Consider the following 57671-nt stretch of genomic DNA (forward strand, 5'->3'; position numbering starts at 1 on the left):
TTCACTTTCTCCACCTGTGCCTCGTGCGCGCAGAAATTGTCCCTGCGGTGGACGAGAATCACTTTTGCCGCTATGCCGGACAGCTCGTCCGCCCAGTCGACCGCTGCGTCCCCTCCTCCCGAAATCAGAACGGTTTTGCCCGTGAATGTCGCAAGGGACGGCATCGTATAGTGGAGATTGTCCATCTCCGCCACGGCGGCGCCCTGCAGGCGGAGCTTTTGCGGAGTGACGATCCCGCCGCCGTTCGCCATGATGATGGCTTTGGACAGATGGACACGTCCAAGATGGTCCTGCGCTTCGAACAGCCCCTGACTGTTTTTACGGATCGCGATAATTTTCGTACTGGTCAGCACTTCCGGAGCGAATGTCTTCCCCTGTTCGATCAGCTGCCGGCGGAACGTCTCTCCCTGCAGCGGCGGCTGGCCGCCCGCGTCCCAGATCATCTTCTCCCGGAACAGACACACCTTCCCGCCAAGTTCTTCCCTCGCTTCGATCAGCCTCGCGTCCATGCCGCGGAGCCCGCTGTAAAATGCCGAATAAAGCCCTGCCGGCCCCCCGCCGATAATCGTCACATCCCGGATCAGTTCTGCCATGTCAATTTCCTCCCTCTCCTGCTTCAGAAAACAGTTGACACCTTCATGCTTTGGCTATATCATCTGAAATTGAAAATCATTCTCAACGATAATCATTTTCATTGAGAATAACATGTCCCACTCCAAAAAGAAAGGAGAAACCCAATATGCAACTGCTCGCCGAACAGATCCAAGTCGGCTACGGAGAAACCCCCATTGTCCATGGGATGGACATTTCGTTTCCCCAAGGCAAAATTACGACCATCATCGGCTCGAACGGATGCGGGAAATCAACGCTACTGAAAGCGATCACCCGCATCATCCCCCATCAGGGCGGTGCCGTCCTGCTTGACGGCGCCAACATCCGGTCGATGGATACAAAAGCACTGGCGAGGGAAATGGCCATCCTTCCCCAGACGCAGGACAGCGCCAACGGCCTCCTGGTAGGAGAACTCGTCGCCTACGGCCGGTTCCCTTACCAGAAGGGATTTGGACGGCTGAGCGCCGAAGACCGCCGCATGGTCGACTGGGCGCTGGAGGCGACCCGCATGGACGAATTCCGTAACCGGCCGGTGGATGCCCTGTCCGGCGGGCAGCGGCAGCGGGCCTGGATCGCGATGGCCCTTGCACAGGACACCGGGATCATTTTCCTGGATGAACCGACCACCTACCTGGACATGGCCCACCAGCTCGAAGTCCTGGAACTTCTCCGGAAGCTGAACCGGGAAGAAGGCCGGACGATCGTCATGGTGCTCCATGACCTCAACCAGGCCGCTCGTTTCTCCGATCATCTCATCGCCCTTTCGTCGGGACGCCTCATCAAGAGCGGACCGCCGGAAGAAGTGCTCGTCCCTGACGTGCTGAAAGACGTGTTCCGCATTGATGCGGTCATCGGAAAGGACCCGAGGACCGGGACCCCCTTCTGCATGACCTATGATCTGATCAAATAAATGACCTTATCCAAAGGAGAATCCATATGAACAAGAAACTGCTCCTGATCCTTACCCTGCTCATGACTCTTACACTTGCCGCATGCGCGTCCGGCTCCGCCGATGACAGCAAGGGAGAATCAGAAGACAATGCTTCCTCTGACACCATCGTCTACGAATCCGAAACCGGGCCTGTCGAAGTGCCTGCAGATCCTCAGCGTGTTGTTGTGCTGTCTTCCTACGCGGGTGACCTGATCAAACTGGATGTGCCGATTGTCGGCGTAGACTCCTGGTCCGCCGCCAACCCGAGCTTTGACGAAGCGCTGAAAGACGCCGAAGTCGTCTCCAATGAAGACATCGAGAAAATCATCGAACTGGAGCCGGATCTCATCATCGGCCTGAACAACATCCAGAACGCAGAAAAGCTGGAGAAAATCGCGCCGACCGTCCTCTTTACCTACGGCAAGAATGACTACCTCCAGCAGCACATCGAAATCGCCAAAGTCGTCAACAAAGAAAAGGAAGCCACCGAGTGGGTGGAAGACTTCAAGAAGCGCGCCGAGGACCTTGGCACGCGCATCAAGGAAAAGATCGGCGAAGACGCCACAGTCACCGTCGCGGAAAACTTTGAGAAGCAGCTGTACCTGTTCGGTGACAACTGGGGCCGCGGCACTGAAATCCTCTACCAGGCAATGGGCCTGAAGATGCCGAAGCAGGTCGAGGATGTAGCACTGGAGCCGGGTTACTTTGCCATCTCCCAGGAAGTGCTTGGTGATTACACGGGTGATTACCTGGTATTGAGCCTGACAGAAGAGCAGGATACCTCGTTCATGGACGCAGCCTGGTTCAAGGAGATTCCGGCTGTGAAAAACGGCAACCTGATCGTGGCTGATGCGCGGACTGCCTATTTCAATGACGCGATGACGCTTGATGACCAACTGGACTTTTTTGAACAGGAATTTCTCGGAAACGAATAACAGCAGAAAAGCGGTCCAGCTCTGCGGACCGCTTTTCCGCTGATATGAGGAAAGTGACTGACGATATGACCACCAAACGACTTTTTCCATTTCCGATACAGCTCGCGCTCGGCATCCTGCTTGTGGCCGCATCCTTTGTTGCGGCACTGACACTCGGAGCCGCGGATACCGGCATCCGCGATGTCTGGCAGGCGGTGTTCTCGGCGACCGGCGATCATGCCGCTATTCTCCGCGAACTGCGAATTCCGCGCGTGGTGGCAGCCATCTTTACCGGAGCGGCACTTGGCGTTGCGGGCGCCATCATGCAGGGCGTGACCCGCAACCCGCTCGCCGACCCCGGCCTTCTCGGGCTTACCTCCGGAGCAAATGCCGCACTCGCCCTTTCGCTGGCACTGATCCCGGGCATCCCCTACCTCGGCATCCTCGCCGCCTGCTTTATCGGTGCGGCTGCGGGCATGATCCTCGTATTCGGCATCGGGGCCTCCAGCCGCGGGGGCATGTCTGCGATGCGGCTCGTCGTCGCGGGCGCCGCGGTCTCGGCTTTCCTGCAGGCGGTCGCGGACGGGACGGGGATCGTCTTCCAGATTTCCAAGGACGTCTCGCTCTGGACCGCGGGCGGCCTCATGGGCACGACCCCAAAGGCGCTCATCATCATCCCGTTTATCGCGATCGGACTCGTCGGCGCCATTGCCGTCAGCAGGCAGCTGACCATCCTCAGTCTGCAGGAAGACGTGGCGGCCGGCCTTGGCCAGCGGGTGTTCCTGATGAAGGCGATCATGATGGGCATCACCGCCCTTCTCGCAGGTGCGGCGGTCGCCCTTGTCGGCAACCTGGCGTTTGTCGGCCTCATCATTCCGCATATCGTGCGGACTTTCAGCGGATCGGACTATACGCGGATCATCCCGATGAGCGCCCTTCTAGGTGCGGCGTTCATGGTGCTGGCCGATCTGGCGGGCCGGACCCTGAATGCGCCGTTCGAGACGCCGGTCGTCGCCATTACGGCGCTGATCGGACTGCCGTTCTTCCTGATGATTGTCCGGAAAGGGGGGCTCCGGGATGCATGAATCAAAACAGCGCCGGCCGCTCCGCAGGACACTGATCTTGGCGGGACTGCTCGCTGTCGTTCTCATCGCCGCCCTGTCGGCAGGTGCCTCCGGCGTGACGGTCAACCGGCTCATCCCCGTCCTCACCGGCAACGGTACATTCAAGGAATCGTTCATCCTGCTTGAAATAAGGCTGCCGAGGCTAACTGTGCTCGTGCTGGCAGGGGTGGCGCTGGCCGTGTCCGGATCAATCCTGCAGACGGTCACAAGGAATGACCTGGCGGACCCGGGAATCATCGGGATCCATTCCGGGGCAGGATTCGCCATTACCGTGTTTTATCTGTTTGCCGGGGGCAACATCCCGTATTACGCCTATCTGCTTCCTGCGGTGGGATTTGCCGGAGCCATCGTGACAGCCGGGCTGATCTACTTGTTCTCGACCGAAAAGGGACGCGGACTCCGCCCTATGCGCCTTCTTCTTGTCGGGATCGGGTTTGCATCCGCCCTATCCGGCGGCATGATGCTCCTCATTTCCGGCGCCGAACGCCAGGAAGCTGCCTTTGTCGCGGAATGGCTCGCCGGAAGCGTCTGGGGCGCCGACTGGCCGTTCGCACTTGCACTCCTGCCTTGGGTCATCCTGCTCGTCCCGTTTGTCCTGTACCGGTCGAATACGCTCAATATCCTGGCGCTCAGCGAACCGTCGGCGATCGGGCTCGGCCTGAAACTGTCGCGGAGCCTCATGATCCTGATCGCGATTGCCGTCGCACTTGCCGCGGCCGCCGTCTCCGTCATAGGCTACATCGCCTTTATCGGCCTGATGGCCCCTCATATCGCCCGGGCCATCGCCGGACCGCGCCACCAGCACTACCTTCCTGCGGCCATGCTGATCGGCGCAGGGCTCCTTATTGCGGCAGATACGATCGGCCACTCGCTCCCGGACTTCACCGTCCCGGCAGGCATCATCGCCGCCCTCATCGGCGCACCGTACTTCCTTTATCTCATGAAGAGGAGCGGTTGAATCCGAAAACGTTGATGATCTTGGATGAGACGTTGACGAAGTTTACTGAGACGTTGATTATGTTCATTGAGACGTTGACGATCTTTATTGAAACGTTGATAATCCTCCCACGCATAATAAAACCAGCAGCCGTCCGCCGGCTGCTGGTTTTCTGGTTCACGCGAAGCTCGCGATCCATTCTTTGATTTCGATTCCACGTGCGCCTTTTTCGACGTACGGGTCTTGCTTGGCAATTTCCTCAGCCGCTTCAAGCGACTCGGCCTCGTAGATCACCATGCCGCCGGAACCGTCGGCAAAGCGGCCCTTCGCTTTTACATTGCCCTTTTCGATCTGTTCGTCCAGAAACGCCAGATGATCCGGACGGAGGGTTTGACTCAGTTCCTCATCCTTCATCGGCAGATACACCACAAAGTAAGACATCCCGTTTCCCCCATTTCCACTAGTTGTCCATATCATTATATCGATTTATGGACACGGGGGAAATGGGGACGGCGGATCAGGACTTTACCGGAGCTTTCCTGGCGACTCCCGTCCGGACCGCCGCTTCTGCGACAGACTTCGTAACTGCGTCCGCAACCCGCACGTCAAACGGATCCGGAATGATCCGGTCATCGGTGAGCGCGGTGCGGCCGATCAGGTCCGCGATTGCATAAGCGGCAGCACGCTTCATTTCCTCGTTCACTTCGCTTGCCCGCACGCTGAGCGCCCCTCGGAAAATCCCCGGGAAAGCGAGGATGTTGTTGACCTGGTTCGGGAAATCGGAACGTCCCGTGCCGACGATGCGGGCACCGGCTGCTTTCGCCTCATCCGGCATGATTTCCGGGACCGGGTTCGCCATTGCAAAGATGATCGGCTCCTGGGCCATGGAACGGACCATGTCCTGGGTGAGCGCGCCTGCCGCGGACACCCCGATAAAGACATCTGCGCCGACGATGACATCCGCCAGGCTGCCGCTCCTGCGCCCCGGATTCGTCGCCTGTGCGATTGACTCCTTCATCGGATTCATCCGCTCCGTCCGGCCTTCATAGATGGCACCCGCCGTATCGCACATGATGATCTGTTCAACGCCGAAACCGAGCAGGAGCTTTGCAATTGCCACACCTGCCGCTCCCGCGCCGTTCATGACAACCTTCATGTCGCGGAGCTCTCTCCCCGTCAGGCGGGAAGCGTTCAGAAGGCCCGCCGCGACAACGATGGCCGTCCCGTGCTGGTCATCGTGGAACACCGGGATGTCCAGTTCCTCTTTGAGACGGTCTTCGATTTCAAAGCATGCCGGCGCCGCGATGTCCTCAAGGTTGATTCCGCCGAATACGCCGGCCATCAGCTTGACCGCATTCACGAACTCATCCGGATCTTCCGTGTCCAGGACGATCGGGAAGGCATCCACGCCGCCGAACCGCTTGAACAGCGCCGCTTTTCCTTCCATGACCGGAATCGATGCCGCAGCGCCAATATTGCCAAGGCCAAGCACCGCGGTGCCGTTGCTGATGACACCGACGGTATGGCCTTTGATTGTATAGTCGTAGATGCTTTCCGGATCCTGCTCAATCTCCAGGCAGGGACCGGCGACTCCCGGTGAATACACCAGGCTCAAGTCACGCTTTGACTCGATCGGTGCCTTTACCGTCACTTCCAGCTTTCCTTCCAGCTCCCGATGCAAATCCAGCGCCTCTTCGTACTTTTTCACCGGTCTCCACTCCTTTAGCTTGTTACCAAGCAAAATGATAAAAATATACGTTCCATTGTATAGCGTGAATATTTTATAATCAACCGAATCAGAATAATTTCGGATAAAAGACTTAAAAACAGCGATGAATCGACACTTTTATGGGTTTTTCAGGATATCACACCATCTTGTATATCAGTTAGTGTGCGCGCCTCCGGCAAAAGAATACAACAGAGATCCATGTGACGGCATCTCCCTGTTCTGCTAGGATTGTTAACAAGACTGGGAGGCGGAACGGATGGACACAACCAACCTCGAAACAACCACACAGCAGCTGATTGAAACAATCATCGAATCAGTCCCTGCTGATTGGGACAAGATCATGTTCTATGGTGAAAACCGCGGTGAACGGGCCGATTACTTTTATTATTTTTTCAGGAAAGACAGCCCGGAATTCCTGCCGGATGCGGAGATGCACTACATACTGGATCTGGATCCCACGGATTACCATGAACAGACAGATAAGATCAATCACCTGATTTTAAAGCTAGCCGGAGAATTCAAGGCACTGGGACGGGAACCGTTCACGACGATGACACTCATGATCGATGACGCCGGCGGCCTTGATCTCAATTATGGATATGACCCATTACCGTTTGGTCGCGCGGAAGACTACGAGATGAAGTTCACGAAAAAGTATGTGGTGCCCGAATGGAAGGCCCGCGGAGGACGTCCGGAAAAAAGTGCCATGAGAAGGGTATTCGAACTCTTCTTCAAATGATGAAAAGCCCGTGATGCCCCATTGGCATCGCGGGCTTATTGATCAGCGGGTCATACTTTGGATCAGATAGCGGATAAAGCGCTCTCCCTCGACTCCGAGGCAGACGTCCATATTCGGCTCACGGCCTGTCACTTTATTGAAATCGCAAACGGTCTGGCCGTCGCACAGGGAACTGTCCGCCTCCACATCGACATAGAGACGCTCCGTCCGGACAAACGACCGGTCGAGCGCCACCCCGACCGCCAGCGGGTCATGCATGGAGCACGCACGGCTTCCGGTCATCTCCTCATACCGGTTCATGTACTGGACGGTCGCTTCACGGATAAACTCCCCTTCTGCATTTCCTGCCATTTCCCGGACATGCGGTTCATCGAGAAGCGTCTTTTCCGTGACGTCCAGTCCGACAAGCGTGATCGGAAGGCCGGCCTGAAAAACGACTTTCGCCGCCTCCGGATCGACAAAGATGTTGAACTCGGCTTTCGGCGTGATGTTGCCCGGCGTGTCCAGGGCACCGCCCATGACGACGACTTCCTTCAGCCAGTCTTTGAGCCGTGGTTCCTTACGCACCGCGAGCGCCATGTTCGTCAGCGGGGCAAGGAGGACGAGCGTCAGCTCACCTTGGTGTTTTTTAGCCTGCTCGATAATGAAGTCGGGGGCGAACCCTTCTGCAGGCATTCCAGTCTTCATGTCCCCGAGCGCGCCTCCGATTCCGTCATCACCGTGCACCCTCGCCTCGAAATGAGGCTCACGCAGGAGCGGCCGGTCCGCACCGCGGACGACCGGAATGTCTTCGCGTCCGATCAGGCTGAGGACTTTCAGTGTGTTGGTTGTCGCGTTATCCAGCGACGTGTTCCCATTTACGGTTGTCACCCCGACCAATTCGGATTCCTTGGCCGCGAGCAGAAGCGCGATCGCATCGTCGATTCCTGTGTCGACATCCAATAATAGTTTCTTCATATAATATTCCGCCTTTCTCCATTTCCCGTTTTATTATAGCAATCAGGAAGTGGCCTGAACGAATGAACCCGCGACTCCACCTAGGGAATCACGGGCTTAATCGTTGTTCTTCTTCCCAGTTGCGGCGCATCCTGCGGGTCGAGATGTCCGCTTCCCGCACCGGTACGGGCAGTCGGCTTTCGGGGCCTGTAAGCGACAGGACAAGTTCCGTCGATGAATCCAGGTTGATCCCGTTGCCCGGCGAGACGAACACAGGCTTTACGCCGGCGGATGTCCGGACGGCGCGCCCCAGCGTCTCACCGCCCACTTTGATGTCCGTGCAGCTGCCCTTCTCCCGCTCCGGCTCCTCGTACTCCGTCTCCGCTATCTTAAAATAGGTTTTGGCGACACCGACAGCCGGTTTGCCGAGAAAGAACGATGCGTGCGCAGCAATCCCCATCCTGCGGGGGTGGAGGATGCCGTTTCCGTCAAACAGGAACAGGTCCGGCACCGTTTCCAGCTTTTCGGCAGCCGCAGCGATCAGCGGCAGCTCCCGGAACGTCAGGAATCCGGGGACATACGGTACTTCAATCTTTCCGATTGCCTCTGCCCGTTCCACTACTTGCATCGTGGCCGCATCAAAGACAGCGACATGGCAGAAACCGGTCTCGGATTCGCCTTCACCGCCGTAAGCCAAGTCGACTCCGGCCACCGTCCGGAGATCTTCACGGCGGAGCGGCCGGCTCACGTCAATCTGTTTGGCCAGCCGCTCCTGGATTCGGATGAACTCCGCCGGATCCGGACGGAGAGGATGGATGTCGTTCACCTGCACACTTGCCACTTCCTTTGCTTATCCACGTTTCTCATAGTACGCGCGCTGGGACTCAATCAGCCCGAACAGATCAGGGTCCGGTTCTGCTTGTACCAGACGAGGACCCCATAGACATACTCTCCTCGATACTCGCCGTAAAAGAGAAGGTTCTCCCCATCGCCACAGTACCAGGTCGCTCAGATATTCCTCAACGAGATTATTCCACGGAACGCCCTGCTCCAACACTTCTTCAGCCGTTAACACTCTTATTCTGCCCCGTAATGTTTCTGATAGAATTCACGGCTTTGCCGAATCATGGTCAATTGGCTGTTGTCCGGTTCCATTTTCTCTTCAACAAGTTCACCGGACCCATCCCATCTTTTATATTTCAGCTCATGCCCATACTCGTATTCTCCCCAGAATACGAGGCGTCCTTCCTTGTCCCATTGATGTTGTTCGCCGTGGATCGGCCCGTGGAAATGGGCGTGGATCTGCTTTACTTGTCCGTTCGGATGGAAGTCCACCGAAATTCCATGTGGCAGTCCGTCCGCATACTCTCCGTAGTACAGGACCGAGCCGTCCTGCTCGCTCAGCTCATAGACCAGCCCATTGACCGGAACGAGATCGTCCCCTTCCTCACCGGTCCGTACAAACAGCTGGTCGCTCGGCGGCTCCATCTCTAGATCATCGTAGTCGTATCCTTTTTCAATCAGCTCTTCTTTCGTCAGCAGTTTATCGTCCATTCTTGATCACCTCAGGGAAGAATTTCGTGCCGCCCGTGATGTATTCACAATGCGGGCACCGCGGCATCGGCATGCCAGGCTGCGGCATCTTCGGCCCCAGCTTTTTCGTGTTGACGACATGGACCATAAAGTCGTCCAGCTTGGCATTCGGATTGTTTTGCAACGCCTCATTCAGCGCGCGGACCTCAGCATGAGAACCGCTTCCGGCCGTCTTTGTATAGCCGTCCCGTATGGCCGGCGGCATATTCTCGATGCGGTCACGCAGCTGCGGATGAAGATTGGAAGGCACTTTCCCGCTCGGATCGTTGATGCCGTAATACGTCTTGCCGGTCTTTTTGTCCAGGACGCCCGCGACCGCCGGACCCAACTCCTTCTTGGTCATGCCGCTCGCTTTCAGCCGGTCCAGCTCATCTCTTGTCGACTGACGCAGGTTGATCCGCTGATGCAGTTCCTTCGGCGGAACCGTTCCGTATTTGGCACGCAGCTCTTCCAGTCGGGTCGGTTTTTTCGGCGCCGGGGCTTTTGTCGCCCAGCTGGCATTTGGTGAGTTCTTGACCAGTTTGTAGCCTGTCTTCCCGACTTTCAGTGCCTTGCCGAACGGGGTGAACCCGGCGATTGCGATTCCCTTATCAAGAAGAGAGGCATCGGGGTCAAGGATGGTCTTCGCGTCATCGAGGAACAGGAAGTCCGCTGCTCCCTTCAGGAAGCCGAGCACCTTGTTCCCGCTCTCCTCTTTTTCCGCTTCGCCGACATCCTTTGCGTCAGCGGAAGGTGATTCACTTACATTGGCGCTTTCCCCGGCTTCTTCAATACCGAGAAGTTCCGCCTCCCGGGCAGCCAGATCCGTTTTCAGCGCCTGGACGCCCTCAAGGCCATTCCAGCTGTCCGCATCAAAGTCGGCACCGGCAAGCCCCTCCGCCATCATCGATTCGATCTCGGAGACCCACTGATCCATATGAAGAAGTGCCGTTTCAATGGAAGCCAGGCCATTCGTCTGGCTGTAGTCAAACTCCCGGAGGCCGGTGACGGTGTCGTCCTTATGGATCCGGGCATCACGGACACCCTCCTGCACATCACTGTCATTAAGGTGCGGCAGCGAGACGATATCCGCTACAGAATCCATGATGCTGTTCGCATCCGAAGTCAGCCGGGTAACGGTCGAAGAAAGATCGGTGAGCGCATGCTCAATCTCAGACTCGAGAAAGGCCTCTTTGATGTGTCCCGACGGATCCGGCTCCAGTGCCTGAAGTGCCGAGAACACCTCCGCGCAGGCCGTCAGGAAATCCTGGACAAAAAACATGAAATAACTCCCGAACGTCAGGTGGCACTCCTGATAAAACATCCTCAGGCTCTCGCCGCCCTGCCCTTTCAATGACTCTCCAAGCGCAACAAAACGTTCCGCCGTCAGAACAACCTCCCTCATCTCACCGTCCAGCCGCTCCAGCGTCCCCACGTTCCTCTGAAGCCCCTCAATCAACTGCCCCGAATCCAATACCTTCATATGGTCCCCTCCATCCCAGGTAGTCCGGTCATCCGCACACTGACTTTTCCAATAGTTTATCACAGGCGGGCTACGCCGCAACTAAGGCGGAAGAAGGGTTTTAAAGCTGGAAATGAAGAAAGAGCCGGCCCGGGCCGGGCGGCTCCCTTAATACGGTCTAGTTGAGTGTGCCGAGACGGCTCAGTGTGATCGGTACGGTCAATTCGGATTTCCCGTCCATAACGGTCACCGTCAGAGTTTCCCGGTCACCTAAAGGACGATTGAGGATGTCTTCGCTATGTAAATGATGCGTATAGATTCCGCCACCGACCCGACCGCTCTTGAAATCGCAACCTTCGATTGATAAAGCCTGCCCCTCTTTAAGGAGCAGCATGTCCGGACATTGACGGTGCGCCTCCGCCAACTCGGCAGTGACGAGATTGGCTTCCTGCTGCAGGCGCGTCTTCGCCATTTGTGCCGCATTCGACTTCATATTCAGCCCGATCATCGTCATCGCAAGCATCATAAACATGGTGCCGATCACGAGTACGGCAAGCACCTCCATTAATGACATTCCCGCCTCATTCTTTAGTTGCCGCATCGGCAGGCACCTCCAAGTAACCGTAAGCGGAACTTGCGGATTTGTTATTTAAATCAGTGGCTGTCACCTTGATCCGGTAGAGGGATGGAGAATCATAGTTTCCGGGATAATCCGGCTCGTTCCAGATCTGGAGCCTGTACTTCCTGGCCGGCGATTTCTCCGTTGCCGGCTCGGTTCGCTCCCAGGCGGTGCAATCATCACACCCCGCATCAGGAGGAACAAGATCATATTTGGAATCAGGCTGATCTCCCAATTGGATAGGGTTGAATGGATTCACTGAGAAATCAGTTGAGCGGCCAAGCAGTGTGGTGAGTTCCATACGGGCATCTGCCATTGTATCCTGCTTTGTCTCGGTTGCTGCGTTCATTTTGGTCATTTGGGGAAAAGCTGAAGCGGCGATAATGAAAATAATACCCAAAAGTACGATAGCAGCAAGGACTTCGACGAGGGTGAGTCCTCTTAAATTATCCATTAGTTTCATTTCTAACTTCTCCGTTCATCTCAATAAATCACATCTGTCTGTAAATCTAATTGACCTTCGTTCATTCCTTTAATGGTATAGTTCTCTGCCCCCCGCACACCTTTTAATCCACAAGCATTCAAGAATTCACCATAGTCATTAGTGTAGCGCTCCTTGCCCCCCTGAAGAGTTTTCGGCTCAATGGTTTCAGAATAAAATGTGAGTAAACTACCCGAATCTATGGTTATAGACTTATTATTAATCTCATCTTCAGCTCCAGATATATTAATGCATGCTCTTGAATTGCCTTTGAGAGCTAAACTATCCCAATTTAACGCATTCGGTTCACCCGTTCCAAGGAGAACGAGGGTCAATCTATTTATACTGCCGTTAATATTACCTACATCAATTCCGCGTGCTACCAACATAAAGTTGTCTGCATTATTCATATTGCCTGCGTTGACGACGCCATTTACATATAGCGCTCCATTCACTGGATTGTTTACATTTGCGTATTTTTCAGAGCCAATCCTGGCATATACCGATAATCCCCCAAAATCCCAATTGTTATTGCAGTTATTTCCATTGTGAGAAAAAGCGCCGCAAATGTCGTCAGAAATAACTTTAACTTTGTCTTTCTTTATTTCAGGAACTAAAGACAACCAGTTTTCAAAGAGCGATGTATCACCTTCGTATTTTCCCTTTTCAGTCCAAAAGCAGTGTATTTCGTTTAAGTCACCCGGATTACTTGGACATGCCCTGGCCTGTTCAAAAGTGAATGTAGTGGGATAAAATATTGCTTCATTTGATTTGTCGGGGTCCACTCTTCCCGTAATAACACCTTCGCGGTCATTATCATCTGAAGAAATGAACTCAGGAATCCTCAAGGAGAGAACCCCTTTTAGTTCTTTCTCTTTTTCCTCTTCCTTACCCACGATAGAATACTCAACTTTTATCTCTCCTTCTTTTTTATCTAGATGGAGCATATGGTCGCTGATTCTATATTCAACGTCCGAATCAACCGAGAATGCCCTGTTGTCAGCAATAAAGTAAGTTGCCAATGAGTTCCTTACATTCTCGATAAACTGACGCTTCATACGCTCATTGATCATGTCTGCTTCACAATCTGCCCATTCCTGTAAATTACCGTTACAAAGTGCAGTTACTTTTTGTCCTCGTAAGGCATACTCTTTCATCTTTTCTTTTAAGTGATGTATGTCAATTTGTGTTTCGTCTGTTGTGTTTCCGTAAGCAGTTAAAATTCTGTTCTTCAACTCATAATGCACCCGCTGTACGCCCATCTCTGCCGCCCCGACACTGAGTGTTGAGGACTCCACCTGTTGCTGCTGAAGGCGGTGGCTGGCGGAAGTGGTATAGAAGGTGACGGCAAACATGGAGATTAAGATCAGGGCAAGCATGACAATGAGGAGCGCATAGCCGCCCTCTTTTTTATGTAGTTTGCGCCTCCTGCCACAGTCTGGCATCGGAGCGACCCCCTTTACCTGTTCAAGAAAATATTTCTAAGGGAATTATATACAATTAAATCGATAAGGACTATATGATTACCATAATTCATGAAATAGATAGGTCCAAAGACATTAAAAAGACCTGCCAAGGCAGGTCTCTTGATGACTATTTCATGTTTAGTTAACGAACCTTCCGGAAGCTGCTACACCCTTATGGGATTCCCAGTAGTCATTCCGGAGATGAACCTTCTGGATTTTTCCTGAAGCGGTTTTCGGCAGTTCATCGACAAAGGTTACGCCGGTGACGGCCTTGAAATGCGCCAGCTTGGAGCGGGAGAAGTCGATGACGTCCTGTTCACTCAGGCCGGTGCCTTCCCGGAGGACGACGTAGGCATGCGGGGTCTCTCCCCATTTCTCATGCGGGACCGCGATGACGGCCGCTTCCACGATATCCGGGTGCTCATAGAGTGCCCCTTCCACTTCAATGGAGGAGATGTTTTCGCCACCGGAGATGATGATGTCCTTTTTCCGGTCGGTGATGTCGATATGGCCAAATTCATCAATGGTGCCCATGTCTCCCGTATGGAGCCAGCCGTTCCGAAGGGCCTCCGCGGTTGCTTCTTCATTTTTCCAATAGCCTTTCATGACCCCATGGCTCCTGACAACGACCTCGCCGATCGACTTGCCGTCATGAGGCACTTCTTCCCCGAAGTCGTTGACAACACGGACATCGTTTCCGACCATCGGGTAGCCAGCCTTCGCTTTTAGTCGGGTGCGCTGCTCGGCCGGAAGATGTGCTTCCGTCGAACGGCTTGATGACGTCAGGCTGAGCGGTGATGATTCGGTCATGCCGTACACCTGGATGAACTCCCAGCCCAGTTCATCCTCGACACGTCGGATAAATGCCGGCGGCGGAGCGGAGCCCGCGATGACGATGCGGAGATCGGCGGTGCCGGTCTGCGGCTTCTCTGAATCATAGTACTGCAGCAGCGAGTTGAGGACAGTCGGTGCCATATGCACCGACGTCACCCCGTGGGAATTGATGGCGTCATAAATCGTCTCCGGACGCGCCTTTCTGAGGCAGACATGTGTCGCTCCGTTTGCCGTGTAGTAGAACGGCGCACCCCAGCCATTGACGTGGAACATCGGCAGGACGTGGAGATACGTATCCGTATCATATACCCGGAGATGGTGCATCAGCGACATCGCATGCAGGTAGTTGTTCCGGTGCGTCAGCATGACGCCCTTCGGGTTGCCGGTCGTCCCGCTTGTATAGAGCAGGCTCGCGACGTCGTCCTCCTCGACCTCCGCCCGGTTAAACGGCTCTTCCGGGAACTGAGCCAGCCAATCGTCGTAAGACGTCTCTTCTGTCTCTCCGTCATGATAATGGACGATGATCCGCTCGACGGTTTCGAACTGGTCCTTTACCGGCTCAATCAGATGAAGCAGATCCTGGTCGGCGAACAGCACCTTGGATTCGCTATGATTGAGGATGAACAGGTAATCCTCCGGCTTGAGCCGAATATTGAGGGGCACCATGACGGCGCCTGTCTGATAGATTCCGTAGAATCCTTCCAGCATCTCCAGAGTGTTCGGAGCGAGGTAAGCGACACGGTCCCCCTTCTGCACGCCGAGCGAGCGGAGGCCATGGGACAGGCGGTTTACCCGCCCGTCCAACTCGTTATAGGTCAGCCGGCGCCCCTCGTCGTGGTCGATCACGGCCGTTTTTTCACCGTACAGACGGACAGCACGGTCCAGGAAGTCAGTCAATATCAGCGGTACATTCATGTCTGCTCACCTCTTGTTGGAATGTTGAACTTTCTGATAAATAAAATTATATCATCTGTTGTATATCAACCTTCCTTTAGTTGCCAAGAGAGCGTTTTCTTGATTAAATGACCGCCTGAACTGTATGAATACAGAATTCGCTGAAAACTTGTTTATTCCTGGAGAATCGAGAAATGTTCTCTCTCATGGCATGTTACTTGCATCCTTATTGATGAACAACTAAAGGGAGGAAATGATATGAGCACACCTACTGCAAAAACTGATACCGTTGATTTTTATCACGGTCATGAAATCCGAGACCCCTATCGATGGCTAGAGGAATCAACGCATCCCGATACGGAAGCCTGGGCAGATAATCAGAATCAGAGAACACGCACCTATTTTGATTCGCTTACCGTTCGTAATACCATCCAGAAAAAGCTTGCCGGGCGCTGGAATGCCGTAAAATTCTTTACACCCGAAAAAGTGAACGGCGAATATTTCTATCAGAAAAATAACGGTCTGCAGAACCAGCCGGTGCTCTACCGTTCACACAACCTCTCAGATTCAACGCCTGACAAGGTGATTGACCCGAACGAGATAAATCCGGAAGGCACGACTGCACTGACCGCACTTTCATTCAGCGGAAAAGGATCTTGGCTCGCATATGCCCTGTCGGAAAACGGAAGCGACTGGCAGACGATCCGGATCCGCAACCTTGAAACCGGCAAAGACCTCCCGGAAATCATCCGATGGGCCAAGTTTACGGACATCGCATGGACAGAGAATGAGACTGGCTTTTACTATAGCCGTTACCCCGAACCGGGCACTGTGCCGGAAGCGGATGGAAGCAACTACAACCGGCTTTATTTCCACCGGCTGAATACCCCTCAATCTGAAGACCGCCTGATTCATGAACGGCCTGATGACAAGGAACTGTCGTTCAGTGCTACCTTCACCGATGATCATCGTCACCTTATTCTCCAATCATGGAAAGGCACTGAAAACAAGAGCCGCCTCTACTACCGGGAGGCAGCTTCCGATGGGGACTTCCTCCCCCTTGCCCCTGATGACGACGGCTACTACTCTTTCCTGGGGAATTCGGAAGGCCGGTTCATCCTCTACACCACTGCCGGTGCCCCAAATGGGAGGATCATCTCGGTTGATCCGGAACACCCGGAAAAAGAGCACTGGCAGGAAATCATTCCTGAGCAGGAAAGTGTTCTCTACTTCCCGAAACTCGCCGGGAACCACCTGATTGCGGCTTATATGGAACATGCCTGGCACCGTGTTGAACTGTACAGGACGGATGGAACTCATGTCAGAAGACTCGACTTGCCCGAAATGATCTCGGTATCGAACATTCAGGTATCCAAAAAAGAAGGTGAAGTGCTGATCGGCTATACGTCCTATCTCACTCCCACGACGATTGCCCAATACACGATTGAATCGGATGAATTGGTCACCGTTCTGGTGCCGGAAGGCGGATTGGATCCTGACCTCTACACCACCCGGCAGGTTTTCTATCCTTCTACTGACGGCACACAGATTCCGATGTTCATCACCAGCCGGAAAGACCTGTCGCCCGACGGCTCCCATCCGGTCCTGCTCTATGGTTACGGTGGCTTCAATATCAGTATGACGCCGGCTTTCAACGCCTCGAACGCCATGTTCATCGAGGACGGCGGCATCTATGCCGTGGCGAATATCAGGGGCGGCGGGGAATACGGCGAAGAATGGCACCAGGGCGGTACATTCGGCAATAAGCCACAAGTGTTTGACGACTTCATTTCAGCTGCGGAATGGCTGATTTCGGAACAGTGGACGAAGCCCGAAAAGATCGCCATCATGGGCGGAAGCAATGGCGGCCTGCTTGTGGCAGCCTGCCTGAACCGAAGACCTGATCTGTACGGCGCGGTCATCTGCCAGGTTCCGGTGACCGATATGCTCAGGTACCATAAGTTCACGGTCGGCCGATTCTGGACCTCGGAGTTCGGCCATCCGGAGGAAAATGAAGAAGATTTCCGGAATATCATTGCGTATTCCCCGCTGCACAACATTAAAGAACGTGAACATCCTCCCCTTCTGATCACAACCGCGGATACCGATGACCGTGTCGTCCCTCTTCACGCGATGAAGTACGCGGCTGCGATGCAGGAAGCCCAAAAGGGGGATGCCCCCATCCTGCTACGGATCGAGAAGGATGCAGGACATGGGCTCGGCAAACCGGTGTCAAAAATCATTGACGAACATGCGGACATCTATTCGTTCCTTTATACACACTTGGATATGGATGCCTGAACAGCAGAGGCCGCTCTCCCGATGGAGAACGGCCTCTTATCTTTTCAGTCATCAATTTTAGGATCAAATGCATCACGGAGTCCGTCGCCGACAAAGTTGAACGCCAGAACCGTAATCAGGATCATGAAGCCGGGAAACAGCGGGTACCACCAGGCACCGAGCATGATCTGTGGGTTTTGTGCGCTCTGCAGCATATTCCCCCAGCTCGGGGTTGGCGGCTGGATGCCGAGCCCGAGATAACTCAGACCGGCCTCAGCGAGAATGACCCCTCCCACTCCCAGCGTCGCCGATACGATAATTGGCCCCAGCGCATTTGGCAGGATATGAGAAAATATAATGCGGGTGTTGCTGATTCCCAGTGTTCTCGCCGCCAGTACAAATTCTGACTTCCTGAGTGAGAGGAACTCACCCCGAACGAGGCGGGCGGTACCTGTCCATCCAAATACCGCAAAGATTGCAATCAGCGTAAAAATGCTCGGCTCAAAAATGGTCACGAGGGTAATGAGCAGGAACAGTGATGGAAATGAAATGATTGCATCCACAATCCGCATTAGCACAGCATCCAATATTCCCCCAAAGTACCCGGCAATCGCACCGATGACCGTACCAATGAATATCGAACCGGCAACCGAGGCAAAGCCGACCAGCAGGGAGATTCTGGCCCCGTACAGGAGACGGCTCAGCGTATCCCTGCCGAGATTATCCGCTCCCAACGGGTAGTCCTTCCCCGGCGGCGCCAACTTGTCGAGAAGAACCTGCTGGCTCGGATCTTTAGGGGCCAACATAGGTGCAAAGATGGCAGCCCCGACTATAATGATCAGCAGAACCGCCCCGATTACTGCAAGTTTGTTTTTCATGAATTTCCTGAGCATCACTTTCCAAATGGCCTCATGCCCTATCAAGCTATGGTCTTCTGCTGAGACGGGTTTATTCGGTATCCGCCTCTCATTGGTCAGTGTCACGGTCTCCTCTCCTTTCCTCCATCAATACTCGATCCTCGGATCAAAGACTGCATATAGAATATCTGCCAGCAGATTTCCGATCACGACCAGTGTCGCCGCAATGACCACAACCGCCATGATGACCGGATAATCGCGCTGGAAGGCCGCCTCCATGAAAAGCAATCCGATGCCCGGCCATGCAAAGACGCTCTCGATGATGACCGAACCGCCGATGAACGAAGGCAGCATGAGTCCGAAAATCGTGATGATCGGAATGAGCGCATTCCGAAGACCATGCTTGAAAATGACCGTCTTCTGCCGGAAGCCGTTTGCTTTTGCCGTCCGGATATAGTCCTGCCGCAGCACATCGAGCATGCTGGACCTCGAATAGCGCGTCAGACCTGCCATGTCGGCTGTTGCGAGAACAAAGGCAGGCAGAACCAGGTGATGAAGACGGTCCCATATACTGAACGGTTCACCGTATGTCGCGACACCGCCAATCGGGAACCAGCCGAGATGAACAGACAGCACCATGATAAGGACCAATCCGATCCAGAAGTTCGGAGTGGCGACACCCAGGAAGGAGACGACGGTGATTGCATAATCCTGTAATGAATTTCTTTTTGTTGCAGACCAGACCCCAAGGGGAATGGAGATGATGAACGCAATGAATGTAGAAACGAGCATCAGCAACAGCGTGTTCGGCAGCCTCGCGGTGATGAGTTCACTTACCGGCACGCCTTGGCGAATAAACGACTCACCAAAGTTTCCCTGAACCATATTCCCGAGCCATCGCCCATATTGGACGACGATGCTGTCATTGAGACCGTAAGATTCCTTGTAAGCCTCCAGGTTCTCCTGCTTGATCATCGGATCCATCATCAGAGCCGTGGGATCGCCCGGAGCCATTTTCATGATTCCGAAGGAGATGACGCTGATGAGGAATAGCAGAGGAATGGCCATCAGGCACCGACGGATGATATAAGTTGTCATATCGATCACTTCCTTCCTGTCAAACATCTAAAGTAATAATACCGGGCATCACCCGATTGGGAGATGCCCGCCATGATTCATTGGGAACAGTTTTATTGCTCAAAGTACCATTCATGGATCTTGTAATACGTATTGGCGGCATTGTACGATGGTCCGACCAGTTTAGGCGAGATTGCCAGATAACCTTCAGGATAGTACAGGAAGGTGTTTGGCTGATCCTCGGTGACAATGGCATCTGCCTCGGCAATGACGGCCTTTCTTTCTTCCAGATCCGCAATCTGGGTGTTCTCTGAGAGAAGTTCATCAACCTTAGGGTTGGAATAGCCATTGTAGTTCAGTCCGGCTTCAATTTCGGACGTGTGCCAGAACCATGTCGGATCCGGGTCGCTGCCGATTGACCAGCCTGCCACAATTGCGTCGAAATTCCAGTTCGGCGGACTTGTCTGTTCAACATATGCGCTCCACTCAAGCACTTCAATCGACGTCTTGATGCCGATTTCCGCCCACTGTTGCTGGGCAACTTCGGCAATCTGCTGGCGTATCTCGTTGGCGGACGTTGTTTTCAGAGCAAACTCAAACTTTTTGCCGTTCTTTTCAAGGATGCCATCAGGACCCGGTTCCCAGCCGGCTTCTTTCAGGAGTTGCTTTGCTTTTTCAGGGTCATACTCGAACTTTGGAACATCCGGGTTAAACGCCCAGTTTGCAGGGCTTCCCGGTCCGTGTGCCACTGTACCGGCATCGCCGAGAATGGCCTGGATGATGGCTTCCCTGTCAATGGCATGCGTCAATGCGTGGCGGACCTTCTTGTCCTGGAACAGTTCATTTCTGAGGTTGTATCCGATGTATTCGAATGCATTGGATGGACCGGACTCGAGCTTCACCATGCCCTTGGCCTCAAGATCCTGTGCCATCCCCACATACTCCGGCGAAATACCGGCCATGCTGATCTCGCCGACCTGCAGCTGTGCCATCGACGTATTCGTGTCAGGAACAATCTTATAAAGCAGTCCATCCAGCTTTGGCGCGCCAAGATGGTAGTCCTCGTGCGCCTCTAGTGCAATGTATTCTCCTTCTTTCCATTCCTTGAATTTAAACGGACCGGTTCCGATCGGCTCTTTCGTATTGAACGGATGCTTACCCAGCTCCGCTATTGGCACTTCACCGAGAATATGTTTCGGCAGAACTTCAAATTGCGCCGTGATCGTGATAAATGGTGCGTACGGCTCCGATAGAACGAATTCCACCGTGTAGTCATCAATTTTATTGACTTCTTCGATAATCTCGAACGGCAGGCCTCTTGGTCCAACATAATCCGGGTCTTTCGGGATGGTGTAGGAGAAGACGACGTCGTCAGCCGTCATCGGTTCTCCGTCATGCCACTTCACGTTTTCCCGAAGATGGAACGTCCATCGCAGGCCGTCATCCGTGAAGTCCCAGCTTTCCGCGAGGTCACCTTCCGGGTTAAAGTCCTGGTCAACGGTAACGAGACCGCTGAAGAGAAACCCTTCAATCGTCGAACTGGATGTATCAGTGGAGTAGTACGGATTGAACAAAGTCGGCGCGGCAGTCGTAGCCAGGACGAGGTTGCCCCCCTCAGCTTCCGAACCTTCCTGTACCGCTGCATTTGCATCAATATTTTGTGCCTCTTCCGGCTGCGAGCAGGCGCCAATCATCAAGATCATTGCGAGCGCTGCGACCTTCCATAGTGGTTTTCTTAACATGTAAATCCCCCTTTTTTATTCATTGCTGATTCATCGTTATTAACGAATGCAAAGTTATTGGCAGGCGAACCGGACCACCCCCTTTCCTGGAACCGCTTTTAATTGAACAAGTGGCAGGCGACATGGCGTCCGGGAACTACTTCACGGAACACAGGCTCTTCAGATCCGCACTGCGGCATCGCATATGGGCAGCGGGTATGAAAAACGCAACCCCCGGGCGGATTTGCGGGACTCGGCAGATCTCCCTTTAAGATGATGCGATCGCGCTTCACAGCGCCTCCCTTCCGGATCACCGGAACCGCCGAAAGAAGGGACTGTGTATACGGATGAAGCGGTTCATCGTACAAACTTTCCTTATCTGACAGCTCCATGAGCTTCCCAAGATACATCACGCCGACTCTATCCGAAATATGGCGGACAACACTCAGGTCATGGGAGATAAAGATGTAGGTCAGGTTAAATTTCTCCTGCAGATCCTCCAGCAGGTTGACGATCTGGGCCTGAATGGACACATCCAGGGCGGAAACTGCTTCGTCCGCAATAATCAGCTCAGGATTCAGGATGAGGGCGCGGGCTATGCCGATCCTTTGGCGCTGGCCTCCCGAAAACTCATGCGGATAATTGTTGATGACCGTAGGGTGAAGTCCGACCGTCTGCAGAATCTCCGCGATATGGTCCATTCGCTCTTCCCTGCTATTCAGAATCCCATGTACACGGAGCGGTTCCATAAGAATGCTGCCAAGTGACTTTCTCGGGTTAAGCGAAGCGTTTGGATCCTGGAATACCATCTGCATGTTTCGCCGCAGGACCGGGCCTAAATCCCGCTCTTTCAACTTGGTGACGTCGTTGCCGCCAAACAGGATCTTGCCGTCTGTCGGCTCATACAGGCGGATCAGGGCGCGGCCGAGCGTTGATTTTCCACAACCCGACTCTCCCACGATGCCAAGAGTTTCCCCTTTCTTCACTGTAAAACTGACGTCGTCGACCGCTTTGACAGATCCGGTAGTCCGCTGAAGAATGCCCGTCTTGATTGGAAAATGCATTTTCAGTTTCTGTACGTCAAGCAGGTTCTCATGGAATCTCTCATTGGCTTTCTCTCTTTGGGAGAGCAGTATATTGGCCTTACTCATTCGACCACCTCCCCATCATAGAGAAAGCAGCGCACGCACCGGCCGTCTTCACGAACGTACATCCCCGGAACTTCCTCCGTACATCTTGCAAATGCTTTGCTGCATCGCGGAGCAAACTTACATCCCGGCAACACTGTTCCCGGAGCAGGCACGTTTCCTTTGATGGATTGCAGACGGGTGATCTCGCCTTCAATGGCTGGAATGGAATGAATCAGGCCCTCTGTATACGGGTGGAGAGGCTCTTCAAACAGATCATCGACATCGCTGATTTCAACAATCTGTCCTGCGTACATGACAATCACCCGTTCCGCCAGCTCGGATACGACACCGAGGTCGTGTGTGATCAGCAGAATGGAGGTTGAGAACTTCTTACTCAAATCCTTCATAAGTTCCAACACTTGTGCCTGTATCGTCACATCCAATGCAGTCGTCGGTTCATCCGCAATCAGCAGCTTCGGGTTGCATGACATCGCCATCGCGATCATGACACGCTGCCGCATACCGCCGGACAGCCGGTGGGGATAGTCTTTTAATGTCTTTAGAGGATCGGAAAACCCTACAATTCCGAGCATTTCCGCCGCCTTTTCCGTCGCTGTTTTCTTGTTTACTTTCAGGTGGTGCATGATGACGCCCGTCAGCTGATCGCCAATCGTCAGCACCGGATTCAGCGAAGTCATCGGTTCCTGAAAAATCATGGCAACTTCCTTGCCGCGGATGTCATACATTTTCTTCTCGGGCATCTGAACCAAATCGACACCGTTCAGTTTGATGGAACCATCCACGACCTTGCCGGCAGGAGCAGGCACCAATCCCATAATGGAAAGAGAAGTCATGCTCTTCCCGCAACCGGATTCCCCGACGAGTGCCACGGTCTCTCCTTTACCGATCTCAAAATCGATGCCGTCTACCGCCCGAATGGTCTTTTTATTTTTTTTGAAATACGTTTTTAGATTGGAAACCTCCAAAACAGCGTTCATTTTCCCCCTCCTCATGCTTCTGTGCCTGTTAAATTTAACTGCAATTTCTATGCCAACTTCGAACTATTGTATTGCGTACATACACCGGTCCTATTTATCCATATGCTCCCGTAAACCGTCGGGAGATTTAGACACTACATTAAAAATGTCAAAATGTTTTGACATAATGTGAGGGATAGTCCGTGAAAGAGAGGAACAAAACTTGCATAATGGACTTTAATAAGGAGGTCATGAACATGAATCAATATACAGCCAGACAAGTACATTTAATGGAATCACTTAAGGATCACGGCTTGAATGGATCCCTGATCCTCTCGCCGGCCAGTATTTTTTATTACACCGGGTTTCTTTCGGATCCCCATGAGCGGTTTATGGCTTTGGCAATCTCTCCGGAAACCGGGCGGGCTATCCTGTTTGTTCCGGCACTGGACTATGAAGCTGCCTCCGGTATCGCGGCAGTGGACCAAATCATTCCCATTTCCGATGATCAGATGCCGATGGAGGTTGTTAAAGAAGCCATTCCAAAACTGTCGGGCCCTGTCGGAATCGAACCGAAAGCTTTAAATTACGAACGATACGTATGGTTGACCCAAACATTCCCTGACATATCCGTCAGGGACATCGAAGAACTTATCAGCAAGCAGCGGCTTTGCAAATCGGCTGAAGAAGTGGAGTCCATCAAAGAAGCCATCCGCATCATCGAGCAGGTCATGGAGGACGGTGTCCGAAAAGTGAGGCCGGGCATGATGGAAGCCGAGCTCATGGCAGAGCTGGAGTACCTGATGAGAATGCATGGTGCGGACGGGCCGTCGTTTTCCACCATTGTTTTGTCAGGCGAGAAGGCCGCCCTTCCCCACGGTTCCCCTGGCGGCCGAAAAATCGGCGCCGGTGACTTTCTCCTGATTGATATGGGCGTGACCAAGGACGGCTACTGCTCGGATATCACCAGAACCTTCATTATTGGAGAGCCTACTGAAAAGCAGAGAAAAATCTATGACATCGTCCTCCGGTCCAATGAAGCGGGCATCGCGGCTTCACGGGGCGGTGTTCCGCTTGGCAGCATCGACGAAGCCTCCCGGAAAGTGATTGAAGACGAAGGGTACGGAAAATTCTTTAACAATCGGGTCGGACATGGGGTAGGCATTGAAGTGCATGAGGCCCCTTCCGTGCATGGGAAAAATACATCCCTTGCGGATCCTGGCAACGTATTCACCATTGAGCCCGGCATCTATATTTCCGGCTATGGCGGTGTCAGAATTGAGGACATTGTCCATATCCGTGAAGACGGTCAGGCAGAAGTGCTCACCGCCTCCCCCAAAACAATCCGAATCATTGAAGCTTGAAAACCAAAGGCCCGGGCGCATGAGCTAAAACATGTGCCCGGGCTATTTCTTAAAAATGATGTCGAACTAGTCTGTCAAATATGGTAAGCTGTCCATAAGAAACCGCTTACAAGACATGCTGCAAGGGGGATGAATTAGGTGCAGCTTACTATGACGCAACGCCAGGAACTCAAGCTCATCATGACGATGGAACTCAGGCAAGCCATTGAGCTTCTGCAGTATTCCACCTTTGAATTGGAACAGTTTATCAGGGAGCAGGAAGCCGAGAATCCGCTCATTGAGCTGAAAGAACGCGATGATACCGGTTCCTACGATTCACCTTTTCCAAAGGTTTCGGGAGGAGAAGGGTTAAAGACCGACTGGATAAAGGCCCCCAATGCCCTTTATCGGGACGACCTGGTCTCCATGGTGCGACTCACCTATTCGGATGAAGATTCCATTCGTTTGCTATCTTACCTGATACAAAATCTGGACGACAACGGGTATCTAATCCTTCCTGAAGACTGCAAAATTGGAGAAGATCTCCTGACTTTAGGCATCCGAATGCTCCAGGAAATCGGGCCGTCCGGCATCGGGGCCCGCAATTTGCAGGAGTGTCTTCTCCTGCAATTGGACGAGGAGTCGGATTCGTTGGCCCGGCAGATCGTCAGTCATTGCTTCCCTCTCCTCGCATCGCGTAAGTGGAAAGAGATCGCCCAAGCTTTACAGATCACACTGGCTGACGTGAAATCAGCTGTCGACCAGATCCAGACACTTAATCCGAGGCCATGTTCACTGATAAATGACCAACAGACCGACTATACCTTCCCGGATGTCATTGTGACTGAACGGGAGGGCAATCTGGAGTTCCTCCTGAATGATGGCCATCTGCCCGAAGTGAAGTTGAACTCGGATTATCTTCCCTACCTGAACGCAAAAGATGAGGTGGGCAGCTACCTTACCGAACGGCACAAGCAGTATCGCTGGCTCCTCAACAGCCTTGAACAGCGCCGCGAAACCCTCATCAAGATCGTCCGGGTTCTGGCTGAAAAGCAGCAAGCCTTTTTCATCAAAGGTCCGGAAGCGCTGAACCCCCTCACGATGCGGGAGGTTGCGGAGGAAATCGGCATGCATGAATCTACGATCAGCCGGGCGACTGCCAATAAAATCATCAAAACTCCCTCTGGAACGTTTGAGATGAAGTCACTCTTCACTTCAAAGCTGGAGTCTGCCGGAGGACTGTCTGTCTCGCAAAGCAAGGTGAAAAGCTTGCTTAGGAAATACATCGATCAGGAGAACAAGAGCAGGCCGCTGTCCGATCAGAAGCTTGCAGAGCGCTTAAAAGATGAACAAGGGATTACGGTTTCCCGCCGGACGATCAGCAAGTACCGCGAGGAAATGAACATCCCTTCATCTGCACAAAGGAAAGATATTGTCGTCTGAACCCAAACAAGACCGGGAGGGATTTCTCCCCTCCGGTCTTGTTATTTGCGTTATTTTCCAGAAAAGTGCCCCAGCCAATAGCGGTTGAGCAGAATGATAAATCCCCCGAGCAAGACTGCCTTAAAAACCAAGAGTTGGCCCATGCCGTACGCAGATATACCCGAAATCAGCAGGGCTCCCCCCAAGCAGGCCGTAATTCGGACACACCTGTGGAAGCGACCTTCAGACGCGCGTTGAACAGCACGCTCCATAGCCCACATCAGAACCAGAAGGAGCAATATAGATCCCAACGAAATCCCCAAAAACTCAAATACTGTGAGCATTTCTTCATCCCCCTTTAGAGAAACATCAATCCCCCCTCTACTATACAATTTTTAAAAACAGAAAAAATATTTAGTTTATTTATTTGGGTCTTTAATGTTTACGAATACACTCTTCACTTCTGTATAGTTGGCGAGCCCATAGTCGCCACCCATTTCCCTGCCGACACCTGATTGCTTGTAACCGCCGAATGGCATGGTCTCCCACTCAAGACCGAAGTCATTAATCCAGACTGTCCCGGACTGAAGCTTGCCTGCAATATAGTGGCCAGACTTGATATTGGTCGTCCAGATACTTGCAGCCAGCCCATAATCACTGTCATTTGCCCGCTTGATGACTTCCTCGACCGTATCAAACGGGAAAACTGCCATAACCGGCCCGAAGATTTCTTCACGCGCAATCGTCATGTCATCCTCTACATCCGCAAAGATCGTCGGGCGGACGAAGTACCCTTTTTCTCCGGCTTTTGTGCCTCCAGAAACTAGACGGGCTCCCTCTTCCTTCCCCTTTTCGATGTATTCAAGGACTGTTTTCTGTTGCTTTGCGGAAACGAGCGGACCCATATCGGTTTCGGGGTCCAGACCCGGACCAATCTTGAGGGCATCTGCACGTTTTGCCAGTTCATCAACTACCTGGTCATAGAGGCTTCGGTGTACGTAGACTCGTGTGCAGGCGCTGCAGTTCTGCCCATGGTTATACATCGTTCCACTGAAGACCCCTTCAATCGTCTCTTCGAGATCAGCGTCAGCCAGCACAATGGCTGGCGATTTGCCGCCAAGTTCGAGCGTAACGCCCTTGATCTGATCTGCAGCCTTTTTCATGACTTCTTTGCCAACAGCGGTGGATCCGGTAAATGCCACTTTGTCCACATCCGGATGAGTCAGGATCGCTTCTCCTGCCACGCGTCCGGCGCCTGGTACCACGTTTACGACACCATCCGGGAATCCGGCCTCCTTAAAGAGCCGGGCTGCATAAAGCAGAGACAGCGGCGTCTCACTGGCCGGCTTGATGACGACAGTGCAACCGACCGCCAGCGCCGAACCCAGCTTCCAGGCTGCCATTGCAAGCGGGAAGTTCCATGGGATGATCTGTCCGACCACACCGACCGGCTCATGGACGGTATAAGTGACATAATCAGGGGAGACCTGCGTGGTCTTACCGAAGATCTTAGTTGCCCACCCGGAATAGTAACGGAAATGCTGGACCGTGCCGTCCACGTCATCCGACAGTGCTGTTTCATACGGTTTACCGTTGTCGAGTGACTCGAGCTGAGCGAGCTCTTCACGGTGTTCTTCCAGGAGGTCCGCAAACTTATAAATCAGATGCGCCCGTTCGGCCGCCTCCATTTTCGTCCACTCACCTTCATCAAAGGCCTTTCGGGCAGCGGCTACCGCCTTGTCAATATCCTCTTTTTGGGCTTCGCTTACCTCAGCAATGACATCTTCCGTCGCGGGGTCAAGAACCTGAAAAGTTTTCCCGCTTTCAGACAGGACATATTCTCCGTTGATATAAAGGCCTTTGATCCCCTCAAGGAATTCCTTCACCCTCGGTTTCAGTTCGTAATTGACTGCTTGCATGTTCTCTCCCCCTTAATTATTGATTTACTGTTTCAAGGTTTGCCATCAGTTCTTTGAGCCGTGCGTCTTCTTCATCGGTCAGCGGCATCCTTGGCTTACGGCAAGGTCCGCCTGCCCACCCTTTGAGCTCCATTGACCGCTTTGCGATCTGTACGTACTTGCCGGAACCCTCTAGGAATTCGCAGAGAGGAAGTAAGCGATCATACAGGCTCCATGCTTTTTCAAGGTCCCCAGCCTGGTATGATTCATAAATATCTGTTGCGAGTCGAGGAACGATGTTTCCTGCGACCGAGATCCATCCGGTTGCCCCGATAAAGAAGGATTCAAGGATAAGTTCCTCAGAACCGCAGAAGACTTGTATATCGCCTGCACCTTGACGCGCGATATCACGCGCTTTCCTGATGTCCCCGCTTGATTCTTTAATATGGGTAATGTTTGGCACATCCCGGCCGACTTTCAGCAGAGTTTCTGTGCTGATATCAACACCGGTTGTGGACGGATTGTTATAAATCATAATCGGCAACTCGACCGATTCCGCAACCGCTTTGAAATGGGCGTAAATTTCTTCTTCTGTGGGATGCGAATAATACGAGTTAATGAGAAGTGCAGCATCGGCCCCAGCCTTTTCAGCCTGTTGAGTGTATTCTATGGCGTCTGCAGTTGTTTCTGCAGCTGTGCCCACGATAAGCGGTATGCGGCCATCGATTTGTTCCACAGCGATTTCAACCGCCTTAAAACGTTCTTCTTTAGTCAGGCTGACAAATTCTCCGGTACTGCCATTGATACATAGGCCGGCCACACCTTCTTGGATGAACTTTTCGATGTTCTGGGCCAGTCCTTCGTAGTTGACCGATTCATCTTCGTGCATTGGTGTAACAAGAACAGGAAACGCGCCTTTGATTTCTTTTGTCATGATTGATTCCTCCAATTGTGTTTGATTGCCGGCTTCAGGACAGATTCAGCTTTTTCCCTGACATTGTCCGCTTGGCAGCCGGCGCTGCTTCTGGCTGTGTATACCAGATGAACATATTGCGATAGCCATAGATCAGGCAGATGATAAGCGCAATAAAGTTGAACCAGAGAAACGGCAGATAACTGAGTGTCGAGACGCCCAGTGCGGCCGCCATAAATACGCCCCCGTCAGACCATGGCACCATCGGAGTGGTCAGGGTTCCCCCGGCCTCTGTGTTTCTCGATAGGACCCGGCGATCGATATGGAGCCGGTCGTAGTTGTCTTCGGTAATTTTGCTTGCGGTGATGATCGACACATACGCCGCTCCGCCGAAGAAGTTGCCGAAGAACCCGGAAATGATAGTCGCAAGCGTGGCGTTCCCCGAATTGTTCGCCCACTTGGCGAGATAGTGACCGATCGCCCGCAAGATGCCGATCCGTTCCATCAGTCCGCCCACTCCGAGAGCGAAAATGATAAGGACGATGACATCCAGCATAAAGACGATTCCGCCGCGGTTCAGCAGATTGTCAATAAACGGAACGCCAGACTCGATCGCATTGCCTGCATAGAGAATGTTCACCGAGTCCAATAAGGATTTCCCCTGGAAGAGGAACGCCCACAGAGCACCCAGAACAGCCCCAAACAGGATGACCGGAATGGATGGCTTTTTCATTGCCAGGAGAGCAATGACCAGCACGGCCGGGATCAGCATGTACCAGCTGATATTAAAATACTGCTCGAGGGAAGCCATGGTCTGAGTGGCGCTGCTCATGTCCCCATCTCCCCTGTAGAAGAACCCGACTCCCAGGAAGAGGAGTGCCGTGATGACCCATGCAGGAGCGCTTGCCGTCAGCATGGACTTGATATGCTCGATCAGGTCCACCTTAGACAGGGACGCTGTCATCACCGTTGTGTCGGAAAGCGGTGAAAGCTTGTCCCCCACATAACAGCCGGAGATGACCGCACCCGCAACGAGCGGAAGCGGAAAGCCGAAGCTTGCACCGATTCCCATCATTGCGATGCCGGCTGTGCCGGCCGAACCGAATGACGTGCCGGTCGCGATGGAGGTTACCGAACAAATAATAAACGCTGCCAGAAGGAAAATACTCGGGTTGATGACGGAGAGGCCAAAGTAGATGATGGACGGCACAACTCCGCCCGCAATCCATGTCCCGATCAGCGCACCCACGGAAATGAGAATGAGCACCGCTTCGAGCCCGTCGTTAACCCCTTTTAACAAGCCATCCTGCATCTGCTTGTAGTTGTATCCAATTTTCAGGCCGACGACCATGATCAATCCCCAGGTGGCCAGCAGCGCAAGTTGGATGGAGATCCCAAACTGGACGATGAACAGATACATGACCAGCGTGAATCCAATTAGGACGAACAGGATCTCCGGCACAGAGGGAAGTCGCTTTGTATCTTCTCTCATAAAATACCTCCTTGTCGTTCAAAGTTTTGACATTGGAACCTTCAGACGATCAGAAAGCCTTGGGCAAGGGGGTCTTCACGGTCAAGTACAAACTGATGGGCTCCCATTACATACGTTTCTGTACGGACAGAAGCCGGTCCGTCATTTGACTCTGCCTCGAGGGTGCTGCCGAAAATGCTGGTATTGGAGAGCCGGACGTGTCCACCCTGTTTTTCCTGCAGAGCCAGGAGAGCAAGAGTGGTGTCAATCCCCGGCGAACGCCGAATATAGCCATCCCTTTCAAACGTCACACTCCTAAACCCTCCATCCGGTCGTTCTTCGACGAGGGCAATTCCGGAAACTTCAGGGTCTGTCCGGACACATTCCGCGACTTTTGCAGTCCCCCACTCATTGATCACGGACAGATGGGCAAGATCAATCTCCGGAATAACCGGAGGCAGCGGATAAATGAGGTAATGTCGCCGGCCATCAATCAGGACCGACGCTGCCTGCGTTGAACGGGAAACTGAAGCGGATTGGTTATGCACACTGATTTCCGTTACTTCATCCCCATCAAAAACAGCCCTTACTTCGATAACCCCTTCTGTCGTCTCCACCGTGTAACGGCCGTTCTCCCGTCGCGCCAGGCCCCCCATTTCAAGCAGGGTGCCGATTGCGGCCAGAACCCCTTCATATTTGAATCCGCTTACTTTCTCATGACAGAAAAATAGCAATCCGATATCCGCACGGTTGGAAGCGACAGGAATGATTCCGTGCATCCCCCGATGACCACGCGGCTCGTTCAGAAGAAGATTTTTCTCGGTTTTAAAGTGATTCGCAAGTTCTTCGGACTGCGACTTTAAATCAGATGATTTGAATCGGATCGGTGATTGCGTGACGATCCGGTATGCCTCCCCGGCTACATGGGCATCCATTGAGCTGAACATTTTGCCGAACTCCATTTACACCCCCTCCTTTGCTGTTTCGCAGGCTGGCTCATGATCCATTGGAGGAATCAGAAGATACCCCTCGCGGAGCGGATCGCGCTCGTTGTAAAAGAACTTGTGCATCCCCATCACCCAAGCTGAACCTGTTACTTCTGTCACCACTGCATCAAGCTGTCCGGCTTTCGCGGTATCTATCACGCGTGCCTTAAAGAGGGTTCCCACGATGCTTTCGTGCACAAAACGCTCTTTCATGTGAATCTCACCATAGGAATAAAGAGTGGCAAGCTTGGCGGATGTTCCCGTCCCACAAGGAGAGCGATCAATCCCGCCAGGCGGAACAACCACAGTATTCTTAACGTCGGCTTCCGGATGCACCGGATCGGCAAAGAATTCAATATGCGTCAGCCCCCGGATAAACGGAAATTCCGGATGAACGATTTCCTCCCGTTCATTGATTGCATTTCGAATAAGAATCGCCTTGCCGACAATTTCAGCAGCATGTTTCTCAGTCAGTTCAATGCCCAGTTTTCGAGCGTCAATGATGCCATAGAAGTTCCCTCCGTATGCAATATCTGCGGACACTTTCCCTATGCTCTCCACTTCAATCTCGATTGATTTCAGAAGAAAGGCAGGGACATTCTCGAACGTCACTTCCTTCGCTTTTCCGCCCTCCACCAAAATCTGAACATCAATCAGCCCGGCTGGCGTATCAACCTTAAGGTTAGTGAACGGCTCCTGCACTTCGACCAACCCGGCTTCAATCAAAGCCGTGCAAAAACCGATTGTGTCATGACCGCACATCGGCAGGTAGCCGCCTGTTTCAATATAAATCACTCCGACATCCGCATCAGGATGGCAGGGATCGGTCAGAAGTGCGCCGGACATAACACTGTGGCCCCGTGGTTCGTTCATGAGATGCTTGCGGATCCAGTCATAATGCTCCTGCATGTAGAGCATCTTCTCTCCCATCGTTTCCCCTTCCAGTGACGGAAGGCCGCTGATCAGCGTTCTCGTCGGGTTTCCTCCCGTATGGGTGTCGATTGTCGTAAACAGACGCTGATATTTCATCCGATTTCCACCTCCACCTTCTTCTCTTTAAACCGGCTGATCCGGAGAGGATCGGTCGGAATGCACGTTTCTTTGCCGCCCAGCATTTCCTCCATCACTTTTCCGGTTACTGCGGCCAGGCTGATTCCGTCTCCTTCGTGACCCGCCGCGATATAGAAGCCTGGTACTTCCTCAACTTCAGAAACGACCGGCAGATGGTCTTCCGTCCATGGCCGGAGCCCGGCATATGTCCGAATAACAGTCATGTCGGCCATTTTTGGATAGAAGCGCATAGCCCGTTTTGCGATATAGCGTGTCACTTCATGATTCACCCGCGTATCGTAGCCGGCAAACTGGCGGCTGCTTCCAATCAGGAAGTTCTGGCTTTCCGTCGGCTCGAAGACGAGGGCAACCCCGTACTTTTCGGTCATTTCGTCCACGACCCGCTCGCCGCCGAACTTGGAGATCAGATATCCGAACTCCATCACTTTCCGGAGACCGACCGGCTGCTGGCGGGACGCAACGATCAGCTGGCCCTTCCTCGGATAGATCGGGACATCCACCCCAAGCATCTTTCCGATATGGGGAGCCCAGACACCGCCTGCATTGACGACTTTGTTTGCGGTAAATGTAGCGCCATCCGTTTCAATGACAAATCGGCCGTCGGGGTCCCTCTTGAGGTTTTTGACTTCCGTATTGGTATGGATTACGGCCCCCTGCTTCTCAGCGGAATAGAACATGGAAAACGTCAGCATATAGGGATTCACCGTTGAATCGGTCTTGCACTCAAGCCCGCCGTACAGGTCATCCGCGAAATACTTTGATTCATTTCTCAGGTCTTCGCGGTCCAGCATCCGGAAGTCGAGCCCTGCCTCGCACTGCTGTGCCACCCACTTTTGGGCAGCTTCCATTTCGGCGTCATTTTCACAAACGAGGATGCTCCCCGGATTGCGGTATTCGAACTTCACTTCCAGTTCCTTGTCGAGCTCATGTACCAGCTTCTGGCTGACCAGTGACATCTGACTGTCAAAACCCGGATCTTTGTCGATGGCAAGGATATTGCCGTCACACCGGGAAGACGTCCCGCTCGCGAGAGCCCCTTTTTCCAGGACTGTGATATCCAGGCCGGCCTTTGTACCGTAGTAGGCGATTGCCGCCCCGATGATGCCGCCGCCGATGACGACGATGTCCCGATGTTCATGGGATAACAAATAAAATCCCCCCTCCTAAATCGTTCTCACCGTTTATATTGCAAGTGCCATGCCAACTTTTTTGAAGAGGGTGAAACTCAACATTTCTCGCTTTCTGTATTGAATTTTCAAATTATTGTTGTAAAATTCTTTTTACACTGACTAATAATTTGGACAGGAGAGAAACTGAATGCCTCAAGAATTACGCCTCAAAGACATGATGTTGTCCCGATTGCCGATCGGCGAAACAGAAGGTTTTCCCACCCGCCCGGAAGATACCAGCATGGAGGAGATCCTGGGACTTCTGAAAAATAACGAAACGGTCATTGCCCTGGACGACAAAGGCTCTCCTTCAGGCCATATCGATTTAAAGACAGCTTTGGACCGGATGATGACTGCCTATAAGAAGGAAAAAGCCTATCTCAGCACCATCCTGCAGACCATCAATGATTCCTGTACAGTAATAGATTCGGAGAAAAGGGTAGTTCATTGGACGGAAGGGGCCGAAAGAATTTTCTCCGTTAGGGAAGAGGAGATCCTCGGAAAGCCGATCACAGACTTTTTCGAAGCAGAGCATCTTGAGATCCTGAATTCCCTGAGGTTTGGATCCTCTGTCCGGAATAAACAACACCATGCCAGAGAAAGCCTGGTCGTCCTGATCAATTCCAACCCAGTCCGGCTGGATGGCGAAGTGATCGGCGCGGTCGTTTCCGAGACAGACATCACAAGCCAGATCCGACTGAACAACGAACTTCACAGTACCTCCGAAAAACTGTTCCGGCTCGAGGAACAGCTGCGTAAAGCCTCACCGACTGACAATCCTTTTTCCTACATCAAAGGCAACAGCCGTGCCCTAAAGCGCACACTGGAGCTGACCCGCAAAGCGTCACGTACAGACGCAAACATTCTGATCAACGGGGAGAGCGGGGTCGGCAAAGAATTGTTTGCAAAGGCCGTCCACCATCTGCGCGAGACAGATACCGCACCGTTTATCGCACTGAACTGCGGAGCCATCTCGGAAAGCTTATTTGAGAGCGAGATCTTTGGGTATGAAAAAGGCGCCTTCTCTGGCGCTGACTCAAAAGGCAAAAAAGGAAAAGTGGAACTGGCGAAAGGCGGTACCCTATTCCTTGATGAAATTGGAGAGATGCCACTCGAAATGCAGGTCAAGTTCCTTCGTGTTCTCCAGGAAAAGCGCTTTTTCCGCGTGGGAGGCACAAAGGAACTGGAAGTCGACTTCAGGGTCGTTGCTGCCACGAACCGGGACCTTAAAGAGCTGGTGAACGAAGGGAAGTTCCGGGAAGACCTTTACTACCGGCTAAATGTTGTCAATATCAAGGTTCCTCCACTTCGCGAACGGATCGAAGATATCATTGAACTGACCCATTACTTTCTCTATGAAATATCGATGAAATATAACCGGCCAATCCATGGTATCTCTCAAGAAGTCATGCAGTCACTCATGAACCACGGTTGGCCAGGGAATGTCCGGGAACTCCACAATGTCATCGAACGGCTCGTCATCTTTTCAGACCATGGCGAAATCCGAATGGATGACCTGCCGCCTGAAATTGAACGGATCAACACTTCCGCAGAATCCCTTCCTGCAATGGTTCAGGAAAAAAACAACGGTACTCTGAGCGACCAACTGCGTGAATATGAAAAGAACATCATCCTTAAGGAGTTAAAGTCAGCCGACGGTAATAAGCAGCAATGTGCCGCTAACCTTGGAATCACACGAGCCACCCTTTACAACCGGATGAACAAACTTGGCATTGAACTCTAACCCAAGCAGTCCCAATTCACCTTGGCAAGGAACTTGCATGTAGCTAGTTAGCTGAAAAACTATAGCAAGAGGTGAATCGGATGACAGATCGTGACATGATCGTTTGCAGGTGTGAAGAAGTAACCTACGGTGAACTGACAGACACTGCCGAAAAATTCGGCTGTACCTCCCGTGAGCTGAAGCTTCGAACAAGAGCAGGGATGGGCTATTGCGGGGGAAGGACCTGCCGCAGTCTGGTGGATGCGATTGCACTGGCAGCCACCGAACGTGACGTGACCCAGATCACGCTGAAATATCAGCCGCCAGTACGCCCTGTCCACTTTGGGGATTTGGGGGTGATCACAAATGACTGAGCGAATTCTGGAACACCCGGTGCTAGGGAGCCTTGAGGCCGGTAAAACAGTGACTTTCACATTTAACGGTCTTGAATATGAAGGACGTGAAGGGGAGCCGATTGCAGCGGCACTTCTGGCCGCCGGTGTCCGTACACTCCGCCACCATGAGGAAAGCGGAAAACCGAGAGGGATCTACTGCAATATCGGACACTGCTTTGAATGCCGGGTGGAAGTTGACGGCATTCAGGGGGTCCGCGCCTGCCTCACCCCTGTTCGGGATGGCATGGCAGTTAGAGAAAGCGGCGTACTGCCCTCTCCGGTGCGTGATTGGAGGAAAAACAATGCGTGACCTGATCATTATTGGAAGCGGCCCGGCAGGACTGACTGCCGCCATCACTGCTGCAGAGCACGGACTTGACGTCCTCGTCCTCGACGAATATCACAAGCCGGGAGGAAGGCTCCTCGGACAACTTTATGAAGAACCGGGAGGCACCTGGTGGAATGGCATCGAGGAAAGCAGAAAGCTTGCCGAGCGGGCCGGCGTACTGGGACTGGACATCCGTCTTGGAAAATCAGTTCATAATATTGAACAGGTGAACAGTTCCTGGCTGGTCCACGCAGATTGTGAAACGTTTGAAGCCAAGTCCCTTCTCTTGGCAACCGGGGCAGCAGAAGCACCGGTAGCGATCCCCGGCTGGACACTCCCCGGCGTCATGTCCGTCGGTGCAGCCCAGGTCATGACGAATGTCCACCGGGTGAAGCCCGGCAAGCGCGGAGTGATCATCGGTGTAAATGTCCTTTCATCAGCCATTGCGATGGAACTGAAGATCGCCGACATTGAGGTTGCTGCCATTGCATTGCCGAAGACCAATCAGGTCAATGGCTCCGCTTCCAACCCGACCGAAGTGATGAACGCCCTCCTGCATGTGTCGCATATGGCACCTTCGTTATTCGTAAAAATGGGCAGTAAGCTAATGAAGAATGATTTTATGAAAAAGATGGGCATCACCTTCTATCCGAAAAACGGTGTCCGCATGTGGGACATCCCCGTGATGCTTCGGAAGGCAGTCATCCGGATTGAGGGGACTGACCAGGTCGAAGGGGTGACCCTGGCCACAGTGACCGCCGACGGAAAGGTGATCCCCGGGACGGAAGAAGTCATCGGCTGCGACTTTGTCTGCATTGCAGGGGGGCTCTATCCGCTTGCTGAGCTCGCAGCGCTTACGGGTTGCCCGTTTTACCATATCAACGAACTTGGCGGCTTCGTGCCGCTCCATTCTCAAGATATGCGCACACCTCTGGACGGCCTCTACGTCGCCGGCAACATTACTGGCATTGAGGGCGCGAAAGTTGCCATGAGCCAGGGGAAAACAGCAGCCCTATCGATTGCGAAAGACCTTGGGCAAGACATTGCGGATACTTCCCTTTCCGAAGCGGTCCGGCAGATCTCTTCAACACGGACAGATGCCCATATTCAATTCCATCCGGAAGTGGACGCCGGCCGAAGAAAGCTTCAGGAATACTGGGATCTGCATGACGCGGAAAAGCGAAAAGTAATGGTTTAACGACAAGAGACCGGGAGCCATGGCCCCCGGTCTCTTTTAATTGTTCAGGCTTCCACAACTTCAATGACGACCAGTTCTTTGGTCGATGGAGTTAGCGTTTCGCAACCTTCCTCTGTGACCAGCAATACGTCTTCCACACGGGCTCCCCCGATGCCCGGAAGATAGATGCCGGGCTCAATCGTAATCACCATGCCCGGTTCCAGAGTCTTCTCTGTATCCACGGAGAAGAGTGGTTTTTCATGGACCTCGAGGCCGATTCCGTGTCCGGTGCCCGTGCCTGAACGATCATTATAACCGCTCTCGATCAATGCTTTTCTCATCAGGGCATCCACATCACTGTCTTTCATCCCCGGCTGAATGTTGTGGAAGCAATCCATGAAGGAACGATAGACAACTTCCTGGATTTCACGCATCTGTGCATCAGGTTCTCCGACAGCGACCGTACGGGAGATATCTGACCAGTAGCCGTCATAGTTAGCACCAAAATCGATCGTAATCATCTCACCCTTTTCGATGACCTTATCGCTTGCCCGGCCGTGGGGAAGCGATGAGCGGACACCCGACGCGACAATCGGATAAAACCCGACGGCATGACCGCCGCGGCTCTCGATGAATCGCACCAGTTCATCCGCGACTTCCCGCTCTTTCTGCCCAGGCCGGATATAGCCCAGGATATGGGTGTACGCGTCATCCGTAACTTTCGAGGCCATCCGCATCTTCTCGAGCTCATCCGGTCGCTTGATCATCCGGATGTTTTGCACAAAATCAAAAGTCGGAACCAGTTTTGCTGTTACTCTGCTCTTTAGCCTTTCGTAATTCCCATAGCTCAGATGCTGCTGTTCAAAGCCAACACTTTTTAGTCCATGTTTGGTAATCTCACGCGCAGCTTCATCAAAAATCTTCTGCTTGTGCCCGGTATGTTCAGCATGAAGAACAACCGGCAAGCCGGTCTGCTGGGCAGCCTGCTCGTAGTACCGGTAATCTACAATCATCTCTGTCGTTTCCTGTGTAATCAGGACAAGCCCATGACTTCCCGTGAAACCCGTCACATACCGCCGGTTCCATTCCCCATTGATGATCAGGCCGTCCAGCCCCCGCTTTTTCAGTTCCTCGCGAATCATTTGGATGGTTGTCATTCTTCTTCTCTCCCCTTTAGTAGATATACGCACCGATCAGGCCGGTCGCCAATGAGAAGGGCGCCTGTCCATGCCAGACAAATATATTCATCACTGTTCGGCGTCCCTGCCTCATTACTTTTCTTTTTGCATGTTCCATGCCAACCCGGAACTCACTGAAAAATCTCTCCAATCCGCCCCGATCAGCTCTATTTCCCGGGAAATATGTCGTCCTGTGTAATTTGTGCTCAACAAAAAAGACTCCCCGCAATGGGAAGTCTGTGATGAACCCTTACTTAATAATAGCCGTCAAACATGAATCCGCTGAAGATCGCGACCCCGAAGAGCACGAGCATGAGAATCGTGATTCCTACACCCACGGCAAACATAATAAATGTGACGAGAAGATATAGGCCGTAGTTATGGAACAGGTCGCTCAATGCACGGGTATCCCCGCCATCGCGAATCTGTGCTGCGGCCGTGGCAGTCTTATAGATCAGGTACCCCATGAATAGCGTGATTGCACCCGGAATCGCGCCGACAATAAAGTTAAACAGGCCGAGCACCCCGGTGATCCCGCCGGTGATCATCATGGCGATGCCGGTTACCTTTCCCCATAGCGCAATGCGCTGAAGGCCCTTCTGCGCCACCGCTTCTTCAAACGATTGTGCTTGCATTTCCATTCTCTCCTTCTCCTTTACTCTTCTTTCATTCTGACCGAACGGACTGATTGTGTCACCAGATATTTGCAAAACTCGCGAGGATTCGACTACCCTTTAAGAAAAGGGGGGATTGCCTTGAACATGATGGATGCCATCCGCTCAATCGGGGAGCGGGAGAAATCGCCGGTAGAACTGGTCAGGGAGACACTCGAAATCATCCGTGTAAAGAACCCTGAGCTGAACGCCTATATCACGGTATGCGAGGAAGAGGCTGTCCGAGAAGCGGAGCTGCTTACCCGTGAATGGGAATCGGGCACATTGCGCGGCCCGCTTCACGGAATTCCGATTGCGGTGAAGGACCTGGTCTATACAGAAGGAATCCGGACAACGATGGGTTCCGTGATTCATCAGGATTTCGTCCCTCATGAAGATGCGACGGTGATCGAGAAACTGAAGGATGCCGGTGCCGTCATCATCGGGAAGACGAATACGCATGAGTTCGCCTACGGGCCGACTGGAGACGTGTCCCATTTCGGCCCCGTACGCAACCCCTACGACCCTTCCAGGATCTCAGGCGGGTCAAGCAGCGGGTCGGCTGCAGCCGTTGCGTCCGGCATGGCGTTTGCGGGCATCGGAACGGACACCGGCGGATCGGTCCGCATCCCGGCCAGCGCCTGCAACCTGGTCGGCATGAAACCGACATTCGGCCGCATCAGCAAAAACAACATCTTCCCGCTCGCCTATACTTTGGACCACCCGGGTCCGATCACGGCAGGCGTGGAAGAAAACGCGATCCTGCTCAATATCCTCGCCGGTCCGGACCCGGCCGACCGCTATTCCCTTCTGGAGTCTCCGCCTGACTTCACCACGGAACTCAGGGATGGCGTGGAAGGAACGGTCATCGGTCTGCCTGCCCACTATTTCCGCCTGCTTGACCCGGAAGTCCGTTCAGCGGCAGAACAAGCTGTCCGCAGGTTCGAGTCGCTCGGCTCAAAGGTGATCGACGTCGACATCCCGGTTATGCCCGAGATCAATGACGCACAGATTGTGACCATCCAGTGCGAAGCGGCCGCCATCCACCGGGAGACGATGGAGAATCGGCCAGGCGACTACGCACCGGAAGTGCTCGCGCGGCTGGAAGCAAGCGTCAGGCGGGCCGGATGGGAATACGTCCGCGCCCAGCAGGAACGACCCCGTCTGATTGAAGCGTACAACGAAGTGTTCTCCAATGTCGATGTCCTGCTTACGCCGACGCTTCCGATACTTCCGACTCCGATCGGTGAGCGGAAAACCGTTGTGGACGGCAAAGAAATCGACGTGATTCCCGCTCTCCTCAGCCTCACTTCGCCGACCAACTTTACCGGCAATCCGAGCCTGAGTGTTCCATCCGGATTCTCACGTGAAGGACTTCCGATCGGCATCCAGCTGATTGGAAACCACGGGGATGAAGCGAAGCTGTACCGGTTTGGTTATGCATTCGAGCAGAACCGCTCATAAAAGTCTCATTGATTGCTGAGGCACTCAGTGGCCGGTCCGAAGCACTCACTTGATTAATAAGAACACTTGCTTCGCCTCTATGCGTATTCACAAAACCCAAAGGGCCCTTCCGGAATTTTTCCTGAAGGGCCCTTCCTTTTTTCAGTTGCGTTCATCCAGATAATCCGGGTAGATGCCCCGGGCATGTTCGATTTCCCGCTCGCGGTTCTCGATTTTGGCCGATACAAGGCCAAGAGCGCCGCCAAAGAGTGCGCCTGCAAGAACCTCAAGCGGCTGGTGGCCAAGCAGTTCCTTCAGCTCTTTTTCCTGTTCCTCATACTTGAGGCTCGGGAATTCGCCTGACAGCTTGACGAAATTATCTTCAAGATCATTCACGAGCTTGGCGATCTCGCCTGTATGACGCCGGATTCCCTGTGCATCATACATGACAATTGTGGCGAGCACCACGGCGACCGCCGTCTCGGTATGACGGGCACCCCGGTTCGAAGCAACGTAGGTCGCAAGGGCGGAAACGCCTGCGGAGTGGGAGCTCGGCATGCCGCCCGTTGTGAAAAGCGGGCGCCAGTCCCATTTGCCGGTCACTGCCTTGTGGGTGAAAATTTTAAGAGCCTGTGCGATGCCGATTGCGCCGAATGCCGTCACGATGCCCCTGTTCATCTTCCTCATCTGCTTCACGGCTGCCGTATCCGCTATCGGCGGCATCCGCTTTCCTGCTATTGGCCGCGTGGCCCGGACCGGCATGGCCGGGTTCATCGGAAGTACGGAATGTCTGTCCATGATCGCCCTCCTATGTATCATCGTCTTTATCCATACCCATTGAGCCCGCGAATCATGTATCCATAACGGACAAGAATTCCCTGACCGGCTATAGCACCTGTGCGGCGAGAGGACTGCCGGGTGAATGATCAGCAAGCAGCCGTGAATGTTAGGCAAACACTCACGAATGTAGAGCAAATTCCACTCCGAAAAAAGAAGGCCGGCACCCCGACACGCCGGCTTTCCCTTGTCCTAATCCGTTGTCCCGCAATACGACAGCACGGCTGCCGCCATCGACTTCGCGCTGATGATCAGGCTTTTCTCGTCAATGTTGAACTTCGGATGGTGATGCGGGTAGGCCTCGCCCGACTCCGGTGCCGCTCCGACATAGAAAAAGCAGCCCGGCACTTTTTCCAGATAATAAGCGAAGTCTTCCGAAGGGGGCTGCGGAGGGGTTTCCAGGACCGCCTCCACTTCCGGTATCTGTGCCTGTTCGATCGACTTCCTGACCCGTTCCGTGACTTCCGGATCATTATAAAGAACCGGGTAATCGTTCTTGTATTCCAGGTCGCAGGTGACTCTGAACGACCGCTCCAGGCCTTCAGTAAACGCCCGTACCTCACGTTCAACGATCTCCCTTGTTTCACTGGACATCGCCCGGACGTCGCCTTCAATCGTGACAGAATCCTTGATGACGTTGAATGTTCCCTTCCCGTCCAGGTTTCCGATGGTAACTGTTGCAACATCAAACGGGTTGATCCGGCGGCTCACGATTGTCTGCAGGTTCATCACGAACGAGCTGGCCGCGACGACCGCGTCATTGGCCAAGTGCGGTGAAGAACCATGTCCGCCTTTGCCCTGGACAATCAGCTTAAAGTAGGACCTTCCGGTTTGCGTATTCCCTCTCCGGTAAAACACTTTGCCGGTTTCCATATTGGTCATGACATGGATTCCGAGAATGGCATCCACCCCGTCCAGGACACCGGCTTTAATCATGCCGATGGCGCCGCCGGGCGGCATTTCCTCGGCTGGCTGATGGATGACGCGGATTGTGCCCTTCAGCCGGTCCTTGTACTCCGCCAGCGTCTCGGCCAGCACCAGCATGTAGGCGGTATGGCCATCATGACCGCAGGCATGCATGACACCCTCATTTTTCGAGGCAAACGGCAGTCCTGTCTCCTCCTTGATCGGCAACGCATCAAAATCTGCACGGATCGCGATGGTTTTTCCCGGCTCCGCGCCTTTGATCGTCACCACAATGCCCCGCTGTCCGCCAAAGTCCGTCTCAATATCGTCCACGGGCACATCTTTATAGAAATCTCCGATAAACCTGGCCGTTTCCTCTTCCTCGAAGGACAGCTCCGGGTGTTCATGAAGATAGCGGCGGATCTCGATGATCCGGTCCTGTTTTTCATCCAGCTTTTCCAATACATCATTTAATAGCACTAAATCGCCTCCGGGCTGTTGCTGTTTTCCATTCAAGGTGGTGCAAGGATTGCCCCCTGACAGTTATCCTTCCCATTATGTTGGAGAGAAAAACGCCGGCCAGGCATTCCTGCACCTCCGAACCGATTCCGGCAGCGCATGGAAGAGTCCAGCTTTTCAGTCGCTGACCGCACTTCCTGCCGGCAGCCCGCCTCCGCCTTCGTCACCTTCCTCTTCCCCATCCGCCTTTTTGATCGCAAAGCCGGTCAGTCCATAGATCAGGGCGACCAGCGGCGAGAGGTAGCTGAGGAACAGGAAAGGAATAAACTCGAACTGGCCGACACCAAGCGTGCCCGCTGCAAAGACCGCCGTAATATGCCACGGGATGATGACCCCGGATACCGCTCCGGCGTCTTCCATCGTCCTCGACAAGTTTGCCCGGTCCAGATTCAGCCGTTCATACATCGGTGCCATTGCCGGTCCCGTGACGGCGTACGCAAAGTTTCCGGATGCGCCGACACCGCAGTTCACGAACGTCACCGCCAGTGTCGCAGGAATCAGTTTCCTGACAGAATCGACCTTTCTGAAAAGCGGCCGGAGCACGGTCCCCAAAAGCCCGGAATGTGTAAGAATTCCGCCGAACCCCAGGGCGAACAGGAACAGGACGACCGTGTTCAGCATACTGACGATGCCCCCAGTAGTGAGGAGCTCATCGACAATGGCAATTCCCGTCCTGGAGACATAGCCTCCCCACATGAACCCGATTCCTTCAGTGAACGAAAAACCCTGGTAAAACACTGCCACCGCAAGGCCCGCGAGCGCACCGACAAAGATGGCCGGAAGCGCGGGTTTCTGCATGATGAGAAGCGTGATAACGATGGCGATCGGGAGGAGCGCCACCCAGCCTGTCTGCAGTTCTGCAGCGATGCCGGATCGGATGGTCTCCAGCTGGCCGGCTCCCGCGGCAGCGCCTGCTGTCCCCTGCATAAATCCGACAATCGTGAACAAGACCGCCGTTCCAACAAGTGCCGGAACGGTCGTCCAGAGCATATGCCGGACATGGGCGATCAGGTCGACACGTGAGACAGCCGCCGCCATATTCGTGCTGTCGGACAGCGGGGACAGCTTATCCCCGAAGACTGCCCCGGAAATGATGGCACCTGCTGCCATGCCGGCCGGGATGCCGAACGCCTCGGACACGCCGATCAGTGCGATGCCGACAGAGCCGATTGTGCCCCACGAGGTTCCCGTCGCCATCGAGACAATCGAGCAGAGAATCAATGCCGTGACAAGGAAATAAGTCGGATGGATAATCTGCAGGCCGATTGATGTGAGCGTCGAGATTGTCCCTGCCGCGGCCCATGTTCCGATAAGCGTGCCGACCGCAATCAGGATCATGATGACGCCGAGCGCTTTCCGGATCATGTCAAACGCAAATCCTTCAACCTCACTGTACGAAAACCCGATTTTCATGGCAATCGGGATGGCCGCCATCAGTCCGATAAACATCGTCAGCTGCAGGTTCAGTTCCAGGACAACGATTCCCGTAACAAGCAGGGCAAAAAGAACCATCATGGACACCAGGGCATACGTGAACGTCGGCTGCGGATTCGCTTTCATCTGAGTCCCCCTTTAAATTGGCCGTGTCTTTTCCTTTCTCCCAACCCCTCCTTTCCTAAACCTATATATTAAATATTCTGATATCATATGATGCAAAAAAAGACGCGCCTGTATGCGCGCGCCTTGTAATCCATTATTCCCTAAGGATGATTTCCGGATTCTCTTCCCGAAGCGCCCGGATCAGTTCATCCCGGTCTTTGGGCCCGACCGAAACGACACCATAGGTGCCGAACTGGATCTCCAGCTTACGGATCGTGAGCGAAGGAGATGTGAACGGGTTCGTCGTCTTCCGGACAGAAGTGATCCGGTCGATCGGAATGGACTTGTAATACGGGCCGGACGTGATGAAGAGGCGCCCGTCCCGGATTTCATAATCAGTCCGGAACCAGATCGAAAGCAGAAGGAGAACGATTCCCGAGACGATGATTGCGCCGACCGGGTCCCCGTCCGCGATCATCCGTGTGACACTCCAGACCATAAGGGCGATGCTCCCCCAAATGACACTTCCGAGCCACACATCCCGTCTGGCGCGGAATCTCAAAGCCGCTCCGTTAGCCCCGGCAGTTCTGCGAGGGAACCGATCCGGTAATCCGGATTTTCCGGCTGTCCGAATCCGTAGGCAGCCCAGATAAACGGCACGCCTGCGCCCCGCGCCGCATCCTCATCGCCTTTCGTGTCCCCGACGTAAACGGCGCTTTTCAGGTTGTTCCGCTCCATGACGAGCTTGATGTTGCCGCTTTTCGGCAGCCCCGTGCGGCCCGGATTCTCGTAGTCTTTAAAGTAGCCGCCGAGACCGTGCGCCTCGAAAAAGGCCTCGATGTAGCCATCCTGGCAGTTGCTGACGATGTAAAGCGGATAGGTCCGGGACAGCTTCTCCAGCACCTCTTCCAACTCCGGATAAAGCGTGCCGCCTTTTTCCGCGATATAGTCGTTCTCATACACACAGCACTCGTCCATCAGTTCCTTACGCTTTTCGGCATCGAGTTCCGGGAAAAGCCGGTCGCCGATTTCCGGAAGCTGCAGCCCCATCAGGCCCGTCAATTCCTCTTCCGTCACCTCACGCTTGGCATCATGACGGTCCTGCACAACTTTCGTCCACGACTCCGCGACCTCCTTGCGGGAATCCCACAGCGTCCCGTCCAGGTCGAAAATGATTCCATCCACTGCCAATTCGATCACTCCTCAGAAATTGCCTTGATTTCTCTCCATTTCCCGTACCGGTAGTAAAGAAACGCGAACACACTGCTGATGATGAAGCTTGTCCCCATGCCCAGAGCGATCCCGTCCCGGCCGAGCCATTCGGAAAACAGCCAGACAAGCGGGTACCTGAGCACCCAGAACGAGATGATGTTCAGGACCAGCACCTGGAACATCGCTCCCGCCGCACGCACCGCCCCGTTCAGGATGAAATTGATCCCGAGAAACGGATAAAAGAACGCAATCGTTTTCACGTACTCCGCTCCGAACGATGCTGCCTCCGGCTCCCGGATAAACAGCCTGACCGCCGGTTCGGCAAGCAGGAACAGGATGGCCGCTATGACGAGCATTGCGCCGAGGTTAAAGAAGAACCCGTACTTCGTGATGCGTCCGACGCGCTCCCATTTGTCCGCGCCGATGTTCTGTCCGGCCATTGAGTTGACGGCCGTACCGAGCGCCTGTGCCGGCAGCATGATCAGGCTGTCCAGCCGCTGCGCCGCCCCGTAGCCGGCGACGACCGCAGGGCCGAATGACGCGACGACACTCATAATTGCCATGACCCCCGCCGAAATGACGCTCATCTGAAGGCCGGCCGGAATGCCGAGTTTGAGAATGTCTTTGACTTCCCGCGACTTGGGCATTGACGGCTTGGTATACGGCACAAGCCGCTTACGGAGTATGTAGATGAGTCCCGCCACAAATGACAGCCCCTGGGACAGCACCGTCGCATAAGCGGCGCCTTCGATGCCCCAGCCGAAGCCGGAGATGAACAGCGGATCCAGCACCGCATTCAGCACGACCGCCGTCGCAACGAAATAAAGCGGTGTCTTGGAATCCCCGACCGACCGGAGCACGGTCGTATTGAAGTTATAGCCGAACAAAAACAGGAGCCCCGTGAAGTTGATCTGCAGGTATGCCGTTGCCATCGGAAGCATCACTTCCGGCGTGCCGAGCAGCCGCAGCACCGGCTCGGCAATAAAGATCCCCACGATGCCGAGGCCGATCGACATGATCGACATCAGCACAACAAATGCATTCAGATACCGCTTCAGGCCTTCCTCACTTTTTCGCCCTTTCTGCTGCGAGAGGATCGTCAGCGCCGCATTGTTCAGCCCGAGCACGAATGACAGCACCGTAAACAGCACCGTCGACGAAATCGACACCGCCCCGAGCGCATCCGCCCCGATCAGATTCCCCACCCACAGCGAGTCGATCAGCTGATACGACACCTGAAGCAGGTTTGCCAGCAGGATCGGCCAGGCAAAGGCAAACATCTGCCGGGCAAGCGGCCCCTGTGTAAAGTCCTGTTGAGTCGTCGCCATCCCGCCGCCCCCTTTTCTTAAGTGGTCATGCATCCCATTATAGCGAAGTTAGAGGGGACGGAGGCAGTAGGCGGCCCGAGAGTACACCAGGGCCAAGCGAAAGTACACAATCGCAGCATGAAAGTACACCATTCACTTGGGAAATTACACATTCCGCCTGTTAGGCTCCTTCCTGCCGGAACCCTTGCCGCTTTTCTTCAAAAGACGGAACAGGGTTTCAATCACGAGCAGCATCACCGCCAGGCCGGCTGCGACCGGCAGTGCGGTCCCGTCCTGCGCCCCGACGAGAAGGCCGATCCCGTAAAAGGCGAGCACCCGGGTAAAGAGCAGCACCCATTTGACCATCACCGACTTGCCCATCACGGACTTCAGAAACAGTTCAATCAGGCTGTCGACCGTGAACAGGTACACAAGCACACCGATAACGAAAATCCCTAATTTCCCGGGGCTCATCTCCAGATCAAACAGCCAGCCGACCACCTGCACCGACCCGGCCAGCGCGAACAGAATCCCGCCCATCATCGCCGCGACCGGCAACGCCAGCAGCGCCGAGGTGATGGCGATAATTCCCGGCCCCTTCCCTTCCCCTTCCGGCTCCTGCCGCTCACTCCGACGGATAAAGGCGAAGATGGAAAGGGTTGCGATGATCCAGATGCCAAGTGTGGCGAAGATGATGTTCATAAACTCACGTCCAATCCTGGTGGGTCTTTAGTGATTTATACGGATGGGGGTTGGGGGAGGTTTCAATTGGTGCTGGAGATGCTCACGCGGTGTACGCGTGCAAACCCAGAGGGCTCTCTCTTTTTCGTACACGAACTTATTGGATTCGTGCGCAAACATGGGAGCCACTCCTCTTTTCATACGCAAACTTCTTGGATTCGTACGCAAACCTCGATGACTCATTCCATTTCGCACACGAACTTTTCGGTTTCGAACGCAAACTTGTCAGCCCTCACCCTCCAAAAAACCCGCCGCACCAGGCGGCAGGCTCATCCATCCCCTTATTCAAAATCTCCCGGTTCCATCGAGGTCAGGCGGTTCGTCAGTTCGATGAAGGTCGCAATTCCATACAGAAATGCGTCTTCGTCGACGTCAAACCGGTTGTTGTGGTTGGCGTAGGCGGTTCTATCGTCTTCGCCGTGGGTTCCCAGACGGAAAAAGACGGCCGGGACCTGTTCCGAGAAGAAGGAGAAGTCTTCGCCGCCCATTGCCGGGATGACTTTCTTCAGCGCGTCCGGGCCAAATAGCGAGTCCACCGTTTCCTCGAACACCCGTGCCGGCACGTCCGCGATTTTCACCGAAGGAACACCGTAATGATAGGTGAGCGTGACGGATCCGCCAAGTCCGCCTGCGACGCCTTCCGCGATGGCGCGCATCCGTTCCTCCATCCTGTTGCGTGTCTCCGGCAAGACCGTCCGGACAGTCCCCTCCACTTTGACCGAGTCCGGGATAATGTTGTTTTTCGTGCCGCCCTCGATCTTGCCGAAGCTGAGCACGACGGAGTCAAGCGGATCGGTCTGGCGGCTGACGATCTGCTGCATCGTGACGAGCGTCTGCGCGGCGATCATGATCGGATCGACCGTCTGGTGGGGATAGGCCGCGTGTCCACCTTCACCCTTGAACTCCAGTTCGAAAAAATCTCCTGCGGCCGTGGCAAACCCGGTCGTGGACAGCGAGAACTCGCCTGTCCGGACGCTCGGATGGACATGAAGTCCGGCCATGACGTCCACTTTCGGGTTGTCCAATGCACCGTCACGGATCATTGCTTCTGCGCCCTTCCCGATTTCCTCGGCCGGCTGGAACACGAGCTTAAGGGTGCCCCGTTCCAAGCCGGTTTCCGAAAATGCCCGGGCAACGCCCAAAAGAATTGATGTATGTGCATCATGTCCGCATGTGTGAGCCTTGCCGTCGCGTGTGCTCCGGTACGGCTGATCAATCTCATCCTGCATCGGCAGGGCGTCCATATCCGCCCGCAATCCGACAACCGGACCCGTCGCTGCGCCTTTTAGGACACCGATCACACCGGTTCCGCCGACGCCTTCTGTGACGTCATAGCCCCAGGAACGGAGCTTGTCCGCGACCAGCTTAGCCGTTTCCGTTTCCTCGAATGAAAGCTCCGGATTCATATGAAGATAACGGCGGGTTTCTACTGCCTCATCAAACACTTCCCGGACCTTCGTGTACAGCTCAGGCCAGCTTTCCTTCAACGCTTCAAAACGTCCGATTCCATCCAATGTCTGCACCATATCCATCTCTCCTATCATCAAATCACACCCAGCTGTTCACTTTTCAGATCTGTCACGAACATATGGCCCGGCGCATGGGTGATCATGAGCGAAGGCTTTGCATGCATCGCGACGGACTGAGGGGTGACGCCGCACGCCCAGAATACCGGCGTTTCCCCTTCACGGACCGTGACCGCGTCACCAAAGTCCGGTTTAGTAAGATTCCGGATTCCGATTTCCTCCGGATTTCCGATATGGACCGGCGCCCCGTGGACCGAAGGGAACCGGCTCGTCACCTGGACGGCACGGACCACGTCGCCCGAACCCATCGGCCGCATCGACACCACCATCGGGCCCGAAAATTTCCCGGCAGGAACCGTATCCACCGATGTCCGGTACATCGGGACATTTACACCCTCCTCATGATGGCGCATCGGGATACCGTTGCGGATCAGCGCTTCCTCGAACGTGAAGCTGCAGCCGATCAGGAAAGCGACCATGTCCTCCGTCCAGTACTCGTTAAGATCGGTCGGCTCATCGGCCAGTTCCCCGTTCCGGTACACCCGGTATTTCGGCACGTCCGTCCGGAGATCGGCGCCCGGCGCAGACGCCGCAGGCACCGCAGATCCGATGTCGGTCACGTCGATCAGCGGGCACGACTTCGGATTGCGCTGGCAGAACAGGAGGAACTCAAAGGCATCCTCTTTCGGCAAGATCGCCAGGTTCGCCTGTACGAATCCGTCGCATACGCCTGCGGTCGGTCCCGTGTAGGCTCCGCTCCGCACCTGTTCCCTGAACTGTTCCGGTGTCAGATTCCTCATGCGCTCGCCCTCCTCCTTCCGAACTTGTCCATCAGAAGATAAACGCCTGTCACGCATAATGCCGAGATGCCGAGCCTCACCCACATGGCCATCTCGACCGTATTGCCGCCGGGTACATAGGCCGCCGTCAGCAACACGCCCTGAATCCATTCGGCCGCAAGAAGTGCGGCAGCCATTCCAACAAATATGATCAAAAACCGCTTCATCGTCATTCCTCCCCGTGTCCCGGCTCATGCAATACCCGCTCGAACATCACCATGTCGAACGCGCGGATCCCGTTTTCCCAGATCGGCTCAGGATAGGACAAAAAGAAATCCCTTCTGATGCCGCACACTCGAAACCCGCACTTCTGGTAGAAGGCGAGATTTCCGATACTGGAGTTGGCCGTTCCGACAATCATCCGCGTGAACCCCATCTCCGTGTGCCGGGCTATACCGTCCTCGATCAGGGCACGGCCGGTTCCTTTTCCCCGGGCATCTTCGTAAAGCGCGATGTTTTTCAGCTCCACCGTCTCCCCATCAACGGGAGCATACAGCGCCGCTCCAAGAACCTCGTCCCCTGACCTCGCTACAAAGAGCCGGCCGTCATGGAGATAGTTCCGGACAGCCGCCTCCCCTTCATCCGCCAGCTTCAGCAAATCAAGATAAGCTTCACGCGGACCGGTGACTTCCTCAATCCTCATGCCCGGCCATCTTCTCCATCCGCTTTTCCGCGAACCGCTTCAGCAGATGGACGGCAGTGATGCAGTCGTCGAGATCGGACCATTCCGCCGGGTTGTGGCTGATGCCGCCAATGCTTTTCACGAAGATCATCGCCATCGGAACATTCCTTCCGAGGATCATGGCGTCATGGCCGGCCCCGCTCATGAGTTCCATCGGCCGGATGCCCGCTTGCCCGAAGACCTGGGCCAGTTCTTCCCGCACTTCGTCCGTCACCGGCACGGGGTCGATCGAGGAGGCAAGGTTCAGCTCGACTTCAACTCCAGCTTCAGCCGCGCAGCGCTCCGCTGTTTCGCGCACCTTCCGGACCAGGCCGTCACGCGCCTCCTTATCAAGATCACGGATGTCGACGGTGAGCGCAACCTGTTCCGGAATGACATTGGCGCCGTTCGGCGAGACATTCAGCTTGCCGACGGTAGCCACCGCAGTATCGCTGAACCGGGCGGGCAGTGAACTCACTTCATGAACAAAGCGTCCCGCCGCAACGAGCGGGTCCCTCCGTCCGATCATCGGCGTATTGCCTGCATGTCCCGCGGTTCCATGGAAGAGCGCATTCAGCCAGGCCGGTCCCGCGATGCCCTTGACGATGCCGGCAGGCAAGCCCGCCTGCTCAAGCAGCTTCCCCTGCTCGATATGGATTTCCGCGTAAAATCCGATCTCCTCCGGGTCCCTGGCGGCTTCCAGGAATGCATCCATGGACGATCCGTAAGCGCTGATCACTTCTTCAAATGAGTTGCCGCCGGAATCCGAAAGAACCGACAGCGCGTCACGCCCGAGGTCGCCCGTCATCGCCTGGCTGCCCATGATGCCCGCGCCGAACCTTGAGCCTTCCTCTTCGGAAAAGATGATCACTTCCACCGGAACGGGCGGCACATACCCCGTCTCTTTCCATGCCTCGACCACTTCAAGCGCCGAGAGCACGCCGAGCGGACCATCGAAGTTGCCGCCGTTCGGGACGGAGTCAACATGGGAACCCGCGGCGAACGCGGGCACGTCCGTCTTTCCCTCAAGCTTGCCGATCACGTTCCCTGCACCGTCCATCCGGACATCCAGCCCCGCTTCCCGCATCCATGTCATGACCTGTTCCTTTGCCCGCTTTTCTTCCGCCGAGAAGCCCGGGCGGTTGACTCCGCCGTCCTCTGTCTCACCGATTGAAGCAAGTGCAGCAAGCCTTTCCGCCAGCCGCTTTCCGCTTACACCGTCCCGGTCTGCCGTCCCATCATATCCGGCGAGCAGCCGGTCCCTCACCGATTCTCTCATCATGTAAAATCCCCTTTCTCTCTGTCCGAAAAGACGGATTACCTAGAATTTTACGTCATCCGTCCACTTCTTCTATGATAAACTCTTGAATATATGAAAGAAAGGGGACGACATCATGAGTGACATCCGGACCGCGGCGCTGATCGGCCTCGGGGCCATCGGGGCGGCCTACGCCGAGCGCCTGCAGACACATCTGAAAGAAGATTTCCATGTTCTGGCCGATGAAGGCCGCATCACCCGTTACAAAGATCACGGCATCCGCATCAACGGACGCGAGACGCGCTTCCGCTACAAACCGCTGACCGATGAGGCGGAGCCGATTGACCTGATTTTGTTCGGCGTGAAAAACGACCAGCTGGATGAAGCGATTGACTGCGTCAGCCCGTTTGTCGGGCCGGAGACGATCCTCCTGCCGCTCCTGAACGGCATCTCAAGCGAGGAAGACCTGAAGGCGGCCTTCCCGGGCAATCCGGTTCTCTATGCCATGTGCGTAGGCATCGACGCACAGCGCAAGGATCGCGACATCCGCTATTCCAAGCTGGGCCAGATCACGTTCGGCACGCGTGCAGGCGAATATCCGGAAGCGGAAACTGCGGTCGAAAACCTTTTCCGGGACGCAGACGTCCCCTATGAGATTCCGGACGACATCTGGCGGGAGATGTGGTGGAAGTTCATGATCAATGTCGGGGTCAACCAGACCTCCTCGGTGCTCCGCGCCCCGTACGGGATTTTCCAGACGATCCACAGCGCGAGAAGATGGATGGAAGAAGTCATGAAGGAAGTCGTGCTCGTCTCCCAGGCGGCAGGCGTCGGCCTGAACGACCGCGACATCGCCCGCTTCCGCCCGGTTCTGGACAGCCTGTCTCCGGGAGGCAAGACGAGCATGCTGCAGGACATTGAACACGGCCGGAAGACCGAAGTCGAATACATGGCCGGCAAGATGGTTGAACTCGGTGAAAAATACGGCGTACCCGTGCCGGAGAACGAGCACCTGCTGAAAGTCATCCGGATCCTGGAGAAGATGTGACATGTCCCAACCGGTACAGCCCCAATCCTGGGCGCCTCCGAAGCACATCGTCTCAGCTGCCGCCATCGTCGTGAACGAGAGGAATGAACTGCTCCTGATCCGCGGGCCGCGGCGCGGATGGGAAATGCCCGGCGGCCAGGTCGAGGAAGGTGAATCGATCCGGGATGCCGCCATCCGGGAGACCTTGGAGGAATCCGGCATTGAGATCGAGATCACCGGCTTCTGCGGCATCTACCAGAACGTCTCCCGCGGCATCTGCAACACCCTCTTCACCGGAAAACCGGTCGGCGGCACGCCGACTCCTTGCGAGGAAGCCCTCGAAGTCGGTTTCTTCCCGCTGCCGGATGCGCTCGACATGGTCACCAACGGAAACTTCAGGGAGCGGATCGAGAAGTGCCTGGACCCGGAATGCCAGCCGTTTTATGTGGAGTTTAATCATTGAGAAAAACGCCTTTCCTATGGCAGGAAGGCGATTTTTCATTGGACGTTCGATAGCATATTTGCTATCATGTCGGCTTATATAAACCATAATCCCGGGCGATATTAAGAAAGCGGAGGGATCAGAATGAGTAATTTTACAGTAAGAGCAAGCCAGATTCTCGGAGAAGATCGGGTCAGACAGTTACAAGCAGAAGGCAGCATAGCTGCGCAAATTAAAGCAGTCAGAAAGAGGATTGGCTTGTCTCAGGAACAACTGGCCGACCTGGCCGGCCTGCCGAAATCGACAATAGGAAGAATCGAAGCCGGCCTAAATAGTCCATCGGTCAATACGTTGACCAAGATTGCAAGAGCGCTAAAAGCAGACCTGGTTATCCAAGGAAGCGAGAGTTCTTCCCTTTCCCATAACTGAAATCACAAAGACGCGCCCCATACCGGAGCGCGTCTTTTGCGTTATCGATTCGACTTGACGGTCACATTATCGATGGAGTCTCCGCCCCATTCATACTCAAAGAACACTTCAAATTCGCCTTTGTGATACCAGAGGTAGTCGTATTCCATCGGGTCTTCGTCTTCTTCTGTTTGTTCAACCGGCCCCATGTGGCGCATCACTTCTTCCAGTGACGGCTCTTCGTCAAAGTAGTATGTCACCGTGGTCACCGGATCGCCTTCTTCCAGAACAGGGTGCGGAACGCCATATTCATACTTCCCGTATACGTGGCGGATTCCGCCTTCGAAATCATACGCAGCTTCCGGCTCCCCTGCCTTCTTCTTCAGCTCAGTGAGCGTGGAGCCGATCTGCACGATGGCATCCGGTACCTTGCCCTGCCTCAGCTCCGAGTAGAACGATGCCGGCATGACGGACTCCTCTTTGCTCACCTTGTCGTAGGACCGGACAAGAAATGTCGCGAGCTGGGCCCGGCTTGTCGTGGCACGCGGATGGTACGGATTGGCGACAGAAATACCATTCTCGAATAGAATTTCAATCGACTTCGCATAGGCAGAGCCGCCGATGTCACGGATCTTCGGCGAACCCGGAAGATCACGGAACGCGAACGTACGGGCGAGCACTTCCGCCATCTGGTCGCGCGTGATGAGGTTACCAGCCATCAGCCGGTTATTGGATCCTTTGAAAATCCCCATGTCCTTGACGATTTTCGAATACATGACGAGTTCCTGGTCCGCCCAGCTGTTCGGCACATCCGAGAAGTTCGGGACAGAAGCGGTTCCGTACGTTTTTACATACTCCTCAGGCGTCAGCCCGCTCTGTTTCACAACGTATTTTCCGAGCGCCTTCACGACATTTCCGCGAGTGAGTTTTCCGTTCGGTTTGAACGTCCCGTCCCCGTAGCCCGTCATGATGCCAAGCTCATTCGCCCGGACAATGTTATCGTGATGCGAACTTTCCTTAGGTACATCTGTATAACCGGCGGCGGATGCCTGAAGTCCCGCTCCGAGCATCATCCCTGCCGCTGCGGCGGACAGCGCGAGCTTTCTGAATGGCTTTCGTATCACACGCAAACCTCCTTTAGGGTGTTACCGGATGAATTCGATGTCGGATGGAATTCTCCTTCCATATAACGGCCGATTTAATTAAACCGACTGATTCGCCTGTTTTCAGCAAAAAAATAATTCCTGAAAATAAAATTGAGGGCGGTGCAGAGGACCTGCGGCTCCCTCATTATTACGTGCATTCCACTTTTTCTATGAGATAAACGTTCCGGATGGCAACTTCACCCACTTTACTTTCTACCAAATTTCATCTATAAATAACTTTGGAATATTTACCAAGAAAGAAGGCAAGCACCCTATGGGTTTACGTTTTAGAAAACGGGTGAAGATTGCGCCGGGGGTTCATGTGAATCTCGGCAAGCGCGGCGCGAGCCTGTCGGTCGGGGGCCGCGGGGCCAGCGTGAACGTGAGCAAGCGCGGCACGTATGCCAATGTCGGCATTCCCGGGACGGGCATCTCGTACCGTGAAAAGATCGGCAGCCGCAGCAAGCGGCCGCAGCGAGTCGCCTATGAAAAGGTGAATCGTGCGCCCGCACCGGATACCTCTGTTAATCAACTCGAAGTTGAACGCTACAATGCGCATGTTGAGATGCTGACGTCGGTCCACCGGGAGTCAGCTGAGGCTGTCGGCTGGACGGCACTTGCGAACCGGTCCATCGATCCGACAACCGACGGCCCGGCCGTCACTGAGGCAAAACGGCAACTCGCAGCCTACAAGCCGACCTGGCGAGACCGGCTGTTCAACCGTGTCGAGGCTAGGCAACGCCAGTTAAATGAGGCAATCACGAAAGCCGCGGAGGACGACAAGCGATCCCTCGTCAAATTGCGCAATGAAAAAGAGTTGGCCCGGCGCGTGCTCTCCGGCGAACGCTCCGCATGGCAAGAAGCGCTCGATCAATCCGATCCGTTCGAGGACATCCGCGCACTCGGCAGCAAGGTCGATGTCGATCTCTCATCCGGCGAGCCCGTCGCATCCCTCATGATCGGCGACCGGGAAGTCGTTCCTACGGTTGTGAAATCCCTCACCTCGACCGGAAAGCTATCGGTCAAAAACATGGCCAAAAAGCGCTACCTCCTCCTTTATCAGGACTACGTGTGCAGCACCGCGATCCGCATCGCGCGGGAATTGTTCGCCCTCCTTCCGGCCGACCAGGTGCTGATCCATGTATACGACGTTTCTCAGGCGGATGAGCCGCCGATCAGGGGATGCATCCTTTCCGTCCGGATCCGGCGGGCAGACCTTGAAGGGCTCGATTTCGAGTGGATCGACTGCTCCGACACGATCGAAACGTTCGAGCACAACATGAAATACCTGAAGACCAAGGGCTTCAGAGTCGTAGAGGAGTTGGTCTGATGGCTGGTTGTCTGTCTGTAATTGTGATCATTTTAATGCTGTATGTTCTGATCAAGTTCCCGCTGGCGGTCATCGGTCTCGCCATTGCAGGATGGGGTTTTTATGAATGGACGGTGAACCGCAAGCTGAAGGCAAAGACCAAAGCCGCTCCGGCAATCCTCATCGTCGGCCTTGCCCTCGCCCTCACCGGCTGTGTCGGAACGGACACCGATGAGGAAGCTGTGGAAGAAGTGACGGAAAAGGTCCAAACGGAAGAATCGTCTGAACCTGAGAAGGAAACTGAGGAAACTGCTCCTGCAACGAATGAAACTCCGAAGAAAACCACTGAGGACAAACCGGAAGAACAGGCGGACACAGAAGAAAAACAGCCCGCCAAGAAACCGACCGAAACCGGCGGAACCACGGCCCATATCCCGGTCGAACTCGTCAAGACGATCGACGGCGATACGATTAAGGTCCGCTACAACGGACAAGAAGAAAATGTCCGCTATCTCCTGATCGATACGCCGGAAACAAGCCACCCCCGCCTCGGCAAGCAGCCGTTCGGCGAACAGGCAAAGGAACGCAACCGCGAACTTGTGAACAGCGGCGAACTTTCGATCGAATTTGATATCGGCGACCGGACCGACAAGTACGGCCGGCTGCTCGCCTATGTGTATGTAAACGGCAAGAGCGTCCAGGAGACCCTGCTCCGTGAAGGTCTGGCACGTGTCGGCTACGTCTATCCGCCGAGCACACGCCACCTGACGCCATTTGAAGCCGCAGAATCAGAAGCCAAGGCGAAGAAAATCGGCATCTGGTCGATCGAAGATTATGCGACCGACTCCGGATTCGATACGGAAGCTTCCGGCCAGCAGAGCTCTGCTGCGAGTGCCCCCGCTTCAACAAGCGGTGCTGCTTCCGGCGGAGGCGGGACATCCGGCGGAACAACCTACGACGGTGACCCGAATGCCCAAAGCGGCACGACCACCGAATGGTTCAAAAACTGTACCGAGCTCCGAACGAAATACCCGGACGGCGTCCCCGCCGGCCATCCCGCGTACCAGTCCAAGATGGACCGGGACAAAGACAACTATGCGTGTGAATAATGGAATGCGAAAGTCCCCCGGCAGCGCCTGCCGGGGGACTTTGTGTGAATGGCGAAATTACAGCCGCGAATGATGAAATCGGACACTCGAATGACGAAATTGCGGCCGCGAATGACGAGATCGGGCGCTCGAACGGCGAAACCGTCACCTATCCACCTATTTCCCGCAACACTTTTTATATTTCTTCCCGCTCCCGCAAGGACATGGGTCGTTCCGCCCGACTTTCTCGGCAATCACATTCTGGCCGGCTCCCGCTGAACCTGCCGTGCCGCCCTCAAGCACCTTCAGCGTCCCGCTTTCCCTGAGCTCGTTCGGCGTGTGCCCGCGGTTTTCCCACATCCGTGTCGCGTTCACCATGTCGAAGAACAGGCCGATCAGTTCGTTTGCCTGCTTGTCGTCATCGAAAACGATCCCTTCATCGTCC

The 57671-nt window shown here is 54.3% G+C and carries 57 protein-coding genes (2 of these 57 cut by a window edge); 18 read left to right on the forward strand and 39 right to left on the reverse strand.

What is annotated here, in order from left to right; translation table 11 throughout:
* Window positions 1-593, reverse strand: partial view of an NAD(P)/FAD-dependent oxidoreductase gene (locus C772_RS05055; RefSeq protein ID WP_008297941.1) — the 5' portion only. The gene continues 472 nt to the left of window position 1, outside the view; 593 of the gene's 1065 nt are visible here — the first part of the coding sequence; its start codon is at window positions 591-593; its stop codon lies beyond the left edge, outside the window.
* Window positions 594-739: 146 nt separating this feature from the next.
* Between C772_RS05055 and C772_RS05060 the strand changes: the two genes are divergently transcribed.
* From C772_RS05060 to C772_RS05075, 4 genes are all read left to right on the forward strand, one after another.
* The gene (locus C772_RS05060) at window positions 740-1522 is read left to right on the forward strand and encodes an ABC transporter ATP-binding protein (protein ID WP_008297943.1); all 783 of its coding nucleotides are present in this window, start codon (window positions 740-742) and stop codon (window positions 1520-1522) included.
* A gap of 26 nt (window positions 1523-1548) precedes the next feature.
* A complete protein-coding gene (locus C772_RS05065; RefSeq protein WP_008297945.1) occupies window positions 1549-2478 on the forward strand; it encodes an iron-hydroxamate ABC transporter substrate-binding protein in 930 nt (309 codons plus the stop codon).
* Between the two features lie 65 nt (window positions 2479-2543).
* On the forward strand, window positions 2544-3542 hold the full coding sequence (locus C772_RS05070) for a FecCD family ABC transporter permease (RefSeq protein WP_008297948.1): 999 nt from the start codon (window positions 2544-2546) through the stop codon (window positions 3540-3542).
* Entirely contained in the window at window positions 3535-4539 is a 1005-nt protein-coding gene (locus C772_RS05075; protein ID WP_008297950.1) for a FecCD family ABC transporter permease, read from the forward strand. Before C772_RS05070 ends, C772_RS05075 begins: the two co-directional genes overlap by 8 nt.
* Before the next feature lie 156 nt (window positions 4540-4695).
* Here C772_RS05075 and C772_RS05085 read toward each other — a convergent pair whose 3' ends face one another.
* A complete protein-coding gene (locus C772_RS05085; RefSeq protein ID WP_008297956.1) occupies window positions 4696-4959 on the reverse strand; it encodes a YciI family protein in 264 nt (87 codons plus the stop codon).
* Between the two features lie 76 nt (window positions 4960-5035).
* Window positions 5036-6226 carry an NAD(P)-dependent malic enzyme gene (locus tag C772_RS05090; RefSeq protein ID WP_008297958.1) on the reverse strand — a complete coding sequence of 397 codons (1191 nt, stop codon included), beginning with the start codon at window positions 6224-6226 and terminating at the stop codon, window positions 5036-5038.
* A 277-nt stretch (window positions 6227-6503) separates the two neighbouring features.
* On the opposite strand from C772_RS05090, the gene C772_RS05095 reads away from it, so the two are divergent.
* Window positions 6504-6986, forward strand: a complete 483-nt coding sequence (locus tag C772_RS05095; RefSeq protein WP_008297960.1) for an immunity protein YezG family protein — start codon at window positions 6504-6506, stop codon at window positions 6984-6986.
* A gap of 42 nt (window positions 6987-7028) precedes the next feature.
* Here the strand turns inward: C772_RS05095 and C772_RS05100 are convergent, their stop codons facing one another.
* The 8 genes from C772_RS05100 to C772_RS05135 all read right to left on the reverse strand — a co-directional run bounded on the left by C772_RS05100 (window position 7029) and on the right by C772_RS05135 (window position 15271).
* Window positions 7029-7943, reverse strand: coding sequence for a nucleoside hydrolase (locus C772_RS05100; RefSeq protein WP_008297962.1), 915 nt, complete (start codon window positions 7941-7943; stop codon window positions 7029-7031).
* Window positions 7944-8031: 88 nt separating this feature from the next.
* A complete protein-coding gene (locus tag C772_RS05105) occupies window positions 8032-8754 on the reverse strand; it encodes an endonuclease V (protein ID WP_008297963.1) in 723 nt (240 codons plus the stop codon).
* Window positions 8755-8999: 245 nt separating this feature from the next.
* Entirely contained in the window at window positions 9000-9476 is a 477-nt protein-coding gene (locus C772_RS05110; protein WP_008297965.1) for a toxin-antitoxin system YwqK family antitoxin, read from the reverse strand.
* On the reverse strand, window positions 9466-10977 hold the full coding sequence (locus C772_RS16640; RefSeq protein WP_008297966.1) for a T7SS effector LXG polymorphic toxin: 1512 nt from the start codon (window positions 10975-10977) through the stop codon (window positions 9466-9468). Before C772_RS16640 ends, C772_RS05110 begins: the two co-directional genes overlap by 11 nt.
* A 157-nt stretch (window positions 10978-11134) precedes the next feature.
* The gene (locus C772_RS05120) at window positions 11135-11557 is read right to left on the reverse strand and encodes a PilW family protein (protein ID WP_008297968.1); all 423 of its coding nucleotides are present in this window, start codon (window positions 11555-11557) and stop codon (window positions 11135-11137) included.
* Window positions 11538-12038: a PulJ/GspJ family protein gene (locus C772_RS05125; protein ID WP_008297970.1), complete on the reverse strand. Its 501-nt coding sequence runs from the start codon at window positions 12036-12038 to the stop codon at window positions 11538-11540. Before C772_RS05125 ends, C772_RS05120 begins: the two co-directional genes overlap by 20 nt.
* Before the next feature lie 20 nt (window positions 12039-12058).
* Window positions 12059-13501 carry a hypothetical protein gene (locus tag C772_RS05130; RefSeq protein WP_008297972.1) on the reverse strand — a complete coding sequence of 481 codons (1443 nt, stop codon included), beginning with the start codon at window positions 13499-13501 and terminating at the stop codon, window positions 12059-12061.
* A 159-nt stretch (window positions 13502-13660) separates the two neighbouring features.
* On the reverse strand, window positions 13661-15271 hold the full coding sequence (locus C772_RS05135) for a long-chain-fatty-acid--CoA ligase (RefSeq protein ID WP_008297974.1): 1611 nt from the start codon (window positions 15269-15271) through the stop codon (window positions 13661-13663).
* A gap of 237 nt (window positions 15272-15508) precedes the next feature.
* Here C772_RS05135 and C772_RS05140 point away from each other — a divergent pair, with 237 nt between their 5' ends.
* A complete protein-coding gene (locus C772_RS05140) occupies window positions 15509-17551 on the forward strand; it encodes a prolyl oligopeptidase family serine peptidase (protein WP_008297975.1) in 2043 nt (680 codons plus the stop codon).
* A 44-nt stretch (window positions 17552-17595) separates the two neighbouring features.
* Here the strand turns inward: C772_RS05140 and opp4C are convergent, their stop codons facing one another.
* The 5 genes from opp4C to C772_RS05165 all read right to left on the reverse strand — a co-directional run bounded on the left by opp4C (window position 17596) and on the right by C772_RS05165 (window position 23313).
* Window positions 17596-18453, reverse strand: a complete 858-nt coding sequence (gene opp4C / locus C772_RS05145) for an oligopeptide ABC transporter permease (RefSeq protein WP_235046378.1) — start codon at window positions 18451-18453, stop codon at window positions 17596-17598.
* An 81-nt stretch (window positions 18454-18534) separates the two neighbouring features.
* Complete coding sequence (locus tag C772_RS05150) at window positions 18535-19485, reverse strand: ABC transporter permease (RefSeq protein WP_008297978.1); 951 nt, start codon at window positions 19483-19485, stop codon at window positions 18535-18537.
* Window positions 19486-19577: 92 nt separating this feature from the next.
* Entirely contained in the window at window positions 19578-21206 is a 1629-nt protein-coding gene (locus C772_RS05155; protein WP_008297980.1) for a peptide-binding protein, read from the reverse strand.
* Window positions 21207-21304: 98 nt separating this feature from the next.
* The gene (locus C772_RS05160) at window positions 21305-22336 is read right to left on the reverse strand and encodes an ABC transporter ATP-binding protein (RefSeq protein ID WP_008297982.1); all 1032 of its coding nucleotides are present in this window, start codon (window positions 22334-22336) and stop codon (window positions 21305-21307) included.
* Entirely contained in the window at window positions 22333-23313 is a 981-nt protein-coding gene (locus C772_RS05165; RefSeq protein WP_008297984.1) for an ABC transporter ATP-binding protein, read from the reverse strand. The genes C772_RS05160 and C772_RS05165 overlap by 4 nt, the downstream gene beginning before the upstream one ends.
* Before the next feature lie 236 nt (window positions 23314-23549).
* Between C772_RS05165 and C772_RS05170 the strand changes: the two genes are divergently transcribed.
* Both C772_RS05170 and rpoN read left to right on the forward strand, forming a co-directional pair.
* On the forward strand, window positions 23550-24656 hold the full coding sequence (locus C772_RS05170) for a M24 family metallopeptidase (protein ID WP_008297986.1): 1107 nt from the start codon (window positions 23550-23552) through the stop codon (window positions 24654-24656).
* Between the two features lie 138 nt (window positions 24657-24794).
* On the forward strand, window positions 24795-26078 hold the full coding sequence (gene rpoN / locus C772_RS05175; protein ID WP_008297987.1) for an RNA polymerase factor sigma-54: 1284 nt from the start codon (window positions 24795-24797) through the stop codon (window positions 26076-26078).
* Between the two features lie 50 nt (window positions 26079-26128).
* On the opposite strand, the gene C772_RS05180 is transcribed toward rpoN, so the two are convergent.
* From C772_RS05180 to C772_RS05210, 7 genes are all read right to left on the reverse strand, one after another.
* Window positions 26129-26401, reverse strand: a complete 273-nt coding sequence (locus C772_RS05180) for a hypothetical protein (protein WP_008297988.1) — start codon at window positions 26399-26401, stop codon at window positions 26129-26131.
* A 75-nt stretch (window positions 26402-26476) separates the two neighbouring features.
* Window positions 26477-27976 carry an aldehyde dehydrogenase family protein gene (locus C772_RS05185; protein WP_008297989.1) on the reverse strand — a complete coding sequence of 500 codons (1500 nt, stop codon included), beginning with the start codon at window positions 27974-27976 and terminating at the stop codon, window positions 26477-26479.
* 16 nt (window positions 27977-27992) lie between these two features.
* Window positions 27993-28889, reverse strand: a complete 897-nt coding sequence (gene dapA, locus C772_RS05190) for a 4-hydroxy-tetrahydrodipicolinate synthase (RefSeq protein WP_008297990.1) — start codon at window positions 28887-28889, stop codon at window positions 27993-27995.
* Window positions 28890-28923: 34 nt separating this feature from the next.
* A complete protein-coding gene (gene nhaC, locus C772_RS05195) occupies window positions 28924-30360 on the reverse strand; it encodes a Na+/H+ antiporter NhaC (RefSeq protein WP_008297991.1) in 1437 nt (478 codons plus the stop codon).
* 41 nt (window positions 30361-30401) lie between these two features.
* Complete coding sequence (locus C772_RS05200; RefSeq protein WP_008297992.1) at window positions 30402-31301, reverse strand: proline racemase family protein; 900 nt, start codon at window positions 31299-31301, stop codon at window positions 30402-30404.
* On the reverse strand, window positions 31302-32354 hold the full coding sequence (locus C772_RS05205; protein WP_008297993.1) for a proline racemase family protein: 1053 nt from the start codon (window positions 32352-32354) through the stop codon (window positions 31302-31304). It abuts the gene before it with no gap.
* On the reverse strand, window positions 32351-33544 hold the full coding sequence (locus tag C772_RS05210) for an NAD(P)/FAD-dependent oxidoreductase (RefSeq protein ID WP_008297994.1): 1194 nt from the start codon (window positions 33542-33544) through the stop codon (window positions 32351-32353). The genes C772_RS05205 and C772_RS05210 overlap by 4 nt, the downstream gene beginning before the upstream one ends.
* 169 nt (window positions 33545-33713) lie before the next feature.
* Between C772_RS05210 and C772_RS05215 the strand changes: the two genes are divergently transcribed.
* The 4 genes from C772_RS05215 (at window position 33714) to C772_RS05230 (ending at window position 37209) form a co-directional block, all read left to right on the forward strand.
* Window positions 33714-35309: a sigma-54 interaction domain-containing protein gene (locus C772_RS05215; RefSeq protein WP_008297996.1), complete on the forward strand. Its 1596-nt coding sequence runs from the start codon at window positions 33714-33716 to the stop codon at window positions 35307-35309.
* Between the two features lie 80 nt (window positions 35310-35389).
* Window positions 35390-35662, forward strand: coding sequence for a (2Fe-2S)-binding protein (locus C772_RS05220; RefSeq protein ID WP_008297998.1), 273 nt, complete (start codon window positions 35390-35392; stop codon window positions 35660-35662).
* The gene (locus tag C772_RS05225) at window positions 35655-35993 is read left to right on the forward strand and encodes a (2Fe-2S)-binding protein (protein WP_008297999.1); all 339 of its coding nucleotides are present in this window, start codon (window positions 35655-35657) and stop codon (window positions 35991-35993) included. The genes C772_RS05220 and C772_RS05225 overlap by 8 nt, the downstream gene beginning before the upstream one ends.
* Complete coding sequence (locus C772_RS05230) at window positions 35986-37209, forward strand: NAD(P)/FAD-dependent oxidoreductase (RefSeq protein ID WP_008298000.1); 1224 nt, start codon at window positions 35986-35988, stop codon at window positions 37207-37209. Before C772_RS05225 ends, C772_RS05230 begins: the two co-directional genes overlap by 8 nt.
* A 44-nt stretch (window positions 37210-37253) precedes the next feature.
* Here the strand turns inward: C772_RS05230 and C772_RS05235 are convergent, their stop codons facing one another.
* Both C772_RS05235 and C772_RS05240 read right to left on the reverse strand, forming a co-directional pair.
* Complete coding sequence (locus tag C772_RS05235) at window positions 37254-38345, reverse strand: M24 family metallopeptidase (RefSeq protein ID WP_008298001.1); 1092 nt, start codon at window positions 38343-38345, stop codon at window positions 37254-37256.
* 275 nt (window positions 38346-38620) lie between these two features.
* Window positions 38621-39007, reverse strand: coding sequence for a DUF5362 family protein (locus C772_RS05240; protein WP_008298002.1), 387 nt, complete (start codon window positions 39005-39007; stop codon window positions 38621-38623).
* A gap of 120 nt (window positions 39008-39127) precedes the next feature.
* Here C772_RS05240 and C772_RS05245 point away from each other — a divergent pair, with 120 nt between their 5' ends.
* On the forward strand, window positions 39128-40483 hold the full coding sequence (locus C772_RS05245; protein ID WP_152419703.1) for an amidase: 1356 nt from the start codon (window positions 39128-39130) through the stop codon (window positions 40481-40483).
* A gap of 141 nt (window positions 40484-40624) precedes the next feature.
* On the opposite strand, the gene C772_RS05250 is transcribed toward C772_RS05245, so the two are convergent.
* The 12 genes from C772_RS05250 to C772_RS05305 form a co-directional block, all read right to left on the reverse strand.
* A complete protein-coding gene (locus C772_RS05250) occupies window positions 40625-41149 on the reverse strand; it encodes a divergent PAP2 family protein (RefSeq protein ID WP_035001578.1) in 525 nt (174 codons plus the stop codon).
* Window positions 41150-41491: 342 nt separating this feature from the next.
* Complete coding sequence (locus C772_RS05255; RefSeq protein WP_008298006.1) at window positions 41492-42685, reverse strand: M20 family metallopeptidase; 1194 nt, start codon at window positions 42683-42685, stop codon at window positions 41492-41494.
* 156 nt (window positions 42686-42841) lie between these two features.
* Window positions 42842-44284, reverse strand: coding sequence for a Na+/H+ antiporter NhaC (gene nhaC, locus C772_RS05260; RefSeq protein ID WP_008298007.1), 1443 nt, complete (start codon window positions 44282-44284; stop codon window positions 42842-42844).
* Window positions 44285-44417: 133 nt separating this feature from the next.
* On the reverse strand, window positions 44418-44762 hold the full coding sequence (locus C772_RS05265) for a PH domain-containing protein (RefSeq protein ID WP_035001536.1): 345 nt from the start codon (window positions 44760-44762) through the stop codon (window positions 44418-44420).
* 59 nt (window positions 44763-44821) lie between these two features.
* Window positions 44822-45448: an HAD family hydrolase gene (locus tag C772_RS05270; protein ID WP_152419704.1), complete on the reverse strand. Its 627-nt coding sequence runs from the start codon at window positions 45446-45448 to the stop codon at window positions 44822-44824.
* 11 nt (window positions 45449-45459) lie between these two features.
* Window positions 45460-46803: an MATE family efflux transporter gene (locus tag C772_RS05275; protein ID WP_008298013.1), complete on the reverse strand. Its 1344-nt coding sequence runs from the start codon at window positions 46801-46803 to the stop codon at window positions 45460-45462.
* A 144-nt stretch (window positions 46804-46947) separates the two neighbouring features.
* The gene (locus tag C772_RS05280) at window positions 46948-47484 is read right to left on the reverse strand and encodes a hypothetical protein (protein WP_008298014.1); all 537 of its coding nucleotides are present in this window, start codon (window positions 47482-47484) and stop codon (window positions 46948-46950) included.
* A 320-nt stretch (window positions 47485-47804) separates the two neighbouring features.
* Entirely contained in the window at window positions 47805-49049 is a 1245-nt protein-coding gene (locus C772_RS05285) for a M20 metallopeptidase family protein (RefSeq protein ID WP_008298018.1), read from the reverse strand.
* A 17-nt stretch (window positions 49050-49066) separates the two neighbouring features.
* Complete coding sequence (locus C772_RS05290; protein ID WP_008298019.1) at window positions 49067-49849, reverse strand: putative hydro-lyase; 783 nt, start codon at window positions 49847-49849, stop codon at window positions 49067-49069.
* On the reverse strand, window positions 49846-50055 hold the full coding sequence (locus C772_RS05295; protein ID WP_008298020.1) for a hypothetical protein: 210 nt from the start codon (window positions 50053-50055) through the stop codon (window positions 49846-49848). The genes C772_RS05290 and C772_RS05295 overlap by 4 nt, the downstream gene beginning before the upstream one ends.
* 2 nt (window positions 50056-50057) lie before the next feature.
* Window positions 50058-50531 (reverse strand): GNAT family N-acetyltransferase, encoded by a 474-nt coding sequence (locus tag C772_RS05300; RefSeq protein WP_008298021.1) that lies wholly within the window; start codon window positions 50529-50531, stop codon window positions 50058-50060.
* Window positions 50521-51828 (reverse strand): M20 family metallo-hydrolase, encoded by a 1308-nt coding sequence (locus C772_RS05305; protein ID WP_008298022.1) that lies wholly within the window; start codon window positions 51826-51828, stop codon window positions 50521-50523. Before C772_RS05305 ends, C772_RS05300 begins: the two co-directional genes overlap by 11 nt.
* A 115-nt stretch (window positions 51829-51943) precedes the next feature.
* Between C772_RS05305 and C772_RS05310 the strand changes: the two genes are divergently transcribed.
* The 3 genes from C772_RS05310 to C772_RS05320 all read left to right on the forward strand — a co-directional run bounded on the left by C772_RS05310 (window position 51944) and on the right by C772_RS05320 (window position 53705).
* Complete coding sequence (locus C772_RS05310) at window positions 51944-52855, forward strand: ketopantoate reductase family protein (protein ID WP_008298023.1); 912 nt, start codon at window positions 51944-51946, stop codon at window positions 52853-52855.
* A gap of 1 nt (window position 52856) precedes the next feature.
* Window positions 52857-53297, forward strand: a complete 441-nt coding sequence (locus tag C772_RS05315; RefSeq protein WP_008298024.1) for an NUDIX hydrolase — start codon at window positions 52857-52859, stop codon at window positions 53295-53297.
* Window positions 53298-53420: 123 nt separating this feature from the next.
* A complete protein-coding gene (locus C772_RS05320) occupies window positions 53421-53705 on the forward strand; it encodes a helix-turn-helix domain-containing protein (RefSeq protein ID WP_008298025.1) in 285 nt (94 codons plus the stop codon).
* A 41-nt stretch (window positions 53706-53746) separates the two neighbouring features.
* On the opposite strand, the gene C772_RS05325 is transcribed toward C772_RS05320, so the two are convergent.
* Window positions 53747-54808 carry an S-layer homology domain-containing protein gene (locus tag C772_RS05325; RefSeq protein WP_008298026.1) on the reverse strand — a complete coding sequence of 354 codons (1062 nt, stop codon included), beginning with the start codon at window positions 54806-54808 and terminating at the stop codon, window positions 53747-53749.
* 295 nt (window positions 54809-55103) lie between these two features.
* Here C772_RS05325 and C772_RS16055 point away from each other — a divergent pair, with 295 nt between their 5' ends.
* Together C772_RS16055 and C772_RS05335 are read left to right on the forward strand one after the other, a co-directional pair.
* Complete coding sequence (locus C772_RS16055; RefSeq protein WP_008298027.1) at window positions 55104-56159, forward strand: DUF4236 domain-containing protein; 1056 nt, start codon at window positions 55104-55106, stop codon at window positions 56157-56159.
* Complete coding sequence (locus tag C772_RS05335) at window positions 56159-57247, forward strand: thermonuclease family protein (RefSeq protein ID WP_008298028.1); 1089 nt, start codon at window positions 56159-56161, stop codon at window positions 57245-57247. Before C772_RS16055 ends, C772_RS05335 begins: the two co-directional genes overlap by 1 nt.
* A 156-nt stretch (window positions 57248-57403) precedes the next feature.
* On the opposite strand, the gene C772_RS05340 is transcribed toward C772_RS05335, so the two are convergent.
* Window positions 57404-57671, reverse strand: partial view of an SEC-C metal-binding domain-containing protein gene (locus tag C772_RS05340; protein WP_008298030.1) — the end only. 1082 nt of this gene lie beyond the right edge of the window; 268 of the gene's 1350 nt are visible here — the last part of the coding sequence; its start codon lies beyond the right edge, outside the window — the gene reads right to left on this strand; its stop codon occupies window positions 57404-57406.

The organism is Bhargavaea cecembensis DSE10 (assembly GCF_000348905.1).
Classification (GTDB): domain Bacteria; phylum Bacillota; class Bacilli; order Bacillales_A; family Planococcaceae; genus Bhargavaea; species Bhargavaea cecembensis.

Bases quoted from the DNA above. Each gene is read 5' to 3' on its own strand.
- nhaC (WP_008297991.1), bottom strand. From the start codon at position 30,360: ATGAGAGAAGATACAAAGCGACTTCCCTCTGTGCCGGAGATCCTGTTC.
- nhaC (WP_008298007.1), bottom strand. From the start codon at position 44,284: ATGAAAGCGAATCCGCAGCCGACGTTCACGTATGCCCTGGTGTCCATG.
- C772_RS05060 (WP_008297943.1), top strand. From the start codon at position 740: ATGCAACTGCTCGCCGAACAGATCCAAGTCGGCTACGGAGAAACCCCC.
- C772_RS05150 (WP_008297978.1), bottom strand. From the start codon at position 19,485: ATGACAACTTATATCATCCGTCGGTGCCTGATGGCCATTCCTCTGCTA.
- C772_RS05140 (WP_008297975.1), top strand. From the start codon at position 15,509: ATGAGCACACCTACTGCAAAAACTGATACCGTTGATTTTTATCACGGT.
- C772_RS05130 (WP_008297972.1), bottom strand. From the start codon at position 13,501: ATGCCAGACTGTGGCAGGAGGCGCAAACTACATAAAAAAGAGGGCGGC.
- C772_RS05285 (WP_008298018.1), bottom strand. From the start codon at position 49,049: ATGGTGCAGACATTGGATGGAATCGGACGTTTTGAAGCGTTGAAGGAA.
- C772_RS05245 (WP_152419703.1), top strand. From the start codon at position 39,128: ATGATGGATGCCATCCGCTCAATCGGGGAGCGGGAGAAATCGCCGGTA.
- C772_RS05135 (WP_008297974.1), bottom strand. From the start codon at position 15,271: ATGAATGTACCGCTGATATTGACTGACTTCCTGGACCGTGCTGTCCGT.
- C772_RS05125 (WP_008297970.1), bottom strand. From the start codon at position 12,038: ATGAAACTAATGGATAATTTAAGAGGACTCACCCTCGTCGAAGTCCTT.
- C772_RS05170 (WP_008297986.1), top strand. From the start codon at position 23,550: ATGAATCAATATACAGCCAGACAAGTACATTTAATGGAATCACTTAAG.
- C772_RS05335 (WP_008298028.1), top strand. From the start codon at position 56,159: ATGGCTGGTTGTCTGTCTGTAATTGTGATCATTTTAATGCTGTATGTT.
- C772_RS05185 (WP_008297989.1), bottom strand. From the start codon at position 27,976: ATGCAAGCAGTCAATTACGAACTGAAACCGAGGGTGAAGGAATTCCTT.
- C772_RS05095 (WP_008297960.1), top strand. From the start codon at position 6,504: ATGGACACAACCAACCTCGAAACAACCACACAGCAGCTGATTGAAACA.
- C772_RS05295 (WP_008298020.1), bottom strand. From the start codon at position 50,055: ATGAAGCGGTTTTTGATCATATTTGTTGGAATGGCTGCCGCACTTCTT.
- C772_RS05305 (WP_008298022.1), bottom strand. From the start codon at position 51,828: ATGAGAGAATCGGTGAGGGACCGGCTGCTCGCCGGATATGATGGGACG.
- C772_RS05240 (WP_008298002.1), bottom strand. From the start codon at position 39,007: ATGGAAATGCAAGCACAATCGTTTGAAGAAGCGGTGGCGCAGAAGGGC.
- C772_RS05220 (WP_008297998.1), top strand. From the start codon at position 35,390: ATGACAGATCGTGACATGATCGTTTGCAGGTGTGAAGAAGTAACCTAC.
- C772_RS05075 (WP_008297950.1), top strand. From the start codon at position 3,535: ATGCATGAATCAAAACAGCGCCGGCCGCTCCGCAGGACACTGATCTTG.
- C772_RS05265 (WP_035001536.1), bottom strand. From the start codon at position 44,762: ATGGTCTGGAGTGTCACACGGATGATCGCGGACGGGGACCCGGTCGGC.
- C772_RS05205 (WP_008297993.1), bottom strand. From the start codon at position 32,354: ATGAAATATCAGCGTCTGTTTACGACAATCGACACCCATACGGGAGGA.
- C772_RS05250 (WP_035001578.1), bottom strand. From the start codon at position 41,149: ATGAGGAAGATGAACAGGGGCATCGTGACGGCATTCGGCGCAATCGGC.
- C772_RS05315 (WP_008298024.1), top strand. From the start codon at position 52,857: ATGTCCCAACCGGTACAGCCCCAATCCTGGGCGCCTCCGAAGCACATC.
- C772_RS05310 (WP_008298023.1), top strand. From the start codon at position 51,944: ATGAGTGACATCCGGACCGCGGCGCTGATCGGCCTCGGGGCCATCGGG.
- dapA (WP_008297990.1), bottom strand. From the start codon at position 28,889: ATGACAAAAGAAATCAAAGGCGCGTTTCCTGTTCTTGTTACACCAATG.
- C772_RS05065 (WP_008297945.1), top strand. From the start codon at position 1,549: ATGAACAAGAAACTGCTCCTGATCCTTACCCTGCTCATGACTCTTACA.
- C772_RS16640 (WP_008297966.1), bottom strand. From the start codon at position 10,977: ATGAAGGTATTGGATTCGGGGCAGTTGATTGAGGGGCTTCAGAGGAAC.
- C772_RS05155 (WP_008297980.1), bottom strand. From the start codon at position 21,206: ATGTTAAGAAAACCACTATGGAAGGTCGCAGCGCTCGCAATGATCTTG.
- C772_RS05320 (WP_008298025.1), top strand. From the start codon at position 53,421: ATGAGTAATTTTACAGTAAGAGCAAGCCAGATTCTCGGAGAAGATCGG.
- C772_RS05290 (WP_008298019.1), bottom strand. From the start codon at position 49,849: ATGAGGAATCTGACACCGGAACAGTTCAGGGAACAGGTGCGGAGCGGA.
- C772_RS05180 (WP_008297988.1), bottom strand. From the start codon at position 26,401: ATGCTCACAGTATTTGAGTTTTTGGGGATTTCGTTGGGATCTATATTG.
- C772_RS05110 (WP_008297965.1), bottom strand. From the start codon at position 9,476: ATGGACGATAAACTGCTGACGAAAGAAGAGCTGATTGAAAAAGGATAC.
- C772_RS05235 (WP_008298001.1), bottom strand. From the start codon at position 38,345: ATGACAACCATCCAAATGATTCGCGAGGAACTGAAAAAGCGGGGGCTG.
- C772_RS05120 (WP_008297968.1), bottom strand. From the start codon at position 11,557: ATGCGGCAACTAAAGAATGAGGCGGGAATGTCATTAATGGAGGTGCTT.
- C772_RS05215 (WP_008297996.1), top strand. From the start codon at position 33,714: ATGCCTCAAGAATTACGCCTCAAAGACATGATGTTGTCCCGATTGCCG.
- C772_RS05070 (WP_008297948.1), top strand. From the start codon at position 2,544: ATGACCACCAAACGACTTTTTCCATTTCCGATACAGCTCGCGCTCGGC.
- C772_RS05230 (WP_008298000.1), top strand. From the start codon at position 35,986: ATGCGTGACCTGATCATTATTGGAAGCGGCCCGGCAGGACTGACTGCC.
- C772_RS05280 (WP_008298014.1), bottom strand. From the start codon at position 47,484: ATGAACATCATCTTCGCCACACTTGGCATCTGGATCATCGCAACCCTT.
- C772_RS05300 (WP_008298021.1), bottom strand. From the start codon at position 50,531: ATGAGGATTGAGGAAGTCACCGGTCCGCGTGAAGCTTATCTTGATTTG.
- C772_RS05165 (WP_008297984.1), bottom strand. From the start codon at position 23,313: ATGAACGCTGTTTTGGAGGTTTCCAATCTAAAAACGTATTTCAAAAAA.
- C772_RS05225 (WP_008297999.1), top strand. From the start codon at position 35,655: ATGACTGAGCGAATTCTGGAACACCCGGTGCTAGGGAGCCTTGAGGCC.
- C772_RS05160 (WP_008297982.1), bottom strand. From the start codon at position 22,336: ATGAGTAAGGCCAATATACTGCTCTCCCAAAGAGAGAAAGCCAATGAG.
- C772_RS05275 (WP_008298013.1), bottom strand. From the start codon at position 46,803: ATGGCGACGACTCAACAGGACTTTACACAGGGGCCGCTTGCCCGGCAG.
- C772_RS16055 (WP_008298027.1), top strand. From the start codon at position 55,104: ATGGGTTTACGTTTTAGAAAACGGGTGAAGATTGCGCCGGGGGTTCAT.
- C772_RS05100 (WP_008297962.1), bottom strand. From the start codon at position 7,943: ATGAAGAAACTATTATTGGATGTCGACACAGGAATCGACGATGCGATC.
- C772_RS05085 (WP_008297956.1), bottom strand. From the start codon at position 4,959: ATGTCTTACTTTGTGGTGTATCTGCCGATGAAGGATGAGGAACTGAGT.
- C772_RS05200 (WP_008297992.1), bottom strand. From the start codon at position 31,301: ATGGAGTTCGGCAAAATGTTCAGCTCAATGGATGCCCATGTAGCCGGG.